The organism is Comamonas sp. (assembly GCF_009360615.1).
In the GTDB taxonomy this organism is placed as follows: Bacteria; Pseudomonadota; Gammaproteobacteria; order Burkholderiales; family Burkholderiaceae_C; genus Comamonas.
In genome coordinates, this window is sequence record NZ_SPEY01000018.1 from 57,672 (window position 1) to 115,156 (window position 57,485).

The following is a 57,485-nucleotide window of genomic DNA, read 5'->3' on the forward strand; positions in this document are numbered from 1 at the left end:
TGGCCGACGAACTCTCGGGCAACCTGTGCCGCTGCACGGGCTACCGCCCGATTCTCGATGCCGGTCAGCGCATGTTCGATCTGCCAGCGGTGCGACTGGATACGGCACCCGTGGTGGCTGCGCTGCAAGGCCTGCAGGCCGGGGCCGGCGACGCGGGCCTGAACTATGCGGCCCCCCAGGGCCTGCGCACCGATTTCTTCCACGCTCCGCGCACGTCGGCAGAGCTGGCCCGGCTGTGCGAGGCCAAGCCCAAGGCGCGCATCGTGGCCGGCTCCACCGATGTGGGGCTCTGGGTCAACAAGCAGTTTCGCGATCTGGGCGACATGATTTACGTCGGCGATGTGGCCGAGCTGAAGCGCATCGAGGTGCGGACCGATGCCGAAGGCGGGGAGCTGTACATCGGCGCCGGGGCTTCGCTGGAGTCCGCCTGGAGCGCGCTGGTGCAGCGCTGGCCCAGCCTGACCGACGTCTGGCTGCGCTTTGCCTCCACGCCCATCCGCCATGCGGGAACCATGGGCGGCAACGTGGCCAACGGCTCGCCGATCGGCGATTCGCCTCCGGTGCTGATGGCGCTGGATGCCCAGATCGAGCTGCGCAAGGGCGAGCGTGTGCGCCGCATGCCGTTGACGGATTTCTATCTGGACTACATGAAAAACCAGCTGGAGGCCGGCGAGTTCGTGCAGGCCCTGGCGGTGCCGCTGGCGGCCATGCGGCGCCAGGTGCGCGGCTACAAGATCAGCAAGCGCTTCGATTGCGATATATCGGCCCTGTGCGCGGGCTTTGCCGTCGAGCTCGACGGCGAGATCGTGCAGTCCATCCGGCTGGCATTCGGCGGCATGGCCGCCACGGTCAGAAGAGCTGCGGGTGCCGAAGCGGCCCTGCTGGGCAAGCCCTGGAGCCTTGAAAGCGTGAAGGCCGCTCAGGCCGCGCTGGCCCAGGATTTCAAGCCCATGAGCGATATGCGCGCCAGCGCCGATTACCGGCTCAAGGTGGCGCAGAACCTGATTCAGCGTCTGTGGCTGGAGACGCGCGCCGATCAGCCGCAAGGCAGCGAGGTGACCAGTGTCTGGAGCGTGATGCCCCATGTTGTTCCTGCCGCCGTGGAGCAAGGAGTCTGAAATGAACCACCCCCGTGAACTGACGAATGAACTGGTGGCAGAAGCCTTTGCCGACTACCGCAAGAACCAGGCCTATCGCATCGACGAAGTGACCGAGGCCAAGGCCCATGACCAGGGCGCCCGCGTGGGCGTCAGCCGCAAGCACGAGTCCGCACACCTGCATGTGGCCGGCGAGGCCGCCTATATCGACGACCTGCCCGAGCTGGAAGGCACGCTGCACTGCGCCCTGGGGCTCTCGCCTGTGGCCCATGGCCGCCTGACGGCGCTGTCGCTGGAGGCCGTGCGCGCCATGCCCGAGGTGGTGGACGTGATCACGGCGGCCGATATTCCCGGCGTCAACGACTGCGGCTCCATCATCCATGACGACCCCATTCTGTGCGATGGCGAGATTCGCTACGTGGGCCAGCCCCTGTTCGCCGTGATTGCCCGCTCGCGTGATGCGGCAAGACGCGCGGCAGCCCTGGCCAAGGCGGCCGCCACCATCAGCGAGCTGGCGCCCGTGCTGACGCCGCGCCAGGCCCATGAGCTGGGCCAGTACGTGATGCCGCCCATGCACCTGGAGCGCAGCACGCGCGAAGGCGGCGCGCGCGCCGCCATGGATGCCGCGCCGCACCGCCTCAAGGGCTCCTTCGATGTGGGCGGGCAGGAGCAGTTCTACCTGGAGGGCCAGATCAGCTACGCGACCCCCAAGGAAGACGGGGCGGTGCATATCCACTGTTCCACCCAGCATCCCAGCGAGATGCAGCATCTGGTGGCGCATGCGCTGGGCGTGGCTTCACACAGCGTGCATGTGGAATGCCGGCGCATGGGGGGCGGCTTTGGCGGCAAGGAGTCGCAGTCGGCGCTGTTTGCCTGCGTGGCGGCCGTGGCGGCCACCCGGCTGCAAAAGCCGGTCAAGCTGCGTCTGGACCGCGACGACGATTTCATGATCACCGGCCGCCGCCACTGCTTCTGGTATGAGTACGAAGTGGGCTATGACGATGAAGGCCGCGTGCTGGGTGCCGAGATCTCCATGGTCTCGCGCTCCGGGCATTCGGCCGATCTGTCTGCACCGGTGATGACGCGGGCGCTGTGCCATTTCGACAATGCCTACTGGCTGCCCGATGTGCTCATGCACGGCTATATGGGCAAGACCAACACGCAGAGCAACACGGCCTTCCGCGGCTTTGGCGGGCCCCAGGGGGCGATTGCCATCGAGAACATCCTGGATACGGTGGCGCGCAGCCTGGGCCGTGATCCGCTTGATGTGCGGCGCGTCAACTTCTATGGCAAGAGCGAGCGCAACGTCACGCCCTACGAGCAGGTCGTGAGCGATAACGTGATTCATGAGCTGGTGGCCGAGCTGGAGGAGTCCAGCGACTATCGCGCGCGCCGCGCGGCGGTGAATGCCTTCAACGCCGCCAGCCCTGTGCTCAAGCGCGGCCTGGCACTGACGCCGCTGAAGTTCGGCATCTCCTTCAATGTGGCCCACTTCAACCAGGCCGGCGCGCTGGTCCACATCTATACCGATGGCTCCATCCTCGTCAACCATGGCGGCACCGAAATGGGCCAGGGCCTGAACACCAAGGTGGCCCAGGTGGTGGCACACGAGCTGGGCGTGGCCTTCGAGAATGTGCGTGTGACGGCCACCGATACCAGCAAGGTGGCCAACACCTCGGCCACCGCGGCCTCGACGGGGGCCGACCTCAACGGCAAGGCCGCCCAGGATGCCGCGCGTCAGCTGCGCGAGCGTCTCGCCGAATGCGCCGTGCGCCTGCATGGCGGCGATGCCCGGGACGTGCGCTTTGCCAACAATGCGGTCCAGGTCAACGGTCAGCATGTGCCATTTTCCGAGCTGGTGCGCGCCGCCTATCTGCAGCGCGTACAGCTGTGGTCGGATGGTTTCTATGCCACGCCCGGCCTGCACTGGGATGGCAAGCGCATGAAGGGGCACCCTTTCTTCTACTTCGCCTACGGAGCAGCCGTCAGCGAGGTGGTCATCGATACCTTGACGGGTGAGTGGAAGCTGCTGCGCGCCGATGTGCTGCACGACGTGGGCCGCTCGCTGAACCCGGCCGTCGATGTGGGTCAGGTGGAGGGCGCCTTCATCCAGGGCATGGGCTGGCTGACGACCGAGGAGCTGGTCTGGCACCCGCAAAGCGGCAAGCTCATGACCCATGCGCCCAGCACCTACAAGATTCCCACTGCCAATGACTGCCCGCCGGTCTTCAATGTGCGTCTGTTCGAGGGCGACAACTACGAAGACTCCATCCACCGCAGCAAGGCCGTGGGTGAGCCACCGCTGCTGCTGCCGTTCTCGGTGTTTTTCGCGATTCGCGATGCGGTGTCCGCCGCCGGTGAGCACCGCGTGAACCCGCCCCTGCAGGCGCCTGCCACGTCAGAGGCCATCCTGCGAGCAGTGGAAGCCGTTCAAGGGCACACTGGCTAGTTTTTCCTCACAGGTGTTGTCGCCTTGCGAGGCGGCAGCCATTCTGAGTCATGGCTGTTTGCCGCGGGGCAAGGCCATATGCTGCGCCGTCCATCCGGCGGCGCAGGACCGGGCGCGTTCCTCGCGTTGCGCCTCGCATGCAAAACAACACGGAGACTATGCAATGAACTGGACAGAGCGGATATTCAAACTCAGGGAGCACAACACCAATGTGCGCACGGAACTGGTCGCAGGGCTGACGACCTTTCTTTCCATGGCCTACATCATGTTCGTCAACCCCTCCATTCTGGGTGATGCGGGCATGCCCAAGGGATCGGTCTTTGTCGCCACCTGCCTGATCGCAGCGCTGGGCTCGACCATCATGGCGCTGTATGCCAACTACCCGATTGCGCTGGCGCCGGGCATGGGGCTGAACGCCTATTTCGCCTACGTGGTGGTGCTCAAGATGGGCTATACCTGGGAGGCAGCCCTGGGGGCGGTGTTCGTCTCGGGATGTCTGTTCCTGATCTGTACGATGCTGGGCCTGCGCGAGCTCATCATCAAGGGCATACCGCAGTCCATACGCGTCTCCATCACCGTGGGTCTGGGTCTTTTCCTGGCGCTGATTGCGCTCAAGACCGCCGGTGTGGTGGCCGCCGACCAGAATACCTACGTGACGCTGGGCGATCTGCACAAGCCCGAGGTCATCATGGCGTTGCTGGGATTTTTGCTGATCGTGGTGCTGGATCGCCTCAAGGTGCCGGGGGCCCTGCTGATCGGCATTCTGGCGGTGACCGTGGCCTCGTTCTTCTTCGGCGGCAACACCTTCCACGGCATCTTCTCGGCACCTCCCTCGATCGAGCCCACCTTCATGAAGCTCGACATCAAGACGGCGCTGACCACGGGCTTCCTCAATGTGGTGCTGGTGTTCTTCCTGGTCGAGCTGTTTGACGCCACCGGCACGCTGATGGGCGTGGCGCGCCGCGCCGGCCTGCTGGTGCCTGAGCGCATGGGGCGTTTCAACCGCTCGCTGCTGGCCGATTCGGGCGCGATCTTCGTGGGCTCCATGCTGGGAACCTCCAGCACCACCGCCTATGTGGAGAGCGCTGCCGGCGTGCAGGCCGGCGGCCGTACCGGCCTGACAGCCCTCACGGTTGCCATGCTTTTCCTGGCCTGTTTGTTCATCGCGCCGCTGGCCGGTGTGGTGCCCGGCTATGCCACCGCACCCGCGCTGCTGTTCGTGGCCTGTCTGATGCTGCGTGACCTGACGGAAGTGCAGTGGGATGAGACCACCGAAGCCATACCGGCAGTCGTCACCGCGCTGATGATGCCTTTCACCTACTCCATCGCCAACGGCCTGGCCTTCGGCTTCATCACCTATGCCGTGCTCAAGCTGTTCACAGGCAAGGTCAAGGAAGTGCACTGGATCATGTGGGTGATTGCCGCCCTGTTCCTGTTCAAGTTCATCTACGTCGGCGGTCACTGAGTCCTCAGGCGCTGATCAAACCCGGCATGGCTCGATGGAGCCGGCCGGACATGACACCCAAGATGCGAAAAGCAGTCCGGCCACTGGAGGGGCGGGCTGCTTTTTGCATTGCGAGCAGCTGGCCATCGGCTCGGCGGACTCCGGCCTGTCCCCGGGCCGCCGCGCAGCCCGGCCTCAACAACTTTGATTTCATGAGCATATTGCCGAATCACAGCCTGCGGTGCATGGGTGCGCATGGCCTCGATCGCTGCCTGCCGTCCTAAGTGCCTGACAGCACTGAGAAATCCAGGCACGGCCGCCGAACCGGCACCGATGCTCGGATGAGTTGGTTGTTTCCAAATTTGAAATCAATATTTTTGAATCGACCAACGGCTCCCTAGCATCTGCCCGGTTGCATACATGGGAGAAGAAAGTGGACAAGCGTCGATTTCTGCTGGCTGGGCCTTCATGGCTGGCAATGGCGGCCGCAGGCGTCAGCGGTGCTGCGCATGCAGCGTCGGACGCCAAGACCCGGCTGGTCGTCGCTGACCAGAGCGAGCTGATCCGCCATCTGCTGGATGCCAGCGGCGAGCGCAAGAAGATCGGCTTTCAGCTGGAACTGCCCAATTTCGCAGGCGGTCCGGCCATCTTCGAGGCCATCCGCGCCGGAGCGCTGGACATGGCCTATGTGGGCGACACACCTCCCATCCAGGCGCGTGCAGCAGGCGTGAACCTGCCCATCATCGCAACCTTCACCCGAGCCAGAGCGGAATATCGTTTGCTGCAACATGCCGGCGCCGGTGTGGAGCGCCTGAGCGATCTGCGTGGCAAGCGTGTGAGCTATGTCGAAGGCTCGGGTCGCCAGGTTTTCCTGATCGAGGCCCTGAACCGGGCGGGCCTGACACTCAAGGATGTCACGCTGGTGCATCTGCGCGTGGCTGAACTCAACGATGCCCTGCGCGCCCGCGCGGTCGATGTCGCCACCATTGCCGAACCGCATGTCACGCGGCTGTCCAGGCAGATCGGTGCGCGTGTAGTGCCCGATCCCCTGGAGCGTCAGCTGCTGCCTTCCACCTCTTATATCTATGCCCGTCCGGAGGTGCTGGCCGATCCGCAGAAGGCCGAGGCCATCCGGGAGTTCCTGGCTGCTTTCGTGCGCGCGGGGCGCTGGAGCAATACCCATCGCAAGGAATGGGAGCAGCATTACCTGCGCAATTTCCAGCGTCTCGATGCCGAGAGCGCGGCAGCCATCCAGGCGGCCCAGGCTCCGCTGGAGTTCCAGACGGCGGCGCAGGCACAGCCTCACCACCAGAAGCTCATCGACATCCTGCACAGCGCAGGCAGTCTGCCCCGGCGCCTGGATGCCAGGGATTCCTTCCTGGCGAGCTATGACGGCGTGATCGTCGCCAATCGCTGAGGAGCCGCCGTGATGACACCGATTCCTCTGGAGGTCCGGGCGGCAGAGTGGCAACCCGGAGACCGATCATCGCCGCTCGCGCGCGGCGGAAATGCGGCGGCACTGGTGCCGGCCCGCCTGCCGCCGGGCATGCTGCTGGCCGGCCCTGTCCTGCTGCTGCTGTCATGGGAGGCCGCGTCGCGTCTGGGCTATCTCTCGCCCGAGACACTGACCGCACCGTCGCAGGCCCTGCGCACAGGCTACGAGATGGTGCTCGACGGCAGCCTCCTGCCGCACCTGCTGGCTTCGGCCGGGCGTGCCTACACGGGACTGTTTCTGGGTATCGTGGTCGGCGTGCTGCTGGCGCTGGCCGCCGGACTGAGCCGCACCGGCGAGGCCCTGATCGACGGCCTGGTGCAGGTCAAGCGGGCCGTTCCCACGCTGGCGCTGATTCCGCTGGCCATCATCTGGCTGGGCATCGGCGAGGCGATGAAGGTTTTCCTGATCTTTACCGCCGTGCTGATTCCCATCTACATCAACACGCATGCGGCGCTGCGCAGCATCGACATCGGCCACGTGGAGCTGGCGCAGACGCTGGGACTGTCCCGTGCCGAGTTCATCCGCAAGGTGGCCCTGCCGGGGGCATTGCCTGGCTTTTTCGTGGGCCTGCGCATGGCGGTCTCGCTGTGCTGGACGGCGCTGGTGGTGCTGGAGCTGATCAACACGCAGACCGGCATCGGCTATCTGATGAACCGCGCACGGGACTGGGGGCAGACCGATGTGATCGTGGTGGGCATCCTGATCTATGCGCTGCTGGGCCTGCTGTCCGATGCCGCAGTGCGCCGTCTGGAGGCGCGCGTGCTGTCCTACCGGAGGTCGCTGGGGTCATGAGCCGTCCATTATTGACAGGTGCCGTGCAGCTGCATGGCTTCAGCCGCAGCTTTCAAGGCAGGCAGGTGCTCGACGATCTCCATCTCGATATTGCACCAGGGCAGTTCGTGGCACTGCTGGGGGAGTCGGGCTCGGGCAAGACCACGCTGTTGCGGGCCCTGGCCGGTCTGGATGTGGACGCCCGGAGTTCAGGGGCGGCCGTTGCACATGGCAATGTGTCCGTCCTGTTCCAGGACTCGCGCCTGCTGCCCTGGCTGACGGTGCTGGACAACCTGACGCTGGGTCTGGATGCACAGGCTGCCCGTCCTGCCGCAGGGCAGTTGCTGCGCGAGGTGGGGCTGGCAGACAAGGCCGCTGCCTGGCCTGCCACCTTGTCGGGCGGGCAGAAGCAACGTGCGGCACTGGCCCGCTCCTTGCTGCGAGAGCCCAATGTGCTGCTGGCCGACGAGCCTTTTGGCGCCCTGGATGCCCTGACCCGCTTGCGCATGCAGGGCCTGCTGCGGCGCATGGTGGAGCGCGTACGCCCGACGGTGATCCTGGTCACCCACGATGTGGATGAGGCCCTGCTGCTGGCAGACCGCATCCTGGTGCTCAGGGACGGAAAGATCGCCGAAGACCATGCGCTGGACCTGGCCCATCCGCGGCGCCCTGATCACCCCGCTTTCATGCAGCTGCGCGCGACCCTGCTGCGCAGCCTGGGCGTGGAAGCCGAATTTGTCTGAGAGACGCTGTGCCATGACCCCACAACTACACCTGAACCTGTTTCTGATGACACGAGGCCACCATGAAGGTGCCTGGCGTCACCCCGGAGCCCACCCCAAGGCCCTGACCGACCTGCAGCTGTATGTGGATGCGGCGCGCATTGCCGAGGCCGCCAGATTCGATGCCGTCTTTCTCGCCGACGGGCTGGTAGGGCCCGACAGCGGTCAGATGGCCTCCTCGGGCCAGCTGGAGCCCTTGCTGCTGCTGGCGGCGCTGGCGCAGCATACCGAGCGTATCGGGCTGATCGGAACGGCTTCCACCACCTACAGCCTGCCCTATACGCTGGCGCGGCAGTTCGCCACGTTGGACCACCTGTCCAAGGGTCGGGCGGGCTGGAATATCGTGACTTCCTGGCTGCCCCGGGCCGGCGAAAACTATGGGCTGCAGCAGAACGTCGAGCATGCCGAGCGCTACCGCATCGCCGAGGAGTTCGTGGCCGCCGTGGATGCGCTGTGGCGCAGCTTTCCGGGTGGAGCCGTGGTGGACGATGCTGCATCGGGCCAGTACCTGGACATCGGGCAGGTACGTCCCGTCAACTATGCGGGCACGCATATCCGCACGCGCGGGCCTTTGAACGTGCCGGGCAGCCCCCAGGGGCGTCCGGTGCTGGTGCAGGCCGGGCAGTCCGACACCGGCCGGGCCTTTGCCGCGCGATGGGCCGAGGCCATATTCACGGCGCATGGCAGCAAGGAGTCGGCGCAAGGCTTTTATGCCGATATCAAGGGACAGGCGAAGGTGCTGGGGCGCCGGGCCGAGGATATCGTGATCCTTCCGGGCATCAGCGCCGCGATCGGATCGACGGAGTACGAAGCCCGCCAGGTGTGGGAGGAGCTCGACGGCCTGACCAGCATCGAAGTGGGTCTGGGACGCCTGTCGGCCCGCTTTGGCGGACATGATTTCAGCAGCCTGCCGCTGGACCGCCGCCTGACGCGTGACGACTTTCCCGACCCCGCGCTGGTGGAGGCTTCGAAGAGCCGTGCCATCGGCTATGTGGAGACCGCGCTGCGCGACGGGCTCACGCTGCGACAGCTGCTCAAGCGGCTGGCAGGCGCGCGCGGGCATCTGGCGATGGCCGGCACGCCCGAGCAGGTGGCCGACACGATCGAAGACTGGTTCCGCAGCGGCGCTGCCGATGGCTTCAATGTGATGCCACCGGTGATCACCCAGCAGCTGGAGCTGTTTGCCAGCGAGGTCGTGCCCATTTTGCGCAAGCGAGGGCTGTTCCGCAGCGACTACCAGAGCAGCACGCTGCGCGGTCATTTCGGCCTGCCCGACCTGCCGGCCTTGCAGCACAGGCTGCCGGAGGATGCCGCCGTAGCGGTCTGAGCCTGCGGGCGGGCGGCGTTCGCGCAGCCAGGCTCAGGCGGGGTAGATCGCACCCAGAACGCGCGGGCCGCTGGCCCCCGTCACACTGGCCCGGTTGCCGGGCAGGCCCAGCAGGCATTGGCGTGCCAGCCAGGCAAAGGCGGCAGCTTCCACTTCCAGCGGTGGCAGTCCGCGCTCTGCGGTGGATGCTACCGTCACGCCCGGCAGCAAGGCCGCAAGGCGTTGCATCAGGTGGGTGTTCAGCGCGCCGCCGCCGCAGACCAGCAGCTCGCGGCCATTCCTGCCAAAGCGCTGCACGGCATGGGCGCAGCTGGCGGCCGTGAACTCGGTCAGGGTGGCCTGCACATCGACGGCGGCAGCCTGCGCCGCATGGTCCTGCAGATGCGGCTCCAGCCAGCCGGGGTGAAACAGATCACGTCCCGTGCTCTTGGGCGGCTCCTGGGCCAGATAGGGATCGCCCAGCATGGCGGCCAGCAGCTCGGGCAATACCCTGCCGCTGGCGGCCCACTGGCCGCTTTCGTCATAACTCTTGCCCGTGTGCTTCAGGCACCAGCCGTCCATCAGCGCATTGCCGGTGCCGGTATCGAAGCCGAGTACCGAGCCGTCCTCCCCGAGCACGCTGAGATTGGCAATGCCGCCGATATTGAGCACCAGGGCGGTTTCTCCGGGCTGGCCGAATACGCTTTGGTGAAAGGCCGGCACCAGCGGTGCACCCTGGCCACCCGCCGCCACATCACGGCTGCGCAGGTCCGCGACGACGGTGATGCCGGTCAACTCCGCCAGCAGGGAAGGGCTGTTGAGCTGCAGCGTATAGCCCGTGCCATCGAACATCCGTGGGCGGTGGCGCACGGTCTGCCCGTGAGCGCCTATGGCGGCGATCTGCCCGGCCCGGGCGCCGGCCGCGGTCAGCAGTTGCTGCACCACCTGCGCATAGTGGCGCACCAGGGCATTGGCAGCCAGGGCGGCTCGATGCAATTCATCCCGCCCGCCTGCGGTATTGAGGTCCAGCAACTCGGCACGCAGTGCCGCGTCGAAGCTGCAGCTGGCGTGGTGCAGCACCTGCGCGCGGCGGCTGAAGTCCACGAGAACGCCATCGACGCCGTCGAGCGAGGTGCCGGACATCAGTCCGATGTAGAGCGGGCTCTGGGCGGCTTGTGCAATGGCATTGGGCATGGCAGATCGGACGGTGGGCATGTAGGGTCTTGCGATCTTAGCGGTAGCGCCCGGCACCTGCCTGATGCGCGCGGTGAACGATCGGCATGCGGACATGAAAAAGGGCTGCAATGTGCAGCCCCTGGTGTGCATGGAGACGCCGGATCAGCGAGCACTGGCCATGGCATACGATTGCGTGCCGGCGTTGAGTTCGATGCGCATCTGTGCGGCCTGCCGCTCGAAGGCAGGGCGGGCGGCCTTGGAGATGGGCTGGGCCGTATCGGTGATCTGGGCAATCGTCAGCGGGTCGCGCTGCTCGCCTTTCTCGCGGAACTCGAAGTGCAGATGAGGGCCGGTGGCCCAGCCCGTGGATCCCACGGCGCCGATGATGTCGCCCTGGTCCACGCGTTGACCGCGCTTGACGTCGATGCGGCTCAGGTGGGCGTAGACGGTGGTGTGCTGGTTGGCGTGGTCGACAAAGATCACATTGCCGTAGCCGTTCTGCACGCCGGCAAAGGACACGACGCCGTCGCCCACGGTGCGCACCTTGGTGCCGGTGGGGGCCGCGAAGTCGGTGCCCAGGTGCGCGCGCCAGGTTTTCTGGATGGGGTGCACGCGCATGGAGAAGCCGCTGCTGATGCGCGAGAACTCCACGGGATAGTTCAGATAGGCCTGGCGCAGGCTCTTGCCGTCCAGCGTGTAGTAGGCGCCTTTCTTGCCGGCTTCCTGGAACCACATGGCCTGGTGCGACTTGCCGTTGTTGTGGAACTCGGTGCTCAGCACGCGGCCGGCACGCAGGGGCTCGCCATCGGCTTCCAGCGACTCATAGACCACGGCAAAGCGGTCGCCCTTGCGCAGGCCGCGGCGGAAGTCCAGTTCGCCCTGGAATATGTCGGCCATCTGCATGGAGACGCTGTCGGGGATGTCGGAGGCATCCGTGGCGGCAAAGAAGGAAGAGCGGATGACGCCACCGGCCAGACGCGGGCTGGCCGTGAGCTTGCCGGTCTCGATCTTGGATTGCAGCTTGCCGTCCACACGCTCCACCGTCAGGCGCTGGAAGCTGCCGTCGTCGCCGGGCGCCCAGCGCACAGTCAGCTGGCTCAGCTGCTGGTCTGGCGTGGTTTCGGCGGACACCAGGCGTCCTGCGCGACCCAGCACGTTCTGGCGCACGTCATCGTTGCTGCGCAGGAAGGCTGCGGCCTGCGGGTCTGCAATGCCGAGGCGCTGCAGCAGCGACTCGGCCGTGTCGTTGGCACGGGTGTATTCGGAGCGGTACAGGGAGAAGGACTGCAGATCCGTCAGATCGGCCAGATCCTGGCCGGCGGCCAGGGAGGTGACGGGTTCGGTCAGCGTGCGTACGGGAAGGTCGGCGGGGTCGGGGCCGAGGCTGGCCACTGCGAAGGCACCGCTGCCACCGGTCAGCAACACAGTCGCCAGCGCGGCCGTGGCGCGCCGGGGGTGTTTTTGCAGAGCCGATGTCAGCCGTGCGAGCAGCGCACCGCCGGCATTTTTCAAGCCAGTCATCAAAACATCAAATCCTTGGGAAAGCGTGTCGGGGGAGTTGGTATCTGTTACGACTGACACGTCTCCAGCAGCTCTACCGTGCCATAAGTCCATCCAAAGAGGTCTTTATGAGGGAGCAGTCTAGAATTGACCGTAACACCAAACCTCCGAGTATATCGGCCGCGTCCTACCTCGCCTGCCGAAAAACCCTTATGAATCAATCTGCTGTTACAAGTTTTCCCGTGACCGACAGAGTGAACCAGGCGCTGGAAGTCACTCTGCGTGGAGTCGATGAGCTGCTGCCCAAGGACGAGTGGGTTCAGAAACTGGCCAGGTCCGAAGCCACCGGTGTGCCCTTGCGCATCAAGCTGGGTCTGGACCCGACAGCTCCCGACATCCATCTGGGCCATACCGTGGTGCTCAACAAGATGCGCCAGCTGCAGGATCTGGGCCATCAGGTGATTTTTCTGATCGGCGACTTCACCACGCTGATCGGCGATCCCTCGGGTCGCAACTCCACGCGTCCGCCGTTGACGGCCGAGCAGATCAAGGCCAACGCCGAGACGTATTACACCCAGGCCGCCAAGGTGCTGGACCCGACCAGGACCGAGGTGCGCTACAACAGCGAGTGGTGCGACCAGCTGGGCGCGAGGGGCATGATCCAGCTGTCGGCCAAGTACACGGTGGCGCGCATGATGGAGCGCAACGATTTCCATACGCGATTCACCGACGGCAGCTCCATCAGCCTGCACGAGTTCCTCTATCCGCTGCTGCAGGGCTATGACTCGGTGGCGCTCAGATCCGACCTGGAGCTGGGCGGAACCGATCAGAAGTTCAATCTGATGATGGGCAGGCATCTGCAGGCCGAGTATGCTCAGGAGCAGCAGTGTGTGCTCACAATGCCGCTTCTGGTAGGCCTGGATGGCGTGCACAAGATGTCCAAGTCCAAGAACAACTACATCGGCATCACCGAGGACGCCAACACCATGTTCGCCAAGGTGCTGTCGATTTCGGACGAACTGATGTGGGACTGGTACACCCTGCTGTCCTTCAAGAGCCTGGCCGATATCGCCGCGCTCAAGGCCGAGATCGAGGCCGGCGGCAACCCCAAGCATGCCAAGGTGGCCCTGGCCAAGGAAATCACCGCACGCTTCCACAGCGCAGCGGCGGCCGAGGCGGCCGAGCAGGATTTCATCAACCGCTCCAAGGGCGGCATCCCCGATGACATCCCTGAAATCAACCTGCCCGGTGCTCCGCTGGGTATTGGTGCGCTGGTCAAGCAGGCCAATCTGGCTGCATCGACCGGCGAAGCCAACCGCCTGATCGATGGCGGCGGCGTGCGCATCGACGGCAACGTCATCAGCGACCGCGCACTGAAGCTGGATGCCGGCACCTTTGTGCTGCAGGTGGGCAAGCGCAAGTTTGCGCGTGTCACGCTGAGCTGAGCGCCCTGGGGCGCTTCGCCCCGTTCGCATCTTTGCGCTTGACGCCACAGGACAAGGCCTTTGCCGCGGTGGCGCGGCCTCAAGAGGTGACAGTAGAGGTGACAGTAAAAATGAGAGCTGCTTACGCTTGATACATCTACGTTTCAATTCATTTTGTATTTGAAATCTATGCAGGTCATGCGTAAGTAGCTCTCTTTTTTATTGGGTCGGCTCGCTCGCGCCCCGCATGGCGTCGCGTGTCTGGCGGGCTTGCTCCATCAGCCACTGACAGAAAGCCTGTACCTCGGGTCGCTCGCTGCTGCGCGGGCCTTGCAGCAGCCAGTACGACAGAGGCGAGGCCAGGCGATGCGCGGGCAATACCTCGATCAGGGTGCCGGCCGCCAGGGCATCGGCCACCAGCGGCAGGCGCGCGATGGCCAGACCCTGGCCCGCCAGCGCGGCCTGCACGATCTGGTGGGCGTAGTTGAAGTACAGCCAGCGCGGCGGCTGCAGCTGGTCGCAGCCGTTGGCGGCAAACCAGCGCTGCCAGCTCAGCCACTCCAGCTGGGGCATGCGGTGCACGTCGCCGGTTTCAATCAATGTGTAGCGGGCCGCATCGGCGGGGCTGTGCACGGCGGGGCCGCTCCTGAGCAGGGCTGGGCTTGCGACCAGCACCAGTTCTTCGCCAAACAGGGCCTTTGCCGCGGCATCGGAGACGCCGGCGCTGTAGCGTATGGCCAGGTCCACGTCGGTGGTTTCCAGATCCACCACGGCGTCTCCCGTGTCGATGCGAATGTCGATATCGGGATGGGCGCGCTGGAACGCCTCCAGGCGCGGAATCAGCCACATGGCGGCAAAGCTCGCCCATGTGGTGATGGCGACGCTCTTGCGGCCCACGGTCTGGCGGATCTGTCGCACGGTGGCATCGACCGACTCCAGTGCGGGCTGTACGGCATGCAGCAACTGGGCACCGGCTCCCGTGAGCTCCACGGCACGCGAATGGCGCAGGAACAGCGGGATGCCCACCTCGTCTTCCAGAGACTGGATCTGGCGGCTGACGGCAGACTGGGTCAGCGACAGCTCGTCCGCCGCAGCGCGAAAGTTCAGGTGCCTGGCCACGGCCACGAAGGCGCGCAGATGGCCGGCGCCGATGGCACGGGTACGAAGCAGCGGAGTGGGGCTTGTGGTGGCATGAGGCATGACAGGGCAAGCATAAGGTGTTTGTGGCAGGCTGTTGCCTGCGCTTGCAGTTGCTGACGCTGGCGATGGGCTGATAATCAGGCCGTTTTCATCCCACGAATCAATATGACTGCACCTCTGGACATCGTCGTCATGGCCGCCGGCAAAGGCACCCGCATGAAAAGCCGCCATCCCAAGGTGCTGCAAAGGCTGGCCGGTCGTGCCCTGTTGCAGCATGTGCTCGATACGGCAGCACAGCTCAATGCGCGCTCGGCCGTGGTGGTGACGGGCCATGGTGCTGCGGAAGTGGAAGCTGCCATCACCACCGCCAATGGCGCGGATGGCTCCATGGATCTGAAGTTCGTACGCCAGGAGCCCCAGCTGGGAACCGGCCATGCCGTGCAGCAGGCTGTGCCTGCGCTCAAGGACGATGGTCTGGTCGTGGTGCTGTCGGGCGATGTGCCGCTGACCCGGGCCGATACGCTGCAAGGTCTGCTCGATGCAGCCGGCAGCGACAAGATGGCGCTGCTGACCGTGAGCATGGCCGATCCCGCGGGCTATGGCCGCATCGTGCGCAACGATGCCGGCACGGTGCAGCGCATCGTCGAGCAAAAGGACGCCAGCGAAGCCGAGCGTGCCATCACCGAGATCTACAGCGGCATCATGGCCGTGCCCGCCAGGCATCTGACGGCATGGCTGGCCAGGCTCGACAACAACAACGCCCAGGGCGAGTACTACCTGACCGATATCGTCGCCATGGCCGTGGCCGACGGCGTGCCCGTGGTGGGTCACCGCATCGCCGATGCGCTGCAGGTGGCGGGTGTCAACAGCCCGCTGCAGCTGGCGGAGCTGGAGAGGGCGCACCAGTTGCGCCAGGCGCGTCAGCTGATGGAGCAGGGCGTGCGCATGGCCGACCCGGCGCGCTTCGACCTGCGCGACGATGCCCGTGGCACCAAGGCCAGCCTGAGCTGCGGCCAGGATGTGGAAATCGACGTGAACTGCATCTTTGCCGGCAAGGTGACGATCGGTGCCGGCGCCAGGATCGGTGCCAACTGCCATCTCAGCAATGTCAGCATTGCCGAGGATGCCGTGATCCATCCTTTCACGCACATCGATGGCGAGAAAGCCGGTGTGGAGGTGGGCCAGGGGGCACTGATCGGGCCGTTTGCTCGTCTGCGCCCCGGAGCGAGGCTGGGCCGCGAAGTGCACATCGGCAACTTCGTGGAAGTGAAGAACTCCACCCTGGCCGACGGTGCCAAGGCCAATCATCTGGCCTATCTGGGCGACGCCACGGTGGGCGAGCGCGTGAACTACGGCGCAGGCAGCATCACGGCCAACTATGACGGCGTGAACAAGCACCGCACCGTGATCGAGGCCGATGTGCATATCGGCAGCAATTGCGTGCTGGTGGCTCCCGTGACCATTGCCGCCGGCGGCACGGTGGGCGGCGGCTCCACCGTGACCAAGAATACCGAGGCAGGCGCCTTGACGGTCGGACGCGGCAAGCAGGTCAGCATCAGCAACTGGAAGCGCCCCGAGAAGCTGCCCAAAGCCTGATGGAGCCCATGCAGCACGTTGTTGACAGCACGGCACCTCGGACGCTGGAGGAGGCGCTGGCGCTGCTGGCGGTGCGCGAGGCCGATCTGGCGGCCTTGCGTGCAGCCCAGCAGGAATGGGTGCATGCGGTTTCTCATGACCTGCGGGCCCCGCTGCGCCATCTGCTGGCTTTCAACCCGCTGATCGCCGAATTGCTGCAGTCCCCCTGCCCTGGCGTCGAGGATCTGGAAGAGGCGCGCAGCTTTTTGCAGACCATGGACCAGTCCGCCCAGCGCATGGCAGCCATGTTTGAAGGCTTGCTGCTGCTGGCGCGCGCCCAGCGCCATGTGTTGCAGCCGCAGCCCGTGGACTTGCCGGCCTTGCTGGGCCGTCTGAGCCAGCGTCTGCAGGAGGGCGTCCAAGGCCGTTGCATTGAGTGGAGCCTGCCCGCAGTGGCTCCCGTGCTCCAGGCCGATCCGCATCTGCTGGAGCAGGCCTTGGACGCAGCACTGTCCAATGCCGTCAAGTTCACGCGAGCCGTGCCGCAGGCACGCATTCAGATCGATGTGCAGCGCGACGGACAAGGTGGCTGCTTCATCACGGTGACGGACAACGGCGCCGGCTTCGAGCAGGCGCGGGCAGGCAAGCTGTTTGGTGTGTTTCAGCGCATGCACCGCGAATCCGAGTTCGAGGGCCTCGGCATCGGCCTGGCCCTGGTGCGCGATGTCTGTCGTCGCCATGGCGGCGATGTGGAAATTCAGGCGCAGCTCAATGCGGGATGCCAGTTGCAGATGCACTGGCCCAGCCGTGCGGTCTGAGCCATCAGGCCGAGCTGCGGTCCAGGCTTTGCGGCTCGGCACCCGCCGCACTGATCCGTGTCGATTCCGGCCGCATGGGCATGGTCGAGGGGCTGTGCTGCCTCTCGGGTTGCTGGGTGGCACCCATCACCTGGTCGCGCCCGCCGCTCTTGGCGCTGTAGAGCGCGCTGTCGGCCGCCTTGATCCATTCCGTCACCGAGCCGAAACTGTCATCGGCGGCGGCGACGCCGATGCTTGCGCTGATCTGCAGCTGCGGATAATCGCGAACGCGTATCTGGGCAATTTTCTCGCAAATGCGCATGGCCACGGAATATGCCTCCCTGGCCGTGGTGTGCTTGCAAAGCACGGTGAATTCATCGCCGCCATACCGCCCCGCAATATCGTTGCTGCGAAGGCTGCTTCTAATGGCCAGCCCGATCAGCTTCAAAACATCGTCGCCCACAATATGACCGTACAAATCGTTCACGCTTTTGAAACGGTCAATGTCAATCACCAGCAGGCAGGTCTGCTCCTTGACGCTGCGGTGCTGGTGCAAGGCGGCACGGGCCTTTTTCCACCAGTAATCGCGGCTGTATACCGTGGTCAGCGGATCAATACGCCCCAAGAGCTTGAGTTGCAGATTCTGCCGGGCCAGCGTCTTGAGCATGCGGCTGTTGGACCAGCTGGCATAGGCGCTGTGCAGCACGATCAGCGGCAGCAGACTCAGCTGAACCGCCAGCGGGGCATCCCACTGCGGGCTGGGCGCAATGACCAGGCTCATGGAAAGCATGCCGCACAGCAGCGCGACCAGGGACGGCAGCCAGCGTCGCTTCAGGCCGGTATAGAAGCGGTCGGCCACGCCGATGGCCAGAATGCAGATGCTGGGCAGCAGACTCCAGTGCATCAGAGCGATCCAGCAACCCACGATCAGCGCATCGATCAGTGAGTTGAAATACTCCGTCTGGAACTGATCCTGTTGCCGGCTCGAATGCAGAAACGCAATATGTGGCCATGCCAGCGCACTGACCGCCGTGAATGCCCACCAGGCGAGATTGGTCGGGAGATAAGACAGGCTTGCAGCCACCACCGCTCCGCCCAGTGCCATATAAGAGGCGCGCAGAGGATAAGTGCGTCGGTGAATATCTCGATGCAAGGGCATCTGGTGGATTTGGCTTAAGTCAAGATCGCGAGAATAATCGAATTAATACAATTTGTATCAAATATTAAGGCGCCTGCGCGGCATCTACACCACACATTGCGGTTCAAGAATAAAGGCGTGCAAGTCTCTAATGGGCAGGGGCTGGCAAAGGCAGTTCGGTGCTGAATTTGGCGCGTTTGAGACTGAAGAAGGCTTTGACATTGCGCACATTGGCGTCCTGCGTGAACAGCTTCTGGCTCAAGGCCAGATAGGCTGGCATGTCGGCACTGGCAATGACAAGCACGAAGTCGGGTCCGGGAGACACGCGCCAGCATTGCTGCACACCGGGCTCGGCAACGGCTTTGTGCTCGAATTGCAGCAGCGAGGTGCTGTCCTGACGGTCCAGGGAGACTTCCACAATGGCCTGCAGGCCATGGCCGGTGAAGCGCGCAATGTGTTCGCTGCTGAGGATGGCGACCTGTTTTTCGATCAGGCCCAGCTCCTGCAACCGCTTGACCCGGCGCAGGCAGGTGGCGGCAGACAGCTCCAGCAGCCGGGCCAGGGCCTGGTTGCTCAGGCTGGCGTCCCGCTGCAGTTGCTGCAAGAGCAGCAGGTCGATGCGGTCCAAACTGATGGAATTTTCATTCATTTATATGTATTTTATTGAATAAAAAATCAGAATGCATTTTTGATGAAATTTTTAATCAATTATCAATCAATGTTGAATGAAAATTTTTTCTCCTAACAGATAGCATGCTTGCTCAATCAACCTAAGGTGTACCTCTATGTGTGGCATTGTTGCTGCGGTGTCTCATCGCAATATCGTTCCGGTTCTGGTCCAGGGTCTGCAGCGACTGGAGTACCGCGGTTATGACTCCTGCGGTGTGGCAGTGCAGGCGGCCGATGCCAACGGCCTGAGCCTGGGCCTGCAGCGTGCGCGTTCCACAGACCGGGTGGCCGAGCTGATGGAGCAGGTCAAGACCGAACATGTCGAAGGCTTCACCGGCATCGCCCATACCCGCTGGGCCACCCACGGCGAGCCTGCGGTGCGCAATGCCCATCCCCATTTCAGCCATGGCCCTGGCATCTCCCCCGTGGCCGATGCCGATGCGCCGGCACGCGTGGCCCTGGTGCACAACGGCATCATCGAGAACTACGAAGCCTTGCGTACCGAGTTGCAGGCCAAGGGCTATGTCTTCGCCAGCCAGACCGACACCGAGGTCATCGCGCACCTGGTGGACAGCCTCTACAGCGGTGATCTTTTCGAGGCCGTGCAGGCCGCGACGGCCCGTCTGCATGGTGCCTATGCGATTGGCGTGATGCACAGGGACGAGCCCCAGCGCGTGGTCGGTGCGCGCGCCGGCTCGCCGCTGATCCTGGGCGTGGGCAAGGACGGCGGCGAGCATTTCCTGGCCAGCGACGCCATGGCGCTGGCGGGCGTCACCGATCAGATCGTGTATCTGGAAGAGGGCGACCTGATCGACCTGCAGCCCGGACGCTACTGGGTCGTCAGCAGGAGCGGCGAGCGCCTGACCGAGCAGCAGCGTCCGGTCAGAACCGTGATGGCGCACAGCGGTGCCGCAGAACTGGGCCCATATCGCCACTACATGCAGAAGGAAATCTTCGAGCAGCCGCGCGCGCTGGGCGATACGCTGGAGGGCTTGAAGAACATTGCCCCCGAGCTGTTTGACGGCGTCACCTCGGAGGGCAAGAGCGGTGCTGCGGCCTGGCGCGTTTTCAAGGAGATCGACCGGATCCTGATCCTGGCGTGCGGCACCAGCTATTACAGCGGCTGCACGGCCAAGTACTGGATCGAGGCGATTGCCGGCATTCCCTGCAATGTGGAAGTCGCCAGCGAGTACCGCTACCGCACCAGCGTGCCCGATCCCAAGACCCTGATCGTGACCATCAGCCAGTCGGGCGAGACGGCCGACACGCTGGCGGCCCTGCGTCATGCCCAGAGCCTGGGCATGACGCACAGCCTGACCATCTGCAATGTGGCCACCAGCGCCATGGTGCGCGAGTGCGAGCTGGCCTATATCACCCGGGCCGGTGTGGAGATCGGCGTGGCATCGACCAAGGCCTTCACCACGCAGCTGGCCGGTCTGTTCCTGCTGACGCTGGCGTTGGCCCAGTCCAAGGGACGCCTGACGGAAGAGAAGGAGCAGCAGTATCTGACCGCCATGCGCCATCTTCCCGTGGCCCTGCAATCCGTGCTGGCGCTGGAGCCGCAGATCATCAGCTGGGCCGAAGACTTTGCGAAGAAGGAAAACGCACTGTTCCTGGGTCGCGGCATTCACTACCCCATCGCTCTGGAAGGCGCGCTCAAGCTCAAGGAAATCAGCTATATCCACGCCGAGGCCTATCCTGCCGGCGAGCTCAAGCATGGCCCGCTGGCGCTGGTGGACAGCCAGATGCCTGTGGTCACCGTGGCACCCAACGACGAACTGCTGGAAAAGCTCAAGAGCAATATGCAGGAAGTGCGTGCCCGTGGCGGCGTTCTTTATGTGCTGGCCGATGCCAAGACCAATATCGAAAGCAGCGAAGGCATGCATGTGATCCGCATGCCCGAGAACTATGGCGCCCTGAGCCCCATCCTGCACGTGGTGCCGCTGCAGCTGCTGGCCTATCACACGGCGGTGGCGCGCGGCACGGATGTGGACAAGCCCCGCAACCTGGCCAAGTCGGTCACGGTGGAATAAGCAGACGGTCTTTGCCACGGAAAAGCTTTCCTGGCTGAAGTCGCAGTCTCAGGCGACCCGGGAAAGTTTTTTTCGATGAAATCCTGGTGGAGCTGATGTCGGCAGCATCCTCAATGCGATAAAAAGCGCTCGTTGGAGCGCTTTTTCTATGGGGCGTCGGATGCGCTCGGCAGATGATGCTTCGGCCATCGGGCCGATTCAGGAATGCATGGTGTTCTTCAACAAGTCTCAGGCATCGGCATCCGCATGTTCGTGTGCTGCCGACCGGCTCTCAATCTGCGTCGATGCCTGCAACCAGCACAAAGGCAATACGAGCAGGTTTACCGGAGCGGTTGGCCCAGGCATGGTTGGTTCCACGCTGAATCAGAACATCGCCCGCTCGCAGCACGGTCTCTTCTTTATCCATGATGGCAATCAGCTCTCCTTCCAGCATGAGCGCGTAGTCCACGGAGTCCGTGCGATGCATGCCAGGATGTTCGCCGGGCTGAACATTTCGATGGGCATCGCCATACATGCGTGAAAACGTCGCATTCAAAGCAGTCTGAAGTTCCTGAGGGTCGGCGGGCTCGGCAGGAATATCCAGAATGCGCAGCACGGTACCAAGTGGCGGGGGCGCAACGCCCTGGTGCAGATGAATGGTGTCGGGTGAGCCAATGTGTGCAGGGGCCGCATCAGTTCGCCATAGATTGGTGATGCGATATCCGGGACGTTCTGGCACGAAGCGGATTGCGGGCGATGGGCCATCTTCGGCCAGATAGGAACGTCCTTGCTCATCATTGGCAGTGACGACGCGGCGAATGGGCGCTAGGGTTGTGGAGTTGTTCATGGGCTGGCTGTGATGGATGGATTAGTTTTTGCTGGCATTGCGCTTGGCTGTCTCGCCCTGCTTGCGAAACTCGGTGGTAATGCGCTTTTCCCATTGCTGACGGCTTTGGTAGTGCACGACCTGATCACCGCTTTGGGCAATGCGTTTGACCGATTCAGACTTGGTGGCTTTGGCACAGGCATCGTCTAGCCTTGCCAGTGCGGTCTCAGGAACCCCACGGGGAACAAAGAGGCCTGCAAAAGAGTCTTCCTGCACCTTCATGCCCAGTTCCTTGAAGGTGGGAGTGTCGGGAAACGCGGGATGACGATGTTCCGAAGTAACGGCCAACAGCCGCAACTTGCCGGCACGAACCTGAGGTGCAGCAGAGGCTGCAATGCTGCTGACAAAGTCCAGGCGCCCTGCCAGCAATTCCTGGATCGAACCCGCATCACCCTTGTATGGGATGTGATTGAGTTGTAGCTTCTGGTCTCGCTCGAGCTGATCTATGGCTAGAAAAGGGGCCGAGTTGGGGCCGGGAGAGCCGTAGTTCAGTGATTTCTGTTTGGCGGCGGCAATCAACTCCGCGATCGTTTTGTAGGGGCTGTCGGCACGCACGCTTACTCCCAGAATGTTCTCGGTCACCCCGCACAGCGGTTGCACGGCATCAGGACTTAGCTTGAGTCCCTTGACGTAATGCGGTTGGATGGTGATGGGCGTCATGGGGGTAAAAGCCATGGTCAAGCCGTCGGCGGGAGATTGGGCCAGCACATTCATTCCAATGACGCCGGAGCCTCCCTCACGCGAAATCACGATGATGCTTTGACCCAGCTGCTTGTGCATTTCCTCCACCAGAGTCCTCGCCATTACATCGGTCGAGCTTCCTGCGGCCCAGGGATTGATGATGGTCAGTGGCCTATGGGGAAAATTCTCCTGAGCCTGGAGCGAGCCGACTCCCAGGCAAGTGAGCCCCATAACGAGGGAGGGTATGTGGCGCCAGATTTTCATTGTTTGTCTCCTTGTATTTTTGAATTCAGTCAGTCGACTGAATGAATATTGATGCAGAAATGAAGACTACGCAAGAGGACGATCACGTGACCCCACTATCATTCGCAGTCATGAGAAAAACTGCCTCCGATGTTCCAGTCCTATTGGGGAGAAGGGCTGCCCTGCGCCAAGCCGAACAGGCGGAAGTCACTTCTTCGGGAGTTGACGTGCCACGTGCCCAAGCAAGGCAGCGCATGCTGTGCGCGGCTGAAAAATTGTTTGCGCAGCATGGTTACGCAGGGACATCGCTAAGAGCGGTGATGGCTGAAGCAGACGTGGACACGGGGGCGATTCACTATCATTTCAAGAACAAGCTGGGCTTGCTCAAGGCTCTTTTCGAAGAGCGCGTGCAACTGGTCAATGCGCAGAGAGAAGCCTTGCTGGCACAACTTGAACAGCGTCATGCGAACGATCCACCGAGCATTGAAGAAGTGCTTCGGGCGTTTATTGCTCCTGCATTGCGCACTGCTTACGGCTCGGAAGAGTCCTCGTTCAACCGGGTGGCTGCCTTGTGCTCGGTGGATCCTCTGAAAGAGGTCCGAGAGGTCGTATTCAAGGCGTATGACAAAACTGCTCTGAGGTTTGCCTTGCTGCTGCGCAGCGTGACACCTCATTTGAGTGAGACGGAGTTTCAGTGGCGCCTGGAGTGCATGTATGGTGCGATGATGTATATCCGCTCAGACAATGGGCGTGTCAGCCATATGCTCAATGACAGGCATCGCAGTGACCCGGTGGAAAAGGTAATTGAGCAGTTGATTGCTTTCACAGCGGCAGGGTTCGCGGGATCGCAGATGGCGCATCGACAAGGTTGAGCGAGAGCTCAAGGCATTGACGGCATGCGATGGAATGGATTGGAAAAGGAATGGACGCCGCATGAATCCTGGGTCTGTGCTTGCGGCACCCATTCGCCGAAATAGAAAAGCGCTCCATGGGAGCGCTTTTCTATTTCTGGCATCGCGGGCGGGTGGCTGGCTTCAGCGCTGGCTAGACTCCTGCTGCCTTGAAGACCCGACGCAGAACCTGCATGGGGAGAAATTTGACGCGGCGGCGTTTGAGTTCGTGGCGATAGAGGCGCTCCCTCTCAATGAAGTTGATTTTTTCTTTCATTGCGATGTGTCTGGATGGCTAACCCCGACAATCTAACAGCGTGGCGGGCATTTTTCGTAACACCCTGTCAGAGGGGTCCGGCGTCATCGTCCTTGCACCGAAACCGGAATTGCCCGGCATGCAGGCAGCCGTGCTGGCCTGCCTGTGAAGAGTGCCCAGTGCGGGGCGTTCTTGCAGAGCGATTTTTCTTACATATTATTGGGCAGCACGGTCACGATCTGAGGGAAGAACCACAGTATCACGAGTGCCAGCACCATGAGCAGGAAGTACGGTGCGCAGACGCGGGCTAGATAGGTGATCTGCTTTCCCGTCATGCCCTGCAGCACGAACAGGTTGAAGCCCACGGGCGGTGTGATCTGTGCGGTCTCCACCGTGATCACGAGGAAGATGCCGAACCACAGGGGGTCGATGCCAGCGGCCTGGATGATGGGCAGGACCACGCCGGAGGTCAGCACAATGGTGGAGATGCCGTCGAGAAAGCAGCCGATGAGAATGTAGAACAGGCCCAGCACCGCAATCAGCATGGCGGGCGAGAGGTGGAGGCTGCCCACGTATTCGGCCAATTGGCGTGGCAGACCGATATAGCCCATGGACAAGGTCATGAAGGCAGCGCCGGCGAGGATCAGCGCAATCATGCAGTAAAGCCGGGTGGCTCCGAACAGCGAGTCCTTGAAGTTCTTCCAGCTCAGCGCACCCTGCAGGGCCGACAGGATCAGTGAGCCCAGCACGCCTATGCCTGCCGCTTCGGTCGCCGTGGCAATGCCGCTGTAGATACTGGCAATCACGCCCGAGATCAGCAGCACGACGGGAATCAGGTGGCGTGACTCGTAGACTTTTTGCCTGAAGCTCAAGGCGCTGTCGGCCTTGGGTACCTGGTCCGGGTGCATCAGGGCCCAGACCATGATCCAGCCGCTGAACATCAGGGCCAGCATGATGCCCGGCAGCACGCCCGCCATGAAGAGCTTGGAGATCGACAGCTCGGCCGACACGCCGTAGACGATCAAGATGATGGATGGCGGAATCAGCAGGCCCAGCGTGGCGGGGCCGCCCAGCGAGCCGATCACCATGTTCTCCGGATAGCCGCGTTTGCGCAGTTCGGGCACATTCATCTTGCCCACGGTGGCGCAGGTGGCGGCCGAGGAGCCGGACACTGCGGCAAAAATCGTGCAACCGATGACGTTGGTGTGCAGCAGGCGGCCCGGCAGCGCATTGACCCAGGGAGCGAGACCGCGAAACATGCTTTCGGACAGATTGGTGCGGTAGAGAATCTCGCCCATCCAGACAAACAGCGGCAAGGCCGTCAAGGTCCAGCTGCTGGCAGAGCCCCAGATGGTCATGGCCATGGCATCGCCCGCTGCACGGGCCGTGAAGAACTCCATGCCGAACCATGCGACGCCTGCCAGAGTCAGCCCGACCCAGACTCCGCCGCCCAGCAGGACCAGCAGCACCCCGATCAGTGCAATGCTAGCGGTGATTTCATTCATGAGGAGTTCCTTCCTTTTCCACGGCCTTGCGTCTGCCCAGCAGCTCCAGCACCAGCTCGTCACAGAACGCGATGAAGAAAACCACGGTACCCAGGGCCATGAAGATCTGCGGAATCCACAAGGGGGTGGCGTCGATGCCCACGGAGATGTCTTCGATCTCCCAGGACTGCCAGACCAGGCGCGTGGAATAGAACGCCAGAAAGGCCGAAAGAAGGGTGGCGACGCCCAGGGCGGTCAATTCCAGTGCCTTGTAGGCCTGGCCCTTGAGCGCTCCCAGCAGCAGGGTGACGCGGATATGTTCACCTTTCTTCAAGGTGCTGGCCAGCGCCATGAAGCCGGCGCCTGCCATGGCATAGCCCGCGTAGGCATCGGTGCCCGGGGCGCTGAAGCCGAAAAGCCGGCTGGTGATGGTCAGCAGCACCATCGCCAGCACGCCGATCATGGCGATGCCGGCAAGCCAGGCACTGCCGTCATAGAGGCCGTTGAGTAACTTGCGCATACGTGTCTTCCTGAGCGGATGAGGTCATCGACCGCGCGGCCCCGAATGCCAGGGCCGGGCGAACCGATGCCATCTGCGCCTTACTTGCCAGCCTTGTAGCCGTCGAGAATGGCCTGGCCGTCAGCGCCGGCCTTGTCCGTCCATTCCTTGATCACGGTCGCACCGATCTTGCCCAGGTCTGCCTTGAGCTGGGCGGAGGGCTGCTCGACCTGCATGCCGCCTTGCTTGAGGGCGGCAATCGAGCGCGCATCCACGTCCCTGGACTCTTTCCAGCCGCGCTGCTCGGCGGCGGCTGCGGCCTTGAGCACGGCCTCCTGCGTGCTCTTGTCCAGTGCGCCAAAGGCCTTCTTGCTCACGGTCACGGCATTCTTGGGAATCCAGGCCTGCACGTTGTAGTAGTACTTCAGGCTTTCAAACAGCTTGTTGTCGGCGCCGGTCGCGCTGGAAGTGATCAGGCCGTCCACCACGCCGGTCGCCAGGGCCTGGGACAGCTCGGCTTCCTGCACGGTCACGGGCTGGGCGCCGATCAGCTCGCCGATACGGGCCGTGGTCGGGGAGTACACGCGCCACTTCATGCCCTTGAGATCAGCCGCGGAGCTGATGGGCTTCTTGGTGTAGATGCCCTGGGGAGGCCAGGCCACGGAATACAGCAGCACCTGCCCCTGCTTGTCCAGCAACTTCTGCAGCGCGGGTTTCTGTGCCTGGTAGAGCCGGTAGGCATCGTCATAGCTGTTCACCAGGAAGGGCAGACCGTCGACGCCGAAGATCTGCGACTCGTTCTGGAAGCTCACCAGAAAGAACTCGCCCATCTGCGCATTGCCGGTTTGCACGGCACGCTTGATTTCGGGCATCTTGAACAGCGATGCACCAAAGTGCGGCGTGATCCTGAGCTTGCCGCCGGTGGCGGCGTCCACATCCTTCACGAACAGTTCGTTGTTCTTGGAGTGAAAGTTTCCAGGCCCGTATGCGGTGGCGAAATCCCACCTGGCTTGTGCCATGGCTTGGCCGGCAATGCCGATGCCGGCGAGCAGGGTTGCGGTGGCGCAGAAAAGGCGACGCTTCATGAAAACTCCTCGGATAAGAGATGCGGACAAATGAACTCAGGCAAGAGTTGTGCCAAAAGTAGCATTTGTCTCAACAAGCATCCATGAGGGATTTCAACGAGTTTTCACAAAGCGTAGGGCGTTTTCTTTCTTGTCTCCATCGGGTAGGCTTGGATTGTTGAACAAGAAACTTCAGGGAGCCTTGATGCCCGCCTCTGCCAGACGCCGGGCATAGGCGGCCAGGATGATGCGCTCCGAGTGCACCAGATAGGCACTGAGTTCCTGCGCCGCCTCTGCGGGCCTGCCGGCTTCGAAGATCTGCAGGATCTTCAGGTTCATGGCCACATAGGGGGCATGCAGAAAATGCGGATCGCGCAACAGGCCGAAGGCCAGGCGCAGCTCCGCCAGCAGGTGCGAGAACATCTCGTTGAGACGCTCGCTGTCGGCCAGGGCCACGATGGCTTTGTGAAATGCCATATTGGCGGTGCCCACCTCGGACCAGTCTTCGGCCTCGCTGTGTCGCTGGCCGCTTTCCACGGCCTCGCGCATCCGCGTCAGCGCCGGGTGCATGGGATAGGCCTGTGCCAGCGCCTGACATTCGATCATGCGCCGCACGCGATAGATATCGATGATGGACGCCATGCTGGGCACGGCCACCGATACGCCCTTGTTGGGCTCGTGCACCAGCAGACCTTCCTTGGTCAGCATGCGGAACACCTCGCGCAAGGTGTTGCGCGAAATATCCAGCGCTTCGCTGAGTGCCGCTTCGGACAGTCGCTGGCCCGGGCTCAGCACGCCCTTGACCAGCTGGCTGCGGATTTCTTCGGCGATGCGTTCGGTCAGGTTCTGGACCTCTGCTGCGACTTTCATGGCGTTCCCTTTTGGCTGTCGCCAGAGTGTAGCCATCGTTCTGTTGACTCAGAGAAGTCCGACAGTTTGGTGATACCTAGGGTTTGCTCTATTACAAAGTCTATTTGTTCTGCAAACAATTTCATTTGTGGAATCAATCTAAATAGATTGTTCAACAATATGAGGAGACGAGGCAGAGCTGGCCCGCCTTCCTCCAAAGAGCTGGGCGGGTTGCCGAGAGCGTTCCCGTCTTTGGTAGAGCCCGCCGCGCAGCGGATCAGGGCGTGATTTCCGGAGGCTTCCATGCCTGTAGACGTAAACCTGTGGCCGCTGATCGGCGTGCTCATCATCATTGCCGGCTTCGCGCTGCGCTTTAACCCCATGCTGGTGGTCATCGTGACCGCCATCGGCACCGCCTTGGCGGCGGGCTTTCCGCTGGACAAGGTGCTTGCCGCCATCGGGACCGGCTTCATCAAGACCCGCAATCTGCCGCTCATCATCCTGCTGCCGCTGGCCGTGATCGGCCTGCTGGAGCGCCATGGCCTGCGTCAGCATGCGCAGAGCTGGATCAGCTCCATCAAGTCGGCCACTGCCGGCCGCCTGCTGATCGTCTACCTGGCAGCGCGTCAGCTCACGGCAGCCATCGGCCTGACCAGCCTTGGCGGTCATCCCCAGATGGTGCGTCCGCTGCTGGCCCCCATGGCCGAAGGCGCGACGGAAAACCGCTACGGCAAGCTGTCGGGCAAGGTGCGCGAGAAGCTGCGTGCCATGTCGGCTGCCACGGACAACGTGGGCCTGTTCTTCGGCGAGGACATCTTCGTGGCCTTCGGTGCCATCGTGCTGATGACCACCTTCCTGAAGGAGGCCGGCATCGAGGTCGAACCGATCCATGTCGCGCTGTGGGGCATTCCTACGGCCATCTCGGCCTTTGCCATCCATGCCTTCCGCCTGCATCGCCTGGACAGGCAGCTGGCGCGTGAAATTGCTGCGGAAAAGAAAGCTGCTCAGGGAGAGTCGGCATGACCATCACCATTCAATACCTGTACTACCTCGTCGGCCTGGTGCTGGCGGTGACGGCCGTGATGACGCTGCGCGACGGCAGCAACCCGCGCCGTTTCTCGGCGGGCCTGTTCTGGGCGCTGTATGCGCTGGTGTTCCTCGTTGGCGATCTGCTGCCGCCCGTATGGGTGGGGGCGGTGGCGGTCGTCATGGCCCTGATTGCCGGTTTCGGCGGCGTGATGGGCGGCAAGCATCAGCCGCGCACCGATGCACAGTACCTGGAAAGCGCCAGGCGCCTGGGCAACAAGCTGTTCGTGCCGGCGCTGGCCATCCCGCTGATCACCATGGTGGGCACGCTGTCGGCCAAGCATCTGGTCTTTGGCGGCACTCCTCTGATCGACCCCAAGAACAGCACCCTGGTCAGTCTGGGCATCGGCTGCGTGATCGCGCTGGTGCTGGCCTGCAAGATGACGCGCGAGACTCCCGTGCAGGGCCTGCGCGAGTCGCACCGCCTGATCGATGCACTGGGCTGGGCCCTGGTGCTGCCGCAGATGCTGGGCATGCTGGGTCTGGTGTTTTCGGATGCCGGTGTGGGCAAGGCCGTGGCCTATGTGACCACCACCTACATCAATATGGATGTGCGCTTTGTGGCCGTGGCCGTGTATGTGATCGGCATGGCGCTGTTCACCGTCATCATGGGCAATGGCTTTGCGGCCTTTCCGGTGATGACCGGCGGTGTGGGCGTGCCCGTGCTGGTTGGCGTCTACCATGGTGACCCGGCCGTGATGGCGGCAGTCGGCATGTTGTCGGGCTACTGCGGCACCTTGCTGACGCCCATGGCGGCCAACTTCAACCTGGTGCCCGCAGCACTGCTGGAAATTGACAAGAATGCCGTCATCCGTGCGCAGGTTCCCACGGCCATCACGCTGCTGATCGTCAATGTGTTCCTGCTCAACTTCCTGATGTTCCGATAAGAGAGAGTTGCCATGACTGAGGCTGCCCACCGAATCCTGCTGACCGGCTTTGAGCCCTTCGACAAAGATAGCGTCAACCCCTCGTGGGAAGTGGCGCGCGCGCTGGATGGCGAGCTGATTGCGGACGGTGTGGTGCATGCCGTGCAACTGCCCTGCGTGTTCGGTGCGGCCATGGCGGCGCTCGACGAGGCGCTGGCCAGGCTGCAGCCCACGCTGATCATCAGCCTGGGGCTGGCCGGGGGGCGCAGCGAAATCACGCCGGAGCGTGTGGCCATCAATATCGACGATGCCCGCATTCCGGACAACGCGGGCCATCAGCCCGTCGACCAGTCCGTGGTGCGCGACGCGCCCGCGGCCTATTTCTCGACCCTGCCCATCAAGGCCATGGTGCGCCATCTGCGCGATGCGGGCATTCCGGCTTCGGTATCGAACACGGCGGGCACTTTTGTCTGCAACCATGTGTTCTATGCCCTGATGCACAGGTTGTCTCGCCGTGCGGGCCCCGGCGTTCGCGGCGGCTTTATTCACATACCCGCGCTGCCGCAGCAGGCCGCGCGCCAGCCCGGCATGGCCAGCATGGCGCTGCAAACACAGATTCAGGGCATACGCACAGCCATTCACACCGCCATGACGGTGGAGAAGGATTTGCAGGAACACGCAGGTCAGCTGCATTGAGGCCGACCGGGAGAAGAATGATGAGAATGGATTTGAACAGCGATCTGGGCGAGAGCTTCGGCGCCTGGCGCATGGGCGACGATGCGGCCATGCTGGACATCGTCAGCAGCGCCAATGTGGCTTGCGGCTTTCACGCCGGGGATGCAGCGGGGATACTGGCCACGCTCAAGGCCGCCAAGGCACGCGGCGTGGTCGTCGGCGCGCACGTCGCCTATCGTGACCTGTCGGGTTTCGGGCGGCGCAACATGGATGTGGCCAGTGGCGATCTGGTGGCCGACGTGATCTACCAGATCGGCGCTCTGCAGGGCCTCGCGCAGGCGGCCGGCACCAGCGTCCAGTACGTCAAGCCACACGGCGCGCTCTACAACACCATTGCCCAGGACAAGCGTCAGGCCATGGATGTGATCAATGCCATCAAGGCCATCAATCCCAGGCTGGTGCTCATGGCTCTGGCAGGAGCGCCCCTGATTGCCTGGGCCCGCGATGCGGGCCTGCGCGTTGTGGCCGAGGCCTTTGCCGATCGCGGCTATACGCCCGAGGGGGCGCTGGTCTCGCGGCGCGAACCCGGTGCCGTGCTGCACGACGAGCGCCTGATCGCCCAGCGCATGCTGACCCTGGTGCGTGAAGGCGTGATCGAGGCCGTGGACGGCAGCCTGGTGCGTGTGGAGGCCGATTCCATCTGCGTGCATGGCGACAGCCCCGGTGCCGTGGCCATTGCACGCAACATCCGCCAGCGTTTCGAGCAGGAGGGCGTGCAGATCACCTCCTTTGTGGAAACCGCGCCATGAGCACCATGCGCTTTTTGCCCGTCAACCGCCAGGCCATTCTGGTGGAGTTGGCCGATCTGCAGCAGACGCTGGTGCTGCTGGGGGCCTTGCAGGCCAGCCCCATCGAGGGCGTGCAGGAGCTCGTGCCCGCCGCGCGCACGATTCTGGTCCAGTTCGCGCCCCATGTCATCGGCGCGGCGCAGCTGGTGCGGCGCATTGCGGCCTGCGACCTGAGCGGCAGCGTGCAGCGCTCGGACGTGCTGGTACAGATTCCCGTTCGCTATGAGGGCGAGGATCTGGCCGAAGTCGCACAGATACTGGGCATCACGACCGAAGAAGTGGTGCGCCGCCACACGGGCAGCGAATGGTCCGTGGCCTTTACCGGCTTCGCACCGGGCTTTGCCTACCTGAGCGGCGGCGACCCCGTCTTCAACGTGCCACGCCGTGCGACGCCGCGCACCAGGGTGCCGGCGGGAGCCGTGGCGCTGGCCGGCAGCTTCAGCGCAGTGTATCCCCAGGCCAGCCCCGGAGGATGGCAGATCATTGGCATCACCGATGCCGCCATGTGGGATCTGGCGCGCGATCTGCCGGCTTTGCTGCAGCCCGGCTACCGCGTGCAGTTTGTCGATATTGCTACTCAAGTAGAAGCAGCTGGCGCTCTATCCAATTCGATTTCAGATGGAAAAGTATCGGAGATCAAAAGCGATCAGGCGCAAGCAGCTACGAATTTCAATGAATGCGCCTTGCGCGTGCGCGCCACGGGTCTGCTCACGCTGTTCCAGGACCGGGGCCGTCACGGCCAGGCCGGACAGGGCGTGTCGGCTTCGGGGGCCATGGACCAGGCCGCTTTCAAGGCGGCCAACCGGCTGGTTGGCAATGCCAGCCATTTGCCGGTGCTGGAGACAGTAGGCGGCGGCCTGTCGCTGCAGAGCGTGGGCGAGAACGTGGTGGCCGTGACCGGCGCGGACGCTCCTCTTGGCATCACCACGGCCGACGGACGCCGCTGGTCGGTGCCCTGCCATGCCGCGATTGCGCTGGCCGACGGTGACACGCTGAGCCTTGGCCAGCCTCTGTCCGGTGCCCGCTGCTATGTGGCGGTACGCGGTGGCTACGATGTCGCTCCCGTGCTGGGCAGCGCTTCGACAGACACTCTGGCCCATGTCGGGCCGCCGGCCCTGCACAGCGGCCAGTTGCTGAGAGTACTGCCGACCCGCCATGCCGTGGTGGCCGAGCTGGCCCTGCCTGCGCAGGAGCTGCCGGCCCCGGACGCGGAGGTCGTGCTGGACGTGGAGCTGGGGCCGCGCACCGACTGGTTCACGCCCGAGGCCGTGGCCTTGCTGTCCGCCCAGCGCTGGCAGGTCACGCCCCAGTCCAATCGCGTGGGCCTGCGCCTGGCCGGCGAACAGGCGCTGACGCGCGCCGTGACCGGCGAGCTGCCCAGCGAAGGCACGCCGCTGGGGGCCATCCAGGTTCCCGCCAGCGGTCAGCCCGTGCTGTTTCTGGCCGACCATCCCCTGACCGGCGGCTATCCCGTGATCGGCTGCGTAGCCCCTCACCATCTGGATCTTGCGGGGCAGATTCCCGTCGGAGCCTGGATTCGTTTTAACCCTGTCCGCGCCTTTGCAGAGCTGGTGCCTGCAGCCGCCGATGGAGGAGTGATCTGATGAAAAAAGTTCTGATTGCCAACCGTGGCGAAAACAGCTGCGCAGCAGTTGTTTCACCAGATTGCCGGGCCTGCGCAGCAGGCAGCGGCGGTCTCGCATCCCTGTCTTACGCTTCCTGAGGTGGCAACCATGATTACCAAAGTTCTGATTGCCAACCGTGGCGAGATCGCCGTGCGCATTGCACGAGCCTGTGCCGACTACGGCGTGAAATCCGTCGCCGTCTACGCCGACGCCGATATCGATGCCCTGCATGTGCGCCGCGCCGACGAGGCTTACGGCCTTGATGGCGACAAGAGCGCCGACACCTATCTGAACATCGCCAAGCTGATTGCAATCGCCAAGCGTTCGGGCGCCGATGCCGTGCATCCCGGCTATGGCTTTCTGTCCGAGAGCGAAGCCTTTGCGCAGGCCGTGCTGGATGCGGGGCTGGTCTGGATCGGCCCGCGCCCCGACACCATTGCCAAGCTGGGTGACAAGGTCGAGGCGCGCAAGATTGCGCTGCAGGTCGGTGCGCCGCTGGTGGCCGGCACGCCCGATCCCGTCCAGGATGCCGACGAAGTGCTGGCCTTTGCCCGGCAGCACGGTCTGCCCATCATCATCAAGGCTGCTTTTGGCGGCGGTGGCCGTGGCATGAAGATCGCATGGCGCATGGACGAAGTGGCCGAGCTGTATGCCTCTGCCGTGCGCGAGGCGGTGACGGCTTTTGGCCGCGGCGAATGCTTTGTGGAGCAGTTCCTCGACAAGCCGCGCCATATCGAGGCGCAGGTGATTGCCGACACGCACGGCAATGTGGTGGTGCTGGGCACGCGCGATTGCTCGCTGCAGCGTCGCAACCAGAAACTGGTGGAAGAGGCTCCTGCGCCCTTCATCACCGAGGCCCAGCGGGAGCGCATTCACAGTGCGGCGAAGGCGATCTGTGCCCAAGCCGGCTATGTCAGCGCGGGAACCGTGGAATTCCTGCTCAGCGGCAACGGCGCCATTTCCTTCCTCGAGGTCAATACCCGCCTGCAGGTCGAGCACACCGTGACCGAGGAAACCACGGGCATCGATCTGGTGATGGAGCAGCTGCGCGTGGCCGACGGCCTGCCGCTGTCGTTCACCCAGACTCCGCCGCCGCGCGCCCATTCCTTCGAGTTCCGTATCAATGCCGAAGATGTGGGGCGCGGCTTCCTGCCCACGCCGGGGCTGATCACGCGTTTTGCCCCACCTTCGGGGCCGGGTGTGCGCCTCGATTCTGGCGTCGAAACCGGCTCGGTGATCCCCGGCACGTTTGACTCCATGATGGCCAAGCTCATTGTCACGGGTGCCACGCGGGAGCAGGCCCTGGCGCGTGCGCGCCGTGCTCTGGCCGAGTTCCGCATCGAGGGCGTGGCTTCGGTGCTGCCGTTCCACAAGGCCGTGCTCGCACAGGACGACTTTGTCGGCACCCATGGCTTCAAGGTCCACACCCGCTGGATCGAGACCGAGTTTTCCGAGCCGCTGGCCGCGGCCGCTCGCGCCGAGCCTGTGGCCGACACCAGCCTGCTGCGCACGGCCATCGAGATCGACGGCCGCCGCGTGCAGCTGGGCCTGCCCGCCATGCTGCTGCAAGGACTGTCGGCGCCGGCGAGCGGTGCGACCCAGGCCGCAGCGTCGCAAAACGTGGACCCCGATGCCGTCATCTCGCCGATCGCCGGCAATCTGCATGCCTGGAAGGTGGCCGATGGCGACGAGGTCAAGGAAGGCGATGTGATCGCCGTGATGGAAGCCATGAAGATGGAAATGCAGGTTTCGGCCCACAAGAGCGGCCGCATCACACTGGCCGTGCAGCCAGGCACTGCACAGGTCTTGAGCGCCGTGATCGCGCATATCCGATAGACATAGCCAGCCCCGCACAAAGCGCGACCTCCGTGTCGCGCTTTGTTTTTCTAGCCTCGTTTCACGCAGCTCATGGCCATGGCCACCAGCGCATCGAGAAAATCGGGTGAGCGGGCCTGCTGAGGCACGTCGTGCACGGCGCTGTGAATGATCTCGCGCAGGCCCTGGCCCAGCAGATAGGCAGCCAGTGGCAGGTTTTCGGTCTGTACCTGCGAGCCATGCATCTGCAGCAGCGGCAGCCAGGTGGTGTTGATGAATTCCTCCCGGCTGGCCTGCGGTGCATGCCACAGGCCCAGATGCAAGGCCGTGCGATAGCGCGCATGGAAAGCACGGCTGAGCTGGTGCAGGCGCTGCTCGACCCGAATCATGTTCGCAAAGATCTGGCGCAATATGGCTTCGAGCGGCAGGCCCTGCAACTGCTCGCGCATCTGGAAGAGCTGCTCGGATTCCTGATTGAGCAGGCGTTCATACACTGCTGCAATCATGGACTCCTTGTTGGGAAAGTATTGGTAGATGGAGCCCACGGCAGCACCCGAAACCTCTGCAATGCGATTGACCGTGAGAGCGTCCTCGCCCTCTTTTTCGAGAAGGCGCAAACAGGCTTCGGCAATGGCATCGACCAGCGCTCTGGAGCGCGCCTGCACAGGCTGTTTGCGCGGTTGCGGCAACTGGTCCTTGGGGAGTGGGGTGGTGGGCGCGTCCATGAAATGCAAGTCCTGTCCTCGGTTTATCTGTTGGGCCTGATTTTTTCTTTTTCCATCAATGACTTGCGACGTCTTCGAGGGAGCCGGAATGCGAGTGGAAAAACGCACTCCCTCTGCCTAGACTTTGTGCAAGGCTGCTCCCCATCCTAGCGCTAAGGAGCGGCCCGACAGAGCCTGAGGCAGACGCTGTGGAGGAGACAGAAGCACTGCACTCGGGCAAGACATTGCATAGAGGAGAAAGTCCATGTCATCCCCCATCTCGGTTCGGATTCTCGGCCCGCGCATCGGTGCCGAAGTGCTGAAGCTGGACCTGGCAGACCCGTTGTCTGCGCAAACCCTGCAGGAGTTGGAAGCCGCCCTGCTCAGGCATGAGGCACTGGTGCTGCATGTGCCCGATATGACGCCCGATCAGCATCTGGCGATTGCCCGTCATTTTGGCGAGGCCGAAGTCCATACCTTCTATCCCAATCTGGGCCAGGGCTATGAGCAGATCACAGTCATAGACTCCAAGCTCGGCGACCGCGCCGATATGTGGCACCACGACGAGAGCTTTCTGCCCAGTCCGCCCATCGTCACCATGACCCATGCGCGCATCCTGCCGCCCACGGGAGGTGATACCTGCTGGATCAGCATGACCAGTGCCTACGATGCGCTGTCGCCGCAGATGAAGCAGTACCTCGATGGTCTGAGTGCCTGGCATGACATGAACAGCCCCATGACGGCAGCGCTGCAGCATGGCATCTGCACGCATGAGCGCTATGTGGAAGTGGTCGCGCAAAACCGTCGCCAGTTGCACCCCATGGTGCGCTTGCATCCGCTCACAGGGCGCAAGGCGCTCTACGTCAGTCCCACCTATGTCACGCATATAGATGGTCTGCCACAGGCCGAAAGCCGTGCCATCCTGGCCTATCTGCATGCGCACTGCATGCAGGTGGAGTTCCTGTTCAAGCACCGCTGGGCGCTGGGCGATATGGTGATCTGGGACAACCGCAGCGTGGTGCACAACGCCATCATGGACTATGCGCCGCACCAGCGTCGCATGCACCGTGCGTCGGTATTTGCACGCCAGGGCGTTGCCGCCCGGAAGCACAACGAACAGGAGGCCGCATGCGCCACGACGGACTGAACCGGGAGCTGCTGTCCAGATACGCGCCGCGTCCGGGCCGCAAGCCGCTGCTGCCGGCGCTCGGTGATCGCCAGCAGCTTGCGCTGCTGTGCCGCGTGCTCTCGCGCGAAGGCTATAACGACCATATCGCGGGCCACATCACGCTGCGCCTGGATGACGGCAGCTATCTTGCCAACCCCTGGGAACTGACCTGGAGCGAGCTGACGGCCTCGGACATCCTGCGGCTGGACGCACAAGGCCAGGTGATCGAAGGGGCGTGGAACATCACTCCGGCCATCCGGCTGCACATGGATGTGCATGAAAAGCGCCACGATGTGCGCGTGGTCATCCACAACCATCCCGAATGGAGTTCGGTCTGGTCGGCCACGGGCAAGGTGCCGCCGGTGTATGACCAGACCTCGGCCCTGGTCGATACCGACCCCGTGGTCTATGACGAATACCGGGGCACGGTGGAGCAGCGCGAGCTGGGCAATGCCGTGGCCAGCGCATTGGGCCAGAGCAAATGGGCGCTGCTGGCCAATCATGGTGCGCTGGTGGTGGGCGAGAGCATTCGACAGGCGCATCTGCGGGCCATCACGCTGGAGTGGCGCTGCCGCCTGGCCTGGCGGGTGCAGGCGCTCGGTGGCGGCACCCCCTTGAGCGATGCCGTGATCCAGGCGACCGGAGCGCGTACCGACCTCAACGGCTTTCCCTTCCTCTGGGAGGCCATGTGTCGCGAGGAAATCCGCCGCGATCCTGGCGTGCTGGAGTAGGCCCGCTTTTGCTTTCCGCCCGCTGCTTGCTGGCGGGAAGCGAAGACTGCATCGATCAACCGGAAGCCCTCCCATGTCCATCCAAGAATCACCGAACCCGCAGCGTCCCCGGCTGCTGCTTCACACGGCGCTGGCGCCAGCCATGCGCGAGAGACTGCAGCTGCAGTTCGAGCTGCTTGAGGCGGCCGGGGTCGGCAGCGCCTGGCGCAGCGAGCTGTGCGGTCAGGTGCGAGCCATGCTGTGCAATGCCCAGTCCATCGTCAGCCGCGAACAGATGCGGCAGTGGCCGGCGCTGGAGCTGATCGTCGTCGTCGGCGTGGGCCGGGACGGCATCGATCTTGAGGCTGCTGCAGAACTGGGCATCAAGGTGAGCAGGGCACCCGATGTCTGTGCCGAAGACGTCGCCGACCACACGCTGGCCCTGCTGCTGGCTGCCACGCGGCAGATCGTGCAGGCCCATGAGTTTGTGCGGCAGGGGCGCTGGCCGCAGGGGCGGTATCCGCCCACGCTGCGCTTTTCGGGGCGGCGCATGGGCATCGTCGGCCTGGGGCGCATCGGCCGTGCCGTGGCCAGGCGCTCGCAGGCCTTTGATATGTCGATTGCCTATACGGGGCGCGCTCCCAAGAACGATGTGCCGTACCGCTGGTGTGACAGTGTGCTGGAGCTGGCCGCAGATGTGGATTTTCTCGTGGTCTGCGCCAGCGGCGGTCCTGCAACCCGGGGGCTGATCGATGCCTGCGTGCTGCAGGCCCTGGGGCCGCAGGGTGTGCTGGTGAACGTGGGGCGCGGCTCCATCGTCGATGAAGCGGCATTGCAGCAGGCTCTGCAGGAACGCACGATTGCGGCGGCGGCACTCGACGTGTTCGCGCACGAGCCGCAAGTGTCCGAGGTCTTGACCGGCCTGCCCAACACGGTGCTGACGCCGCACATGGCCAGTTCCACCCTGCAAGGCCTGCAGGACCTGTTTGCGCAGGCCGAGGCGCACCTGCTGGCGCATTTCGGCCTGGCGCCGCACACCGTCTGAAGCCGCGCATGCCTGCACCGGTTCTGCAGGGGTTCTTGCCGGCCGCTTGACCTTTACATGATGTCAATGTCTACAGTGATCTCCAACGTGAATGGAGAACGCGATGAATGCACTGACCCCAAGCGCAGCCTTTGAGCTGTCCGTGGAAGGAATGACCTGCGCTTCCTGCGTGGGCCGGGTGGAGCGGGCGCTCAGGAAAGTGCCCGGTGTGCAGGAGGCCGTGGTCAATCTGGCCACGGAAAAAGCCAGTCTCACCGTGGCCGATCCGGCGCAGGCTGCGGCCATCCTGCCGCAGGCTGTGGCGGCGATCGAAAAGGCGGGCTACGCGGTGCCCTCGCAAAGCGTGGATCTGCAGGTCGGCGGCATGACCTGTGCATCCTGCGTGGGGCGTGTGGAGCGCGCGCTCAGGAAAGTGCCCGGAGTGCAGGATGCAGTGGTGAATCTTGCGACCGAACGTGCGAGCGTGCAGCTGCAGGGCGGCGTGACGGTGGGCGCTCTGATCGCGGCGATTGAAAAGGCCGGCTATGAAGCGCAGCCCGTGGCGCACAGCGCCGGCGCGGCCGGCGAGGACGCCACAGCCGAGCGCCAGGCGCAGGAGCGCGAATCACTCAAGCGTTCCCTGATCTTTGCGACCGTGTTCGCCCTGCCCGTGTTTCTGCTGGAGATGGGCGGTCACATGGTGCCTGCGTTTCACCACTGGATTGCGGGCAGCATCGGCACGCAGAACAGCTGGTACCTCCAGTGCGCGCTGACAGCCGTGGTGCTGTTCGGGCCGGGACGGCGCTTCTTCGAGAAAGGCGTGCCCGCGCTGCTGCGCGCTGCGCCCGATATGAATTCTCTGGTCGCGGTGGGCACCTCGGCGGCATTCGCCTATTCGGTGGTCGCAACCTTTGTGCCGCAGTGGCTGCCTGCAGGCACCGTGAATGTGTACTTCGAGGCTGCGGCCGTCATCGTGGCGCTGATCCTGCTGGGCCGCTTTCTGGAGGCGCGTGCCAAGGGCAATACCTCGGAGGCCATTCGCCGTCTGGTGCAGCTGCAGGCCAAGACCGCGCGCGTGCGCAAGGGTGGCCAGGTCCAGGAAGTCGATATCGCCCAGGTGCGTGCCGGCGATCTGATCGAAGTGCGGCCGGGCGAGCGCATTCCGGTCGATGGCGAGGTCGTCGAAGGCCGCAGCTTTGTCGATGAATCCATGATCAGCGGCGAGCCCGTGCCGGTCGAGAAGGCCGAGGGTGCCGAAGTGGTGGGCGGCACGGTCAATCAGAACGGGGCGCTGGCTTTCAGGGCCACCAAGGTGGGCGCCGATACGCTGCTGGCACAGATCATCCGCATGGTGGAGCAGGCCCAGGGCAGCAAGCTGCCGATTCAGGCGCTGGTGGACAAGATCACCATGTGGTTTGTGCCGGCCGTCATGGCCGCGGCCCTGCTGACTTTCGTGATCTGGCTGGTCTGGGGTCCCGATCCTGCGCTGAGCTTTGCCCTGGTCAATGCCGTGGCCGTGCTCATCATTGCCTGCCCCTGTGCCATGGGGCTGGCCACGCCGACTTCCATCATGGTGGGAACCGGGCGTGCCGCGCAAATGGGAGTGTTGCTGCGCAAGGGCGAGGCACTGCAGCAGCTCAAGGATGCCAGGGTGGTGGCGGTGGACAAGACCGGCACGCTGACCCGTGGCCGTCCCGAGCTGACCGATCTGGTGCTGGCCGACGGGTTTGAGCGCGGCGCCGTGCTGGCGCAGGTGGCTGCCGTGGAGGATCGCAGCGAGCACCCGATTGCGCGTGCCATTGTCGATGCGGCCAAAGCCGAAGGGCTGGAGATTCCGGCCATCAGCGATTTCGCCTCGGTGACCGGTTTCGGCGTGCGTGCCGTGGTGCTGGGCGACCAAGTGGAGATCGGTGCCGACCGCTTCATGCGCGAGCTCGGCCTGAGCGTTGACGGTTTTGCGGCCGAGGCCGAGCGCCTGGGCAGCGAAGGCAAGACGCCGCTGTATGCCGCCATCGGCGGACGGGTGGCGGCCATGATTGCCGTGGCCGATCCGATCAAGCCCACCAGCAAGCCCGCGATCGATGCCCTGCACGCACTGGGCCTGACGGTGGCCATGATCACCGGCGACAACCGCCACACGGCCGAGGCGATCGCCAGGCAGCTGGGCATTGACGAGGTGGTGGCCGAGGTGCTGCCCGGCGGCAAGGTCGAGAGCGTGAAGCGTCTCAAGGCCGAGCATGGCACGCTGGCCTATGTGGGCGACGGCATCAACGACGCACCGGCCCTGGCCGAGGCCGATGTGGGCATTGCCATCGGCACGGGCACCGATATCGCCATCGAGGCGGCCGATGTGGTGCTGATGTCTGGGGATCTCTCGGGCGTGCCGAATGCGATCGCGCTGTCCAAGGCCACCATGAAGAACATTGGCGAGAACCTGTTCTGGGCCTTTGCCTACAACGTGGCGCTGATACCGGTGGCGGCAGGTCTGCTCTATCCGTTCAACGGCATGCTGCTGTCGCCCGTGTTTGCCGCTGGGGCCATGGCGCTGTCCAGCGTATTCGTGCTCTCCAACGCACTGCGGCTCAAGCGCTTCAAACCCGCTCTCTGACAAGAGGGCCGGCAGCAACGGATGGACAGGCGCCGGAAGATGTTCCGGCGCTTATCCCTTGGCCAGGGCTATTGTCTGGGCAGTTGTGGCACGTCCACGAAGTCGTCAAGGCTCAGTCCTTTTTCCTGCAGCAGGGCTTCGAGCACGGGCTTGAGCCGGCCCAGGCTGGCTTCCACGGTTTCGCGCACGGTATCGACCACCACCTGGGTGCTGCGCTCGATCTCGATATTGACCAGATCGCCGACCTTCTTGTCGCCGAACACCGTCATGCGCAGGGTTTCGGGAATCAGCCAGACCTCGAACCAGCCCTCCTTGCGGTTCACCTCCGCCACCGTCAGGCTGGCGCCGTTGACGGCGATATAGCCCTTGGCAAACACATAGGGGCGAAAGGCCTCGGGAATGCCGAAGCGGATCTTGTGATTGGTCTCGGTCTGCATCACCTCCAGCAGCGGCGCCATGAAGTCCACATGGCCCGACAGCGGGTGGCCGCCAATCTCGGCACCGTCCTTGGCGGCGCGCTCCACATTGAGCGTGTCGCCGGCCTTGCAGCTGCCCAGCGTGGTGATGTTCAGGCTTTGCAGCATCACATCAAAGCTGGCGCTGGTGGGCGAGAGGTTTTCGGTCACCGTCAGGCAGACGCCGTCATGCGAGACGCTGGCGCCAATGGCCAGATCCTGGCAGAAGCCTTCGGGAAACTCCATGATGAAGGTGCGCAAGCCGTCCTGGTCGCGCAGCGCGGCAATCTTTGCCACGGCCTGAATGATGCCGGTAAACACGGGGCAGACTCTCTTATCAACAGGCGGGCGCCGGGCGCTGGCCTTGGGTCAAAACGGCTATTTTGCCTGTTTGCCCGGTAACCCGGCCAGCGTCTAGGCGAAGGCCGGCCGGCCTTCCCAGAAGCCGCTGATCAGTGCCTCGGGCTTTTTGAGCGCACGCACCCAGGCGCAGTCGGGCCAGGCCTGCATCTGTACATTCATGCCGGCAAACACGCCATAGCCCGGGCCGGCCGCGATCTCGCCATCGGCCTGCAGGGTCTCACCGCTGCGGATGCTGCAGGCCGCGCGGATATCGCCCTGAGCCTTGATGCCCCAGCCGGCCTGAATATGGTTGCCGCACAGAATGCCGTCGTTGCCGGCAATGCCGTGGCCTACATCGAGCAGGCCCTGTACCTCGATGGCGCCGCCTGCTTTCAGGCCCTTGCCGCAGTGCATATCGCCTTGCACCTGGACTTCCTGGCCGATATGGGCATTGCCTTTGAGCTTTACATGGCTGCCGCTGCGTAGCTCCCAGCCGCAGCGCAGGTCTTCGGCGCGTACCTCGCCTTGCACCTCCACGCTCCAGGCCGCCTTGATGCTGCCGCCGGCCTGCAGCAGTTCACCGGCAAAGATGGCACCGCCGCATTGAATCTCTTCGCCTGCTTCGAGCTTGCCCGCGCGTATGCCGCCGCCTGCCTGCAGGCTGCGGCCTACCAGCAGCTGGCCGGTGACGCGCACATCGCCGTGCACGATCAGCGTGCCGGCATAGACGAAGTGGTCGGCCTCCAGATGCTCGAGCTCCAGCACGCTGTTGGTGGAGCCGAAGTTCTCCAGCAGCCAGCGTGCATCTTCCACACGGCCTGCGGCCACCTGGGTGTCCATGGCAGCCTGGTAGTCCCCGCCGGCCAGGTTGTTGCGCACAAACCAGCGGTAACCCATGGCACAGGGATTTTTGCCGCGCAAGAAATTTTGAGTGAGTTCCATGTCCATGGCTGACCTCCGGATCGTCCTTTGAGCAAGATGCGGTGCGCGTGGCAGTACAGGGCCGCGAAGGCGTGGACGTACCTCTCCCATGCACCAGGGAAATGCTGTTCTGGAAGGCCGTGCGGAGGATGTGAGCTGTGTGCTTCAAGCCTTCCGCACGGCGGCGGAAAGCATGGCCGTGACACCGCTCAGGCTCACGAATGCGGTGGGAATGCCATGGCGGCGGGTGTGCAGCGCACGCAGCACGCAGGCACGCGCGGGCAGCTCTGCAGCAAGGGCAGAGCGGCGCAGGCGGGCAGCGGTGGACAGGTGCAGGCAGGCCATGGTGTGGGGCATGAAGGAAGCGGCAATTATGCCGCGCGCCCCGGGCGGGTGCTGATGACCCCCTGCTTGTCCGTTATTTCATGGCACTGTGCATGGCCGGGCACCGCGCAAGGGCCGCCCCGCAGCGTCGGTGCCGTGCCCCTCCGGCGAAGCCGGAGAGGGGGAAGACGCGAAGCAGCACAGGGGGCTCTATCTCAGCGGCTTTGCGCTGCGGCCTGGCACAGACGCTCCACGGCCTGCGCGATCTGCGGCACTTCGGGCGCGGCAAACGACATGCGCAGCGTGTGCAGGTCGGGGGCGTCCGGATAGAAGGCCTTGCCTGGCACATAAATTACGCCCTGGGCCACGGCGGCTTCGAAGAGCTTTTGCGGATCGATCTGGCGGTCCAGCTCGGCCCAGACGAACATGCCGCCTGCGGGGCGCGAGCAGCGTATGCCGCTGTCCGGTGACGCGTTCAAGCCCTGGACCAGGGCCTGCATGCGTCGCTGGTATTCCTGGCGCGCGCGCTGCACGGTGGCCGGGTAGCGCCCGCTGACCAGATAGCAGGCGGCGACCGACTGCGTCAGCGGCGAGGTGCACAGGTCGGCTGTCTGCTTGGCCACCGTGCAGCGGCGCAGCAGCGGTGCGTCGGCCAGCATCCAGCCCACGCGCAGCGCGGGCGCAACGGTCTTGGACAGGCTGGACAGATAGATGACGGGGTTGGAGCCGGGCTCGGTCAGGCGCTCGCCCGCGGCGCGCACGGTGCCAGGCATGGCCTGGGTGACGTCGCCTGGCTCGTCGAAGCGCAGCTCGCCATAGGGGTCGTCCTCGACCACCCAGAAGCCGTGCTGCCTGGCCAGTTGCACCAGAGCCTCGCGGCGTTCGGCCGCCAGCAGCGTGCCGCGCGGGTTGGAGAAGTTCGGCACGGTATAGAGCAGCTTGGGGCGCTGGTCGGCGGGCAGTGCGGCCAGCAGATCGGCCAGGGCTTCTGTCTGCAGGCCTTGCTCGTCCATGGGAATGGGCAGGATGCGGGCCTGCGCCAGACGCAGGGCCTGCAGCGTGGCCGGATAGGCGGGCACCTCGACCAGCACCGTGTCGCCGGGCTCGACGAGTACGCGCACCAGCAGGTCAAAGGCCTGCTGCGATCCGGTGGTCACGAGGATGTCGGCGGCCGTCGCCTGCATGCCGCGCTCGCGCGCCTGCTGCGCCAGGGCCTCACGCAGTTCGCTCAGGCCTTCGGTGGCGCCATATTGCAGCGCGCCCGGACCCTGTGTCATGGCCTGTGCGGCGGCCTGGGCCAGGCCCTCGGCATCGAAGAGGCTGGGCGATGGATAGCCGCCGGCCAGCGAGATCATGCCGGGGCGAGAAAGATAGGGAAACAGCTCGCGTATCGGCGATCCCGCAGGCTCGGCAAACACGGCGGCAAAGGGTGCCAGTGCGCTGTCCTGACTCATGCCGCAGCTCCCGACAGCAGCCCGAGAACCTGGGCCCTGGATTGTTGCTCGCTGGCCTCGTACAAGGCGATTTCGTCATGCACGCGTGCGCCCAGTGCGCTCTCGAAGACCTGCTGCGCGGCATGGGCCTGGTATTGCTTTTGCTCCTCGCCGCCGAGGTTGGACTGGAAGATGCCGGCCGCGCTCACGGGCAGGAAATCCTCATAGGTGATCGGCTCGGCCTGCACCAGTCCCTTGCCGATCAGCGCTTCCAGATCTGCCTCGGCAGCGTCCTGGGGCAACTGAGCCTGAGCATGTTCGGTCAGGCTGTAGCGGTAGAAGGCCAGACCCTGGCGGCGAAGTTCCTCGTGGGTGTCGGGAAACTGCGTGAAGACCTGTTGCAGGCGGTGTGCATAGTCGGGCGCGGCGCTGCCCGCGCTGTCTATGCCGCGCACCAGACCCAGCAGCTCGTCGTACAGAGCGCGGCCCTTGCGTGTCAGCGCGACGCCGCGCTGCTCGATCTCGCCAAAGCGGGCGGTATGGGCGCCGGCATTGTCCGCGTTGGCGTCGGCATCGGTAAAGCGCACGGCCTCCTTGAGCGCCTTGAAGCTGGTCTGGCGCAGCAGGATCGGGCAGGCGCGCTGCGGCGGGCCTTCGACCACGTCCTTGGCATCCATGCCGCGCGCGGGCATATCGGCCTGGGCCAGGTCGATGTCCAGCGTGCGCGGCGTCAGATGGTTGATGTGGGGTCCCTTGAAGCACACCACATCGGCCACCAGGCGGTGGGCTTTCTGCAGGGCGTTGTAGGTCGCGGCATCCACGGTGGCGTCGCTGTGCCAGCGGAAGGTCTCCAGGGCCTGCTGCACAAAGGCGTCGGCATCGCCGCTGTCCAGGCCGCCGTCACGCTCGGCCTGGGCGATGAGCTCCAGTGCGCGCGGCGTGAAGATGCGGCGGCGCTGGAGGATCTCGGCGGCCTGCGCGCGCAGCGCCTCATCGGCGATCAGCTCCAGACGCAGCAGCGAGGTGAAGACGCGAAACGGGTTGGCCAGCAGCGCCTCGTCGTGCACGGGGCGAAAGGCCGTGGAGTGCACGGGAACGCCGGCCACCGAGAGGTCGTAATAGCCCACGGGCTCCATGCCCATCACGGCAAACAGGCGGCGCAGCGTGGCCAGTTCCTCGGCCGTGCCCACGCGGATGGCGCCATGGCGCTCCACATCCAGGCGCTCAAGCTCGCCGCTTTTGCTCATGCGCTGGCGCAGATCCGGGTCGGCCTGCAGCGCCAGTGCGTTGACATCGGCCACCAGGTCGATCAGCGTTCCGTACTGCGGCACTTCCTTGCGGTACATCTCGGACATGGCACGCGAGAAGCGCGTGCGGATCTCGTTGGAGGAGACAAATCGGGCAGCTGTGGAAGAGGCGTGGGGCGTGGCACTCATGACGAAACAGAAGAGTCTTGGGTTCGTGGGATGGTCACGCCGCTGGCGTGGCCGCAGGAATATGCAGGATGTTGTGCGTCGTCATGACTTTGGTCAAACGATAATCCTGCCTCCAGGTCATACCTAAACGGAATGAACCTGCTAGCAGCCCCACACTCACCGGTTCCCTCCATGCAGCTATCCCGTCGCTTTCTGCCCCCCATGTCCCTGCTTTGCGCGTTCGAGGCCTCGGCGCGGCACCAGAGCTTTACCGCGGCGGCCGCCGAGCTGCATCTCACGCAAAGTGCCGTCAGCCGACAGATCCGCGCGCTGGAGGAGCGCCTGGGCACCGAGCTGTTCGTGCGCGAGCGCCAGACCGTTCGCCTGAGCGCTGCGGGTCAGGTCTACGCGCAGGAGATTCGCGCCGCCCTGGCGCGCATCTCCAATGCCACGCTGGGCTTTCGCACCAATCCCCAAGGCGGCAGCCTGAACCTGGCCATCCTGCCGACCTTCGGCACGCGCTGGCTGGCGCCGCGGCTGCCGCAGTTCTTCAGTGCCCATCCAGGCATCACCATCAATCTGACCACGCGGCTGTCGCAGTTCGATTTCCAGCTCGAAGCCGTGGATGCCGCCATTCATTTCGGGCTGCCGAACTGGCCGGGCGCGGAGCTGGAGTTTCTGATGAGCGAGACCGTGGTGCCGGCCTGCAGCCCCGAGGTGGCGGCCCGCCATGGTTTTGCCCGGCCCCAGGACCTGCTGCGTGCGCCGCTGCTGCATCTGGCGTCGCGTCCCGACGCCTGGCAGCGCTGGTTCGGCAGCCAGGGCTGCCAGGGCGGTGATATGCAGGGCATGCTGTTCGATCAGTTCGCCACGGCAGCGCAGGCGGCGATTGCCGGCGTGGGCGTGGCGCTGCTGCCCAAGTTTCTGATCCTGCGCGAGCTGCAGGCCGGCGATCTGGTCCAGGCCCTGCCGCAGCTGCCCGAGGTGCAAAGCGCCGAACGCTACTACCTGGCCTGGCCGACCAGCCGCTCGGCCTATCCGCCGCTGCAGGCCTTCCAGGGCTGGCTCAAGCAGGTCGCGCAGGAGTTCGCTTCCTCTGCACCGCTGTAATAAAAAAGGAGCTGCCAGCGCAGCTCCTTCAAGGAATTCAGGCATGAAAATGTCTGAAGTGCTTTATCAGTATACGCAGTCAGCTATCAATAAAGCATGACTCCAGGCGCAGGCCGGTGGTTGCTTCAGCTGTTGTAGGCTTCCAGCGGCTTGTCGTTGGGCGCTTGCAGCAGCTGCTTGAGCGTCTCGCTCATGGGCAGGTTCAGCGGCATCTCCTTGGGCGGAATGGGCTGCATAAACCATTTGTCGTAGATCTTTGCCACTTCGCCGGACTTCATCATGCGCACCAGGGCATCGTCCACGGCCTTCTTGAAGCCGGGATCGTCCTTGCGCATCAGCAGCGCGATGGGCTCCGAACCCAGCGCCTCGCCCACGATCTTGTAGCCCTTGGGGTCCTTGGAGTTGGCGATCACGCCGGCCAGCAGGTTGTCGTCGAGCACGAAGGCGTCTGCGCGGCCGGACTCCAGCATCAGAAAGCTCTCGAAATGGTCCTTGCCCAGCTGGGTCGGCAGCTTCACATTGTTCTCATGGCTGTACTTGCGCAGCAGCTGCACGGCGGTGGTGCCGGCCGAGGCTGCCACGGTCTTGCCGTCGAGTTGCTTGAACGAGGTCACGGGCGAGTCCGCGCGCACGGCCATGCGCACCTGGCTGACATAGGTGGTGACGGCAAAGGCGACCTGCTTCTGGCGGCTGAGATTGTTGGTCGTGGGGCCGCAGCCCAGATCCACCGTGCCGTTCTGTACCAGAGGCATGGTGTTCTGTGCAGTGATGGCCATGTACTCGATCTTGGCGCTGGGCGCGATCTGGGCAAGAACCTTCTCGCACAGCTCCACGTGGTAGCCGGTGAAGCGGTGGTTGGCGCCGATGGCGTAGGCCATGGGGGCCGAGCTTTCGCGCACGCCGATGACCACCTTGCCGGTTTTCTGCAGCTTCTCCAGGGTGCCGCCGGAGGCGGTCTGGGCCTGGGCGCCGAAGGCGGTCATGGCGGCTACAAGGGCGGTACATGCCAGCGTTATGTTCGCGGTCATCGGGCGCATGGGGAAGTCTCCTCGGAAAGTGGGCGTATCGAAAACGCAATGCAGTTGTTGTTCGGGCGTTCATGGTGCCGCGCATTGCCTGCAACCCATGAACCGGCAGGACCCGTTGCCTGAGCAGCCTGTCTGTCAAGATCCTGCATCAACTATCCGGCAAATAGCGGCGGCTTCATAACGATGAAACGGAAGAAGGTCATGCCTGTGGCGTATGACCCGACAGCATGGGGCCGATGCGGCTGCATTTGCGGCAAAGCCATAGCGGGAAGGCCGACAGGGCTTTTTGGGTAATATCTGCGCCTGTTGCACAGGCCCGCGCGCATGGTTTGCGGCGCATACCGCCTTGCCTCGCCAGGGCCGGCCGTGCCGCTGCCGCCTGGTCCGGCTCCGTTTTCGGTTCGCGCAGCGCCGCCCACAAGGGCGCCACACAATGACTGTGCGTGCGTGAACCCGTTTTGAGACAGACTCCATGACTGCCAATACTCCCCCCTCATTCCTGAGCCGCATCGCCATCGCGATCGGCAGCTTCTTTGCCATTCTCGGTAACGGTCGCCTTGCCGCCGACGTGAGCCGCCTGCGCGCCGGTGAGGCCTTTGCCGCCGACGTCGCGCCCAGGGAAGTGCGCGTGGAAGTGCCGGTCGAGAAGATCGTCGAAGTCCGCGTCGAAGTGCCGGTCGAGAAAATCGTGGAGAAGACCGTCGAGAAACGCGTCGAGGTCCCGGTCGAGAAAACCGTCGAGGTGGAGAAACTGGTCGCCACCGACAGCGCCGCCCTGCAACTGCTGGGCCTGATGCAGCGCGAGGCCCGCTTTGTGGACTTCATCCAGGAGGATGTCTCCCCCTACACCGATGCCGAAATCGGCGCTGCCGCGCGCGTGGTGCACGAAGGCTGTCGAAAGGTGCTGCGCGAGCATTTCACGCTCTCCCCCGTGCGCAGCGAAGCCGAAGGTTCGCGCATCACATTGCTGGCCGGCTTTGACGCCGCTGCCGTGCGCCTGACAGGCAATGTGGTCGGTCATGCACCGTTCACCGGCACGCTGTCCCACCGTGGCTGGCTGGTGACGCAGGTCAAGCTGCCTCAGCTCATCGACAGCCAGGCCGCCAAGGTCATCGCCCAGGCCGAAGTGGAGCTGTAAACCATGAACATGTTTGCCTCCATCGCCGCATCCGGTGCGGCCCCCCAGGCCGCGCCCGTGGCTGCTGGCGCTCAGCCGCAAGGCGCTGCTGCACAGGTCGATGTTCCATCTGCCGGCGCTCGGTTCAGCATCGGCATCGATCTGGGCACCACGCACTGCGCGCTGTCCTATGTGAACAAGACCGCCAGCGATGGCGAGAAGGTGGTGCAGGGCGTGCTGGACATCCCCCAGCTCACGGCTCCCGGCAGTGTCGAGGCCAGGCCCCTGCTGCCGTCCTTTCTCTATCTGCCGCACCAGAGCGAGCTGACCGAGGCCGAGCGCAGCTTGCCCGGTGCGCCAGTCGATTTCATCACCGGCGAATTCGCCCGCAGCCGTGGCGCGGCCACGCCCATCCGTCTGGTGAGCAGCGCCAAGAGCTGGCTCTGCCACCCCGGCGTCGATCGCCGCGCCGGCATTCTGCCCGCCGATGCCCCGGAGGAAGTCAGCCGCATCTCGCCGCTGACCGCTTCCACCCGCTATCTCGAACATCTGCGCCGCGCCTGGGAGCAGGCCCATCCCGAGGCCCCGTTCGAGCAGCAGGACATTACCGTCACCATCCCGGCATCGTTCGACCCCGCCGCACGCGAGCTGACGGCCGAGGCCTGCAAGGCCGCAGGCTTTGCCAGACTAACGCTGCTCGAAGAGCCCCAGGCCGCGCTGTACAGCTGGATCCAGGCCAGCGGCGGCCAATGGCGCAAGCAGGTCAGGCATGGCGACATCATCCTCGTCGTGGACGTGGGCGGCGGCACCACCGACCTGTCGCTGATCGCGGTGCTGGAGCGCGAAGGCAATCTGGAGCTGCAGCGCATTGCCGTGGGCGAACACATTCTGCTGGGTGGCGACAACATGGACCTGGCCCTGGCCTATGGTGTGGCACGCAAGCTGGCGACCGAGGGCAAGCAACTGGATGCCTGGCAAACCCGCGCGCTGGCCCATGGCTGCCGCGCTGCCAAGGAGCAATTGCTGGCCGACGCAAGCCTGCAGGCCGTGCCCGTGGTCGTGCCCAGCCGGGGCAGCAAGCTCATCGGCGGAAGCATCCGCACCGAAGTCACCAGGGACGAAGTACTGGCCATGCTGGTCGAAGGTTTTTTCCCCAAGGTGGCCGTCAGCGACAAGCCCAAGACCCGTGCGCGCGGCGCACTCACGCAACTGGGCCTGCCCTATGCGCAGGATGCCGCGGTCACGCGCCATCTGGCAGCCTTTCTGAGCCGTCAGGTTCATGCGCTGGCCGAGATCGAGGGCCTGAACGGCGATCAGATCGACGGCTCCACCTTTCTGCATCCCACGGCCATTCTGTTCAACGGTGGCGTGCTCAAGGCGCCGCAGATCGAGCAGCGCATTCTGGAAGTCATCAACGGCTGGCTGGACGACGAGGCCTGTGAGCCTGCGCGTCTGCTGGACGGTGCCAACCTCGATCTGGCCGTGGCGCGCGGTGCGGCCTATTACGGCCATATCGCCACCAGCGGCCGCGGCGTGCGCATTCGCGGCGGCACGGCCCAGTCCTACTACGTGGGCGTGGAGAGCAATATGCCCGCCATCCCCGGCATGGAGCCGCCCCTGTCCGCCCTGTGCCTGGCACCGTTCGGCATGGAAGAGGGCACGGAAGTCGCGCTGCCTGACGAAGAGTTCGGCCTGGTCGTGGGCGAGCCCGTGCGTCTGCGCTTCTTCGGCTCGTCCGTGCGCCGCACCGATCAGGTCGGCGCCATGCTGGACTTCTGGTCGCCCGAAGAGCTGGTGGAGCTGCAGGAGATCGAGCTGAATCTGCCCGCCGCCGGCCGTGCGGCCGGCGAGGTGGTGCCCGTGACCCTGGAGGCGCGCGTGACCGATATCGGCACCCTGGAACTCAATGCCGTGCCCGTGGGCGGAAGCGAGCGCTGGAAGGTGGAATTCGATGTGCGCGCGGAGACCGCTGCGGAGGTTGCCGAGTAAGGCCGTTGAGTCACTTGACTGCGAAAGCCCGCCGGCCGATGGGTTGGCGGGCTTTTTCTGTTCTGGGCACGGCTTGCGCAGAGCAGGTTCAGGCAAGACGACTGCTTCTGCAGGCAGGCCCTTTTTTGCATTCTTGTTTGCGTAAGTCTCAGCGGAGTTTGCGGTTGCATGTCTGCCCTTGCCCAAGACATGTCGCCCCAACAAGCCAGCGGCAGAAGCAATCTGAAACAGGATCTTCAGCCCAAATCAGCCTCTGGCCCAATCACAGAAAGCACGATCAGCTCATTTTTTGAGGAAGCAGGGTGCGCACCATGCCCGCCAGCAACATGGCACGCGCCCGCCGCTCAAGCAGAGATCTAGAACGCATGGCGCAGACCGATGCTCAGGCTGCTGGCATCCTGCCCATAGCCCACGCCACCCTTGAAGTTATAGCCATAGGCCACGCCGGATCCGTTGTCGATGCGCGTGTAGGCCGCGTAGAGCTTGGTGCGTTTGCCCAGGTGGTGGTTGTAGCCGAGAATCCACTGGCGTGCGCTGCTGCCGGGCACATGGCTCCAGCGGTCGGCGCAGCCGTAGCCGTAGCCCGGGGCGACTTCCGAAGCGCCGGCCCGGTAGACCGCAGTCACGCGTGCCGCATCGGGGCTGCCGCAGTCGGCACCGCCATGGCTGCACAGCGAGCCCGAACCGTTGTCCGAGCGCTGGTGGTAGGCACCGATCTGCGGCGCGTTCCAGATGCAGTGGCCGCGCAGGGCGAACTGCCTGTCGTCACCCAGCTGGGTAAAGCCTGCGCCCAGGGCCAGCGGGCCGCGTTCCCGGTTGGCATAGAGGTCATGGCCGTTCTTCTTGCTGCACGGTGCCAGCCGTCTTTTGGTGCAGCGATGCCTGGGCTTCCACCGTCAGTCCGGCCCAGGCGCAGCCTGCCCAGGCAGCCCGAGGGGGTGACTTCGCTCTGGCGCTGAAAGGCCGGTGCGCCGGCGCTGCCTGTGACGGCACCGGTGTCTCGGCCTCAAGGCCGGATTCGAGCTGAAAGCAGCCCTGAGGATGCCGCCCAGGTCTTCACTGCCCACAAAGCCAAAGCGCGAGTGGTTGTTGAACAGTCTGGTCAGGCTGTTGGCTCCGACCTTCTGGTGCTCGAACGAGGTGTCGAGACGGCCATGGATCTGCACGCTGCCTTGGCGAGGTCGGAAGCTCCGGCGGTGGCCAGAACGGCGAAGAGGAAACGAGACACAGTTGCTGTTTTGACTGGCATGTAGCGAATAGCCTTCGATCTTTGCCATGAAACCTGCACGAACCTGCGCGCTTGCAACAAGGCAGATCCGGTGCCAGCGGACATGCTCCGGTTTGGACTGTGATCTCCTAGCGTTCTGCCCGCGCCTGCGTTGGGCAGCACTGCTGCGGAACCGTTTGACGGACCACCGGTGCTTTTGGGGCAACTTCCCGAGAGAGTCGGATACCTGCTCTGCCTGAGGCCGGCTGCGCGTGTGTGCCGCTCTAGAAGACGCGACCCTCTTGCAGATGGGTGCGTGTGCCATTGAGCTCGTAGTCGCCAACGACCCGTGACTTGTGCAGCAAGGGGTTGTGGCTGAAGATGGTGCGCAGATTGCGCCAGTGCCTGTCCAGATTCAGTTTGCGGGAGGTGGCCGAGGCTCCTCCAACCTCGAACATCCGCTCGGCGGCGTTGAGAGCCAGGCGGCTGACGACGAGCTGCGTCTTGGCCGTAGCCAGTGCGCCCTGCAGCACGATGTTCTCGGTGTCCTCATGCTCCACCAGCAGTGCCTCGGCACCCAGGTCAAGCTGGCGGGCGTTTTCTGCCACCAACTGGTCTATGGCATAGCTGGCTGCGGCCAGCTCTCCCACCACCGCCTGCACAAAATGATCATCGCACGAACGCTCGGCAGGACTGTGCATGGCCGGGCGCCCGAGGTGCAGTACATAGTGTCGTGCATCGCTGAAGAGGTTGCGCACTATGCCGGCTGCAGTGGCCACCAGAATCAGCTGTCGTAATGCCGAGGCATGGCGGCCCGGCAATTGCTCGCGGGAGCTGGGACTGATCTCGTCGTCGTGCACCAGCACATTGTCCAGTTCCACGCTGCCGCTGGCCGTCAGGCGCTGGCCCATGCCGTCCCAGTCGTCGAGCACGCGCACGCCTTCGCGTTGAACGGGTATCACAGCCGTGACGCCCTGCTCCTGCGCGTTGACGGCAAAGACATTGAAATAGTCCGCATAGGCGGTTCCGGTGGCATAGTATTTTTTGCCATTGAGGCGGTGGTGTTCTCCATCGCGCCGCAGTGTCGAGGTGCTGATACCTGCGCGTGCCGTGCCCAGCTCGGTGAATGCACCACCGAACAGCTTGCCTTCCAGCACCCAGCCGATCTGGCGCTGTGCCAGCGGCGAAGGGCTTCGGTCCAGACGCAGCAGCTCGGTCGTGTTGAAGTGAGTGCGCAGTGCATGGGCCACGTTCGAATCGGCTGCTGCGAGCGTGGCGACCACCTCGATGACATCGGCGATGGAGCCGCCGGGGCCGCCTTGCTCGAGACCGATGCGCAGAGCCCCTATGCCTGAAGCACGCAGCAGATCAAAAGCCGCAAAAGGGGCTTCGCGCTGCAGCTCGCGCTGCGCCGCGCCGGGAGCAATGGCTGCGGCGAGCTGCGGCAGACCCGAGAGTATGTCTGTGCGGCCTGGGCGAGCGGATGGCGCTGCAGATTCCTGTGCGGCCGCGGCTTGCCGCAGAGGTGTGACGAATGCATTCATCGGTGATGGCCTGTTTCGGACTTTGAGTGGCAGACGCCACCGTGAAAGCCGGGTCGGGCAGAAGTTTCACGATGGCACCTGCAGAGGCGTCTGCCGGCTTATGCGGCGGCAACGTAGGGAATGCGGCCTTCCACAGGGTGACCGGGGTCGGTGAAGCCCAGTGTTGAAGGATGGCCGGCAGCTACCAGGCGGTTGACCAGGGCTTCGTCCTCGGCAGTGAACTGGTAGTTCAGAGCGCGGATGTAGCCTTCCCACTGCTCGGGAGTGCGGGGGCCGGCAATCGCAGAGGTGATCAGGCGGTTGTTGAGCACCCAGGCCAGAGCAAAATCGACGGTGCTGATGTCGCGCGCGTCGGTGTGCCGTTTGATTTCGGCAGCGATGTCGATGGATTCGGGACGCCACTCGGTCTCCAGCAGGCGCTTGTCCTTGCGTGCGGCGCGTGAGCCAGGATCGGCAGCCTCCAGGCTCGGGTACTTGGCGGTCAGCACCCCTCTCGCGAGAGGGCTGTAGGAGACTACGCCCAGTCCATAGGCTGCCGCCGCCGGCAACTGCTCTGCTTCCGCCGTGCGGTTGACGATGTTGTAGAGCGGCTGGCTGGCGATGGGCCGGTCTATGCCTTCGGCATCGGCCAGGTGCGCCACCTCGGCAATGCGCCAGCCGCGGAAGTTGGACAGGCCGAAGTAGCGCAGCTTGCCGGCGCGGATCAGATCGCCGATGGCGCGGACTGCTTCGCCTAGCGGGGCATCGAAATCTGCGCGGTGAAAGTACAGCAGGTCAATGTAGTCCGTGCCAAGGCGGCGCAGGCTGTTTTCCACCGATTCGATGATCCATTTGCGGGAGGTGCCGGCACGATTGGGGCCTTCGCCCAGAGGGTTGCCGAACTTGGTCGCCAGAACCCAGTCGTTGCGGTCTGCGGCCAGGGCACGGCCCACAACCTGCTCGGTCACGCCCTTTTGATAAACATCAGCGGTATCGATGAAGTTGATGCCCTGGGATTTGGCCCTGGCGATGATCTCATGCGAGGTTTTTTCATCGGTGGGGCCTCCAAACATCATGGTGCCCAGTGCGAGGCGGGAGACTTTGAGGCCGCTGCGGCCCAGATAGCGATAGGTCATGGAGATGGCTTTGATCGGTGGTTAGTGGAGAAAGGAAATCACAGAGGTCTGTGGATGGTGGCAAGCGACCTGGTGGCCGCCTCCCAGATCGGTCAATGCAGGCTCCTGCCTCAGGCACAGTTCGCTGGCCCTGGGGCAGCGAGGATGGAAACGGCAGCCCGACGGCAGGTTCTGCGGACTTGGGAGATCGCCGCTCAGCGGGGCTGCCTGCCGGTGGCGGGATGGGTCGGGCACGGCATCGATCAAGGCCTGGGTGTAGGGGTGGCGAGGAGTGCTCCAAAGGCTGCGGCGATCGGCGCTCTCGACGATGCGCCCCAGATACATGACTAGCACGCGGTCGGCAAAATACTGCACCACGGACAGATCGTGCGAGATGAACAGGTAGGAGAGACCGAACTCGCGTTTCATCTCGACCAGAAGGTTCAGAATCTGGGCCTGAATCGACAGGTCCAGGGCTGATACCGGCTCGTCGCAGACCACCAGATCTGGCTGCAGCATCAAAGCCCGTGCAATGCCCAGGCGCTGGCGCTGGCCGCCCGAGAATTCATGCGGGTAACGACTCAAGGCGCTGCGCGGCAGGCCTACGCGGTCGAGCAACTGCTCCACTTGCCTGCGGCGCTGGGAACGATCACCGAGGCCATGCACCTGCAACGGCGTCTCGAGAATGCTGCCAATGCTGTGGCGCGGATTCAGCGAGGCGAACGGGTCCTGGAAGATCATCTGCATGCGCTTGCGCAGGCCGCGCAACTGGGCGCCCTTGAGCGGCAGGATGTCCTGTCCGTCGAGCGTGATATGCCCTGCAGTCGGTCTTTCGAGCCGCAGCAGGCTGCGACCCAGGGTAGATTTGCCGCAACCCGACTCGCCCACCAGGCCCACGGTTTCGCCGCGTTCCACGGTGAAGGAAACGCCATCCACGGCGCGCAGCACGCCCTTGGGCAGTTTGAAATGGGTCTGAAGATCGCTGACGTTCAGCAGGCTCATGGCAATCCTAGGAAAAATTTGCGTTCTGCGTGGCAGCGGCAGGCAAGGTGACGGGGCAGGCACTGAGGCGCCTTGGTCCGGCATCCATCAGTGGCGGCACGGCAATGCGGCAATAGGCCTGGGTGTGCGGGCAGCGCGGGGCGAAGGCACAGCCTTGCTGGCCGATGGCCGAGGCGATACTGCCGCGAATTTCGCTCAGGGGGCCGTCCTGATAATGCGCTCCGGGCTGCAGCCGCGGCGATGCAGCCAGCAGACCCCGGGTATAGGGATGCAGGGGGTGCTCGAAAAGCGGGCCGGGGCTTGCCTGCTCGACCTCGCGGCCGGCATACATGACGACCACGCGATCGGCCCATTGCGACACCACGCCCAGGTCATGGGTGATCAAAATCAAACCTATGGACAGTTCCTTGCGCAGGCGATCCAGCAGATCCAGCACCTGGGCCTGGATGGTCACATCAAGGGCCGTTGTCGGCTCGTCCGCAATCAGCAGGCGCGGGCTGCAGGCAATGGCCATGGCGATCATCACGCGCTGGCGCATGCCACCTGAGAGCTGATGCGGAAAGTCGTCCACCCGCCGCTGGGGATCGGGGATGCGGACGGTGTCCAGCAGCTCCACGGCGCGCAGCCGCGCCGACCTGGCGGAAAGTCCCTCATGCTGGCGCAGCACCTCGGCGATCTGCCAGCCGACGGAGTAGACGGGGTTGAGCGATGTCATGGGCTCCTGAAAGATCATGCCGATCTCGCGCCCACGCAGACGTCGCATCGATTGCTCATTCAGCTGCAACAGATCGTGGCCGTTGAAACGGACTTCGCCCTCGGCGATACGCGCCGCGCGCGGCAGCAGCCTCATGAGCGCCAGTGCTGTCAGCGATTTCCCCGAGCCCGACTCGCCGACGATGGCCAGGGTCTCGCCAGCATTGACGTAAAAGCTCAGTCCACGCACCGGATCATGCTGCGGGAAACGGATGCTCAACCCGCGTACATCGAGCAAGGTCTGTCCGCTCATTCAGCGCTCCTGCGAAAAACGTGGGTTCAGCGCGTCGTTGAGGCCGTCGCCGATGAGGTTGAAGGCCAGCACGGCAAACACTATGGCCAGGCCCGGCGCGGCGGTCAGATACCAGGCGGTACGCAGCAGCTCGCGCCCCGCGCCGATCATGCTGCCCCAACTGACGACATTGGGGTCGCCCATGCCCATGAAGGACAGCGCGGATTCCAGCAGAATGGCCGAGGCCACCATGACCGAGGAGGTGACGATGATCGGGGGCAGGGCATTGGGAAGGATTTCGCGCAGGATGATGCGGGCATGCGAGTAGCCCAGGGCACGCGCGGCCAGCACAAAGTCCTTTTCGCGCAGCGAACGGAACTCGGCGCGCACCAGGCGAGCCACGGTCGGCCAGGTCACCAGACCTATGGCCATGACGATCGTGCCTATCGCCGGTTGTGCAATGGCGACCAGAACGACCAGCAGGATGAAGCCGGGAATGGTCTGGAACAGCACCACCACGCGCTGCAGCACGTCATCGACCCAGCCTCCGAAATAGCCGCTGATCGAGCCGATACCGATGCCCAGGCTCAGACCGATCAGGGTTGCCGAGATGCCTACCAGCAGCGAAATCCGGGCGCCGTGGGCAATGCCGGCCGCTACATCACGCCCCATGGAATCGGTGCCGAGCAGAAACTGCGAGTCCTGGCCTGGCCAGAGAAAGGGCTGGGCCACCATGTCCAGCGGATCGCCGGGATAAAGCCAG

At 64.1% G+C, this 57,485-nt stretch carries 47 protein-coding genes and 1 pseudogene (2 of these 48 cut by a window edge); 25 read left to right on the forward strand and 23 right to left on the reverse strand.

The window, feature by feature from the left end:
• The 7 genes from xdhA to E2583_RS05015 all read left to right on the forward strand — a co-directional run.
• Positions 1–1,118 carry the 3' portion of a xanthine dehydrogenase small subunit gene (gene xdhA / locus E2583_RS04985; RefSeq protein ID WP_291593668.1) on the forward strand. It extends 493 nt beyond the left edge of the window, so the window shows 1,118 of its 1,611 coding nt (coding positions 494–1,611); the start codon falls outside the window, past its left edge; it ends in the stop codon at positions 1,116–1,118.
• A 1-nt stretch (position 1,119) separates the two neighbouring features.
• Positions 1,120–3,546 carry a xanthine dehydrogenase molybdopterin binding subunit gene (xdhB, locus tag E2583_RS04990; RefSeq protein WP_291593670.1) on the forward strand — a complete coding sequence of 809 codons (2,427 nt, stop codon included), beginning with the start codon at positions 1,120–1,122 and terminating at the stop codon, positions 3,544–3,546.
• Positions 3,547–3,709: 163 nt separating this feature from the next.
• A complete protein-coding gene (locus E2583_RS04995) occupies positions 3,710–5,011 on the forward strand; it encodes an NCS2 family permease (RefSeq protein WP_291593672.1) in 1,302 nt (433 codons plus the stop codon).
• Positions 5,012–5,423: 412 nt separating this feature from the next.
• On the forward strand, positions 5,424–6,407 hold the full coding sequence (locus tag E2583_RS05000; protein ID WP_291593674.1) for an ABC transporter substrate-binding protein: 984 nt from the start codon (positions 5,424–5,426) through the stop codon (positions 6,405–6,407).
• A gap of 12 nt (positions 6,408–6,419) precedes the next feature.
• Positions 6,420–7,277 (forward strand): ABC transporter permease, encoded by an 858-nt coding sequence (locus E2583_RS05005; protein WP_291593676.1) that lies wholly within the window; start codon positions 6,420–6,422, stop codon positions 7,275–7,277.
• Positions 7,274–7,999: an ABC transporter ATP-binding protein gene (locus tag E2583_RS05010; RefSeq protein WP_291593678.1), complete on the forward strand. Its 726-nt coding sequence runs from the start codon at positions 7,274–7,276 to the stop codon at positions 7,997–7,999. The genes E2583_RS05005 and E2583_RS05010 overlap by 4 nt, the downstream gene beginning before the upstream one ends.
• A gap of 13 nt (positions 8,000–8,012) precedes the next feature.
• Entirely contained in the window at positions 8,013–9,365 is a 1,353-nt protein-coding gene (locus tag E2583_RS05015; protein WP_291593680.1) for an LLM class flavin-dependent oxidoreductase, read from the forward strand.
• Positions 9,366–9,398: 33 nt separating this feature from the next.
• Here the strand turns inward: E2583_RS05015 and E2583_RS05020 are convergent, their stop codons facing one another.
• Together E2583_RS05020 and E2583_RS05025 are read right to left on the reverse strand one after the other, a co-directional pair.
• A complete protein-coding gene (locus E2583_RS05020) occupies positions 9,399–10,538 on the reverse strand; it encodes an anhydro-N-acetylmuramic acid kinase (protein ID WP_291593769.1) in 1,140 nt (379 codons plus the stop codon).
• A 144-nt stretch (positions 10,539–10,682) separates the two neighbouring features.
• Positions 10,683–12,041: a M23 family metallopeptidase gene (locus E2583_RS05025; RefSeq protein ID WP_291593682.1), complete on the reverse strand. Its 1,359-nt coding sequence runs from the start codon at positions 12,039–12,041 to the stop codon at positions 10,683–10,685.
• A gap of 191 nt (positions 12,042–12,232) precedes the next feature.
• Here E2583_RS05025 and tyrS point away from each other — a divergent pair, with 191 nt between their 5' ends.
• Positions 12,233–13,465, forward strand: a complete 1,233-nt coding sequence (gene tyrS / locus E2583_RS05030; RefSeq protein WP_291593684.1) for a tyrosine--tRNA ligase — start codon at positions 12,233–12,235, stop codon at positions 13,463–13,465.
• A gap of 198 nt (positions 13,466–13,663) precedes the next feature.
• Here tyrS and E2583_RS05035 read toward each other — a convergent pair whose 3' ends face one another.
• Positions 13,664–14,644 (reverse strand): LysR substrate-binding domain-containing protein, encoded by a 981-nt coding sequence (locus tag E2583_RS05035; RefSeq protein WP_291593686.1) that lies wholly within the window; start codon positions 14,642–14,644, stop codon positions 13,664–13,666.
• A gap of 105 nt (positions 14,645–14,749) precedes the next feature.
• Between E2583_RS05035 and glmU the strand changes: the two genes are divergently transcribed.
• Together glmU and E2583_RS05045 are read left to right on the forward strand one after the other, a co-directional pair.
• Positions 14,750–16,180 carry a bifunctional UDP-N-acetylglucosamine diphosphorylase/glucosamine-1-phosphate N-acetyltransferase GlmU gene (glmU, locus tag E2583_RS05040; protein ID WP_291593688.1) on the forward strand — a complete coding sequence of 477 codons (1,431 nt, stop codon included), beginning with the start codon at positions 14,750–14,752 and terminating at the stop codon, positions 16,178–16,180.
• On the forward strand, positions 16,180–16,977 hold the full coding sequence (locus E2583_RS05045; RefSeq protein ID WP_325801182.1) for a HAMP domain-containing sensor histidine kinase: 798 nt from the start codon (positions 16,180–16,182) through the stop codon (positions 16,975–16,977). The genes glmU and E2583_RS05045 overlap by 1 nt, the downstream gene beginning before the upstream one ends.
• Positions 16,978–16,981: 4 nt before the next feature.
• Here E2583_RS05045 and E2583_RS05050 read toward each other — a convergent pair whose 3' ends face one another.
• On the reverse strand, positions 16,982–18,115 hold the full coding sequence (locus E2583_RS05050) for a diguanylate cyclase AdrA (RefSeq protein ID WP_291593692.1): 1,134 nt from the start codon (positions 18,113–18,115) through the stop codon (positions 16,982–16,984).
• Between the two features lie 127 nt (positions 18,116–18,242).
• Positions 18,243–18,743 carry an Lrp/AsnC family transcriptional regulator gene (locus tag E2583_RS05055; RefSeq protein WP_291593694.1) on the reverse strand — a complete coding sequence of 167 codons (501 nt, stop codon included), beginning with the start codon at positions 18,741–18,743 and terminating at the stop codon, positions 18,243–18,245.
• A 136-nt stretch (positions 18,744–18,879) separates the two neighbouring features.
• Here E2583_RS05055 and glmS point away from each other — a divergent pair, with 136 nt between their 5' ends.
• The gene (gene glmS / locus E2583_RS05060; protein WP_291593695.1) at positions 18,880–20,796 is read left to right on the forward strand and encodes a glutamine--fructose-6-phosphate transaminase (isomerizing); all 1,917 of its coding nucleotides are present in this window, start codon (positions 18,880–18,882) and stop codon (positions 20,794–20,796) included.
• Positions 20,797–21,067: 271 nt separating this feature from the next.
• Here the strand turns inward: glmS and E2583_RS05065 are convergent, their stop codons facing one another.
• On the reverse strand, positions 21,068–21,622 hold the full coding sequence (locus tag E2583_RS05065) for a cupin domain-containing protein (protein ID WP_291593697.1): 555 nt from the start codon (positions 21,620–21,622) through the stop codon (positions 21,068–21,070).
• A gap of 21 nt (positions 21,623–21,643) precedes the next feature.
• A complete protein-coding gene (locus tag E2583_RS05070; protein WP_291593699.1) occupies positions 21,644–22,606 on the reverse strand; it encodes a tripartite tricarboxylate transporter substrate binding protein in 963 nt (320 codons plus the stop codon).
• A gap of 41 nt (positions 22,607–22,647) precedes the next feature.
• On the opposite strand from E2583_RS05070, the gene E2583_RS05075 reads away from it, so the two are divergent.
• On the forward strand, positions 22,648–23,457 hold the full coding sequence (locus E2583_RS05075; RefSeq protein ID WP_291593701.1) for a TetR/AcrR family transcriptional regulator: 810 nt from the start codon (positions 22,648–22,650) through the stop codon (positions 23,455–23,457).
• Between the two features lie 483 nt (positions 23,458–23,940).
• Here E2583_RS05075 and E2583_RS05080 read toward each other — a convergent pair whose 3' ends face one another.
• From E2583_RS05080 to E2583_RS05095, 4 genes are all read right to left on the reverse strand, one after another.
• Positions 23,941–25,236 (reverse strand): TRAP transporter large permease subunit, encoded by a 1,296-nt coding sequence (locus E2583_RS05080; protein WP_291593703.1) that lies wholly within the window; start codon positions 25,234–25,236, stop codon positions 23,941–23,943.
• The gene (locus tag E2583_RS05085; RefSeq protein WP_291593705.1) at positions 25,229–25,735 is read right to left on the reverse strand and encodes a TRAP transporter small permease; all 507 of its coding nucleotides are present in this window, start codon (positions 25,733–25,735) and stop codon (positions 25,229–25,231) included. The genes E2583_RS05080 and E2583_RS05085 overlap by 8 nt, the downstream gene beginning before the upstream one ends.
• 80 nt (positions 25,736–25,815) lie before the next feature.
• Positions 25,816–26,799 (reverse strand): TRAP transporter substrate-binding protein, encoded by a 984-nt coding sequence (locus E2583_RS05090; protein WP_291593707.1) that lies wholly within the window; start codon positions 26,797–26,799, stop codon positions 25,816–25,818.
• Positions 26,800–26,970: 171 nt separating this feature from the next.
• Positions 26,971–27,648 (reverse strand): GntR family transcriptional regulator, encoded by a 678-nt coding sequence (locus E2583_RS05095; protein ID WP_291593709.1) that lies wholly within the window; start codon positions 27,646–27,648, stop codon positions 26,971–26,973.
• Between the two features lie 282 nt (positions 27,649–27,930).
• Between E2583_RS05095 and E2583_RS05100 the strand changes: the two genes are divergently transcribed.
• The 6 genes from E2583_RS05100 to E2583_RS05125 all read left to right on the forward strand — a co-directional run bounded on the left by E2583_RS05100 (position 27,931) and on the right by E2583_RS05125 (position 34,563).
• Positions 27,931–28,650, forward strand: a complete 720-nt coding sequence (locus E2583_RS05100) for a DUF969 domain-containing protein (RefSeq protein ID WP_291593711.1) — start codon at positions 27,931–27,933, stop codon at positions 28,648–28,650.
• Complete coding sequence (locus tag E2583_RS05105; protein WP_003058938.1) at positions 28,647–29,600, forward strand: DUF979 domain-containing protein; 954 nt, start codon at positions 28,647–28,649, stop codon at positions 29,598–29,600. Before E2583_RS05100 ends, E2583_RS05105 begins: the two co-directional genes overlap by 4 nt.
• 12 nt (positions 29,601–29,612) lie before the next feature.
• Positions 29,613–30,275, forward strand: coding sequence for a pyroglutamyl-peptidase I (gene pcp / locus E2583_RS05110; protein WP_291593713.1), 663 nt, complete (start codon positions 29,613–29,615; stop codon positions 30,273–30,275).
• Positions 30,276–30,295: 20 nt separating this feature from the next.
• Positions 30,296–31,063, forward strand: a complete 768-nt coding sequence (locus E2583_RS05115; protein WP_291593715.1) for a 5-oxoprolinase subunit PxpA — start codon at positions 30,296–30,298, stop codon at positions 31,061–31,063.
• A gap of 5 nt (positions 31,064–31,068) precedes the next feature.
• Positions 31,069–32,706, forward strand: coding sequence for an urea amidolyase family protein (locus E2583_RS05120; RefSeq protein ID WP_291593771.1), 1,638 nt, complete (start codon positions 31,069–31,071; stop codon positions 32,704–32,706).
• Positions 32,707–32,838: 132 nt separating this feature from the next.
• Positions 32,839–34,563 (forward strand): biotin carboxylase N-terminal domain-containing protein, encoded by a 1,725-nt coding sequence (locus tag E2583_RS05125; protein WP_291593773.1) that lies wholly within the window; start codon positions 32,839–32,841, stop codon positions 34,561–34,563.
• 50 nt (positions 34,564–34,613) lie between these two features.
• On the opposite strand, the gene E2583_RS05130 is transcribed toward E2583_RS05125, so the two are convergent.
• Positions 34,614–35,267, reverse strand: coding sequence for a TetR/AcrR family transcriptional regulator (locus E2583_RS05130; protein ID WP_291593717.1), 654 nt, complete (start codon positions 35,265–35,267; stop codon positions 34,614–34,616).
• Positions 35,268–35,511: 244 nt separating this feature from the next.
• Between E2583_RS05130 and E2583_RS05135 the strand changes: the two genes are divergently transcribed.
• From E2583_RS05135 to E2583_RS05150, 4 genes are all read left to right on the forward strand, one after another.
• Entirely contained in the window at positions 35,512–36,393 is an 882-nt protein-coding gene (locus E2583_RS05135) for a TauD/TfdA family dioxygenase (protein WP_291593718.1), read from the forward strand.
• The gene (locus E2583_RS05140; protein ID WP_291593719.1) at positions 36,375–37,145 is read left to right on the forward strand and encodes a class II aldolase/adducin family protein; all 771 of its coding nucleotides are present in this window, start codon (positions 36,375–36,377) and stop codon (positions 37,143–37,145) included. The genes E2583_RS05135 and E2583_RS05140 overlap by 19 nt, the downstream gene beginning before the upstream one ends.
• 73 nt (positions 37,146–37,218) lie before the next feature.
• A complete protein-coding gene (locus E2583_RS05145) occupies positions 37,219–38,169 on the forward strand; it encodes a 2-hydroxyacid dehydrogenase (protein ID WP_291593720.1) in 951 nt (316 codons plus the stop codon).
• A gap of 103 nt (positions 38,170–38,272) precedes the next feature.
• A complete protein-coding gene (locus tag E2583_RS05150) occupies positions 38,273–40,756 on the forward strand; it encodes a heavy metal translocating P-type ATPase (RefSeq protein ID WP_291593722.1) in 2,484 nt (827 codons plus the stop codon).
• Between the two features lie 68 nt (positions 40,757–40,824).
• Here E2583_RS05150 and E2583_RS05155 read toward each other — a convergent pair whose 3' ends face one another.
• The 5 genes from E2583_RS05155 to E2583_RS05175 form a co-directional block, all read right to left on the reverse strand.
• Entirely contained in the window at positions 40,825–41,532 is a 708-nt protein-coding gene (locus E2583_RS05155) for a riboflavin synthase (protein ID WP_003058924.1), read from the reverse strand.
• Between the two features lie 93 nt (positions 41,533–41,625).
• Positions 41,626–42,495, reverse strand: coding sequence for a hypothetical protein (locus E2583_RS05160; RefSeq protein ID WP_291593724.1), 870 nt, complete (start codon positions 42,493–42,495; stop codon positions 41,626–41,628).
• A 144-nt stretch (positions 42,496–42,639) separates the two neighbouring features.
• Positions 42,640–42,819, reverse strand: a complete 180-nt coding sequence (locus tag E2583_RS05165; RefSeq protein ID WP_179625489.1) for a hypothetical protein — start codon at positions 42,817–42,819, stop codon at positions 42,640–42,642.
• Positions 42,820–43,013: 194 nt separating this feature from the next.
• Complete coding sequence (locus E2583_RS05170; protein ID WP_291593727.1) at positions 43,014–44,252, reverse strand: PLP-dependent aminotransferase family protein; 1,239 nt, start codon at positions 44,250–44,252, stop codon at positions 43,014–43,016.
• Positions 44,249–45,667: a VOC family protein gene (locus tag E2583_RS05175; RefSeq protein ID WP_291593729.1), complete on the reverse strand. Its 1,419-nt coding sequence runs from the start codon at positions 45,665–45,667 to the stop codon at positions 44,249–44,251. Before E2583_RS05175 ends, E2583_RS05170 begins: the two co-directional genes overlap by 4 nt.
• A gap of 171 nt (positions 45,668–45,838) precedes the next feature.
• On the opposite strand from E2583_RS05175, the gene E2583_RS05180 reads away from it, so the two are divergent.
• Complete coding sequence (locus E2583_RS05180; protein WP_291593731.1) at positions 45,839–46,756, forward strand: LysR family transcriptional regulator; 918 nt, start codon at positions 45,839–45,841, stop codon at positions 46,754–46,756.
• A 125-nt stretch (positions 46,757–46,881) separates the two neighbouring features.
• Here the strand turns inward: E2583_RS05180 and E2583_RS05185 are convergent, their stop codons facing one another.
• Positions 46,882–47,793 carry a transporter substrate-binding domain-containing protein gene (locus E2583_RS05185; protein WP_291593732.1) on the reverse strand — a complete coding sequence of 304 codons (912 nt, stop codon included), beginning with the start codon at positions 47,791–47,793 and terminating at the stop codon, positions 46,882–46,884.
• 463 nt (positions 47,794–48,256) lie between these two features.
• On the opposite strand from E2583_RS05185, the gene E2583_RS05190 reads away from it, so the two are divergent.
• Complete coding sequence (locus E2583_RS05190; protein WP_291593733.1) at positions 48,257–48,922, forward strand: DUF2760 domain-containing protein; 666 nt, start codon at positions 48,257–48,259, stop codon at positions 48,920–48,922.
• 3 nt (positions 48,923–48,925) lie between these two features.
• A complete protein-coding gene (locus E2583_RS05195; protein ID WP_291593734.1) occupies positions 48,926–50,890 on the forward strand; it encodes an Hsp70 family protein in 1,965 nt (654 codons plus the stop codon).
• A gap of 356 nt (positions 50,891–51,246) precedes the next feature.
• Here the strand turns inward: E2583_RS05195 and E2583_RS05200 are convergent, their stop codons facing one another.
• The 5 genes and pseudogenes from E2583_RS05200 to E2583_RS05225 all read right to left on the reverse strand — a co-directional run.
• Positions 51,247–51,750, reverse strand: a complete 504-nt coding sequence (locus tag E2583_RS05200; RefSeq protein WP_367158582.1) for a porin — start codon at positions 51,748–51,750, stop codon at positions 51,247–51,249.
• Positions 51,751–52,381: 631 nt separating this feature from the next.
• Positions 52,382–53,641: an acyl-CoA dehydrogenase family protein gene (locus E2583_RS05205; protein ID WP_291593736.1), complete on the reverse strand. Its 1,260-nt coding sequence runs from the start codon at positions 53,639–53,641 to the stop codon at positions 52,382–52,384.
• Between the two features lie 98 nt (positions 53,642–53,739).
• Positions 53,740–54,756, reverse strand: a complete 1,017-nt coding sequence (locus tag E2583_RS05210) for an aldo/keto reductase (RefSeq protein ID WP_291593738.1) — start codon at positions 54,754–54,756, stop codon at positions 53,740–53,742.
• A 117-nt stretch (positions 54,757–54,873) separates the two neighbouring features.
• Positions 54,874–56,743: pseudogene (locus E2583_RS24655) on the reverse strand (dipeptide ABC transporter ATP-binding protein); the annotation flags it as partial.
• Positions 56,744–57,485: the 3' portion of an ABC transporter permease gene (locus E2583_RS05225; protein ID WP_003058889.1), read on the reverse strand. 275 nt of this gene lie beyond the right edge of the window; the window shows 742 of its 1,017 coding nt (coding positions 276–1,017); the start codon falls outside the window, past its right edge; the stop codon is at positions 56,744–56,746.

What these genes read in the sequence shown, in the direction of transcription:
- E2583_RS05145 (WP_291593720.1), top strand. Translation starts at nt 37,219, where the DNA reads ATGTCCATCCAAGAATCACCGAACCCGCAGCGTCCCCGGCTGCTGCTT.
- E2583_RS05165 (WP_179625489.1), bottom strand. Translation starts at nt 42,819, where the DNA reads ATGGCCTGCCTGCACCTGTCCACCGCTGCCCGCCTGCGCCGCTCTGCC.
- glmU (WP_291593688.1), top strand. Translation starts at nt 14,750, where the DNA reads ATGACTGCACCTCTGGACATCGTCGTCATGGCCGCCGGCAAAGGCACC.
- E2583_RS05135 (WP_291593718.1), top strand. Translation starts at nt 35,512, where the DNA reads ATGTCATCCCCCATCTCGGTTCGGATTCTCGGCCCGCGCATCGGTGCC.
- E2583_RS05100 (WP_291593711.1), top strand. Translation starts at nt 27,931, where the DNA reads ATGCCTGTAGACGTAAACCTGTGGCCGCTGATCGGCGTGCTCATCATC.
- E2583_RS05005 (WP_291593676.1), top strand. Translation starts at nt 6,420, where the DNA reads ATGACACCGATTCCTCTGGAGGTCCGGGCGGCAGAGTGGCAACCCGGA.
- E2583_RS05015 (WP_291593680.1), top strand. Translation starts at nt 8,013, where the DNA reads ATGACCCCACAACTACACCTGAACCTGTTTCTGATGACACGAGGCCAC.
- E2583_RS05080 (WP_291593703.1), bottom strand. Translation starts at nt 25,236, where the DNA reads ATGAATGAAATCACCGCTAGCATTGCACTGATCGGGGTGCTGCTGGTC.
- E2583_RS05185 (WP_291593732.1), bottom strand. Translation starts at nt 47,793, where the DNA reads ATGCGCCCGATGACCGCGAACATAACGCTGGCATGTACCGCCCTTGTA.
- E2583_RS05045 (WP_325801182.1), top strand. Translation starts at nt 16,180, where the DNA reads ATGGAGCCCATGCAGCACGTTGTTGACAGCACGGCACCTCGGACGCTG.
- E2583_RS04995 (WP_291593672.1), top strand. Translation starts at nt 3,710, where the DNA reads ATGAACTGGACAGAGCGGATATTCAAACTCAGGGAGCACAACACCAAT.
- E2583_RS05105 (WP_003058938.1), top strand. Translation starts at nt 28,647, where the DNA reads ATGACCATCACCATTCAATACCTGTACTACCTCGTCGGCCTGGTGCTG.
- E2583_RS05205 (WP_291593736.1), bottom strand. Translation starts at nt 53,641, where the DNA reads ATGAATGCATTCGTCACACCTCTGCGGCAAGCCGCGGCCGCACAGGAA.
- E2583_RS05170 (WP_291593727.1), bottom strand. Translation starts at nt 44,252, where the DNA reads ATGAGTCAGGACAGCGCACTGGCACCCTTTGCCGCCGTGTTTGCCGAG.
- tyrS (WP_291593684.1), top strand. Translation starts at nt 12,233, where the DNA reads ATGAATCAATCTGCTGTTACAAGTTTTCCCGTGACCGACAGAGTGAAC.
- xdhB (WP_291593670.1), top strand. Translation starts at nt 1,120, where the DNA reads ATGAACCACCCCCGTGAACTGACGAATGAACTGGTGGCAGAAGCCTTT.
- E2583_RS05010 (WP_291593678.1), top strand. Translation starts at nt 7,274, where the DNA reads ATGAGCCGTCCATTATTGACAGGTGCCGTGCAGCTGCATGGCTTCAGC.
- E2583_RS05140 (WP_291593719.1), top strand. Translation starts at nt 36,375, where the DNA reads ATGCGCCACGACGGACTGAACCGGGAGCTGCTGTCCAGATACGCGCCG.
- E2583_RS05070 (WP_291593699.1), bottom strand. Translation starts at nt 22,606, where the DNA reads ATGAAAATCTGGCGCCACATACCCTCCCTCGTTATGGGGCTCACTTGC.
- E2583_RS05160 (WP_291593724.1), bottom strand. Translation starts at nt 42,495, where the DNA reads ATGGAACTCACTCAAAATTTCTTGCGCGGCAAAAATCCCTGTGCCATG.
- E2583_RS05075 (WP_291593701.1), top strand. Translation starts at nt 22,648, where the DNA reads ATGAATATTGATGCAGAAATGAAGACTACGCAAGAGGACGATCACGTG.
- E2583_RS05115 (WP_291593715.1), top strand. Translation starts at nt 30,296, where the DNA reads ATGAGAATGGATTTGAACAGCGATCTGGGCGAGAGCTTCGGCGCCTGG.
- E2583_RS05025 (WP_291593682.1), bottom strand. Translation starts at nt 12,041, where the DNA reads ATGACTGGCTTGAAAAATGCCGGCGGTGCGCTGCTCGCACGGCTGACA.
- pcp (WP_291593713.1), top strand. Translation starts at nt 29,613, where the DNA reads ATGACTGAGGCTGCCCACCGAATCCTGCTGACCGGCTTTGAGCCCTTC.
- E2583_RS05210 (WP_291593738.1), bottom strand. Translation starts at nt 54,756, where the DNA reads ATGACCTATCGCTATCTGGGCCGCAGCGGCCTCAAAGTCTCCCGCCTC.
- E2583_RS05190 (WP_291593733.1), top strand. Translation starts at nt 48,257, where the DNA reads ATGACTGCCAATACTCCCCCCTCATTCCTGAGCCGCATCGCCATCGCG.
- E2583_RS05090 (WP_291593707.1), bottom strand. Translation starts at nt 26,799, where the DNA reads ATGAAGCGTCGCCTTTTCTGCGCCACCGCAACCCTGCTCGCCGGCATC.
- E2583_RS05150 (WP_291593722.1), top strand. Translation starts at nt 38,273, where the DNA reads ATGAATGCACTGACCCCAAGCGCAGCCTTTGAGCTGTCCGTGGAAGGA.
- E2583_RS05085 (WP_291593705.1), bottom strand. Translation starts at nt 25,735, where the DNA reads ATGCGCAAGTTACTCAACGGCCTCTATGACGGCAGTGCCTGGCTTGCC.
- E2583_RS05175 (WP_291593729.1), bottom strand. Translation starts at nt 45,667, where the DNA reads ATGAGTGCCACGCCCCACGCCTCTTCCACAGCTGCCCGATTTGTCTCC.
- E2583_RS05055 (WP_291593694.1), bottom strand. Translation starts at nt 18,743, where the DNA reads ATGAATGAAAATTCCATCAGTTTGGACCGCATCGACCTGCTGCTCTTG.
- E2583_RS05050 (WP_291593692.1), bottom strand. Translation starts at nt 18,115, where the DNA reads ATGCCCTTGCATCGAGATATTCACCGACGCACTTATCCTCTGCGCGCC.
- E2583_RS05095 (WP_291593709.1), bottom strand. Translation starts at nt 27,648, where the DNA reads ATGAAAGTCGCAGCAGAGGTCCAGAACCTGACCGAACGCATCGCCGAA.
- E2583_RS05130 (WP_291593717.1), bottom strand. Translation starts at nt 35,267, where the DNA reads ATGGACGCGCCCACCACCCCACTCCCCAAGGACCAGTTGCCGCAACCG.
- E2583_RS05195 (WP_291593734.1), top strand. Translation starts at nt 48,926, where the DNA reads ATGAACATGTTTGCCTCCATCGCCGCATCCGGTGCGGCCCCCCAGGCC.
- glmS (WP_291593695.1), top strand. Translation starts at nt 18,880, where the DNA reads ATGTGTGGCATTGTTGCTGCGGTGTCTCATCGCAATATCGTTCCGGTT.
- E2583_RS05065 (WP_291593697.1), bottom strand. Translation starts at nt 21,622, where the DNA reads ATGAACAACTCCACAACCCTAGCGCCCATTCGCCGCGTCGTCACTGCC.
- E2583_RS05120 (WP_291593771.1), top strand. Translation starts at nt 31,069, where the DNA reads ATGCGCTTTTTGCCCGTCAACCGCCAGGCCATTCTGGTGGAGTTGGCC.
- E2583_RS05180 (WP_291593731.1), top strand. Translation starts at nt 45,839, where the DNA reads ATGCAGCTATCCCGTCGCTTTCTGCCCCCCATGTCCCTGCTTTGCGCG.
- E2583_RS05020 (WP_291593769.1), bottom strand. Translation starts at nt 10,538, where the DNA reads ATGCCCAATGCCATTGCACAAGCCGCCCAGAGCCCGCTCTACATCGGA.
- E2583_RS05035 (WP_291593686.1), bottom strand. Translation starts at nt 14,644, where the DNA reads ATGCCTCATGCCACCACAAGCCCCACTCCGCTGCTTCGTACCCGTGCC.